The sequence below is a fragment of the Halomonas sp. R57-5 genome (assembly GCF_900070345.1).
GTDB lineage: Bacteria > Pseudomonadota > Gammaproteobacteria > Pseudomonadales > Halomonadaceae > Vreelandella > Vreelandella ventosae_B.
Map to the genome: position 1 here is coordinate 2,075,095 of NZ_LN813019.1, position 57,671 is coordinate 2,132,765.

Annotated in this window: 51 protein-coding genes and 3 rRNA genes (1 of these 54 running past the window's edge); 30 read left to right on the forward strand and 24 right to left on the reverse strand. The window is 54.6% G+C overall.

The window, feature by feature from the left end; translation table 11 throughout:
* Positions 1-19: 19 nt before the first annotated feature.
* The 6 genes from HALO_RS09475 to rlmM all read left to right on the forward strand — a co-directional run bounded on the left by HALO_RS09475 (position 20) and on the right by rlmM (position 9,759).
* A complete protein-coding gene (locus HALO_RS09475; RefSeq protein ID WP_035583813.1) occupies positions 20-787 on the forward strand; it encodes an SDR family NAD(P)-dependent oxidoreductase in 768 nt (255 codons plus the stop codon).
* A gap of 243 nt (positions 788-1,030) precedes the next feature.
* Positions 1,031-2,836 (forward strand): acyl-CoA dehydrogenase C-terminal domain-containing protein, encoded by a 1,806-nt coding sequence (locus HALO_RS09480; protein ID WP_035583812.1) that lies wholly within the window; start codon positions 1,031-1,033, stop codon positions 2,834-2,836.
* 600 nt (positions 2,837-3,436) lie between these two features.
* Positions 3,437-4,969, forward strand: a 16S ribosomal RNA gene (locus HALO_RS09485).
* Positions 4,970-5,215: 246 nt separating this feature from the next.
* A 23S ribosomal RNA gene (locus HALO_RS09490) occupies positions 5,216-8,106 on the forward strand.
* Positions 8,107-8,240: 134 nt separating this feature from the next.
* Positions 8,241-8,356 (forward strand): 5S ribosomal RNA (gene rrf, locus HALO_RS09495).
* Together the 16S, 23S and 5S rRNA genes form the textbook arrangement of a ribosomal RNA operon.
* 335 nt (positions 8,357-8,691) lie before the next feature.
* Positions 8,692-9,759: a 23S rRNA (cytidine(2498)-2'-O)-methyltransferase RlmM gene (gene rlmM / locus HALO_RS09500; protein WP_050713364.1), complete on the forward strand. Its 1,068-nt coding sequence runs from the start codon at positions 8,692-8,694 to the stop codon at positions 9,757-9,759.
* A 19-nt stretch (positions 9,760-9,778) separates the two neighbouring features.
* Here the strand turns inward: rlmM and HALO_RS09505 are convergent, their stop codons facing one another.
* Entirely contained in the window at positions 9,779-10,066 is a 288-nt protein-coding gene (locus tag HALO_RS09505; protein ID WP_007113141.1) for an antibiotic biosynthesis monooxygenase family protein, read from the reverse strand.
* Between the two features lie 29 nt (positions 10,067-10,095).
* Between HALO_RS09505 and tusA the strand changes: the two genes are divergently transcribed.
* Positions 10,096-10,350 (forward strand): sulfurtransferase TusA, encoded by a 255-nt coding sequence (gene tusA / locus HALO_RS09510; RefSeq protein ID WP_035580361.1) that lies wholly within the window; start codon positions 10,096-10,098, stop codon positions 10,348-10,350.
* A gap of 155 nt (positions 10,351-10,505) precedes the next feature.
* Here the strand turns inward: tusA and HALO_RS09515 are convergent, their stop codons facing one another.
* From HALO_RS09515 to HALO_RS09525, 3 genes are all read right to left on the reverse strand, one after another.
* Positions 10,506-11,201 carry a hypothetical protein gene (locus HALO_RS09515; RefSeq protein ID WP_050713365.1) on the reverse strand — a complete coding sequence of 232 codons (696 nt, stop codon included), beginning with the start codon at positions 11,199-11,201 and terminating at the stop codon, positions 10,506-10,508.
* A gap of 128 nt (positions 11,202-11,329) precedes the next feature.
* A complete protein-coding gene (locus HALO_RS09520) occupies positions 11,330-12,319 on the reverse strand; it encodes a DUF3080 family protein (RefSeq protein ID WP_050713366.1) in 990 nt (329 codons plus the stop codon).
* Between the two features lie 2 nt (positions 12,320-12,321).
* The gene (locus HALO_RS09525) at positions 12,322-13,737 is read right to left on the reverse strand and encodes an MATE family efflux transporter (RefSeq protein WP_035580352.1); all 1,416 of its coding nucleotides are present in this window, start codon (positions 13,735-13,737) and stop codon (positions 12,322-12,324) included.
* A 138-nt stretch (positions 13,738-13,875) separates the two neighbouring features.
* Here HALO_RS09525 and HALO_RS09530 point away from each other — a divergent pair, with 138 nt between their 5' ends.
* Positions 13,876-14,469, forward strand: a complete 594-nt coding sequence (locus HALO_RS09530; protein WP_442905673.1) for an elongation factor P hydroxylase — start codon at positions 13,876-13,878, stop codon at positions 14,467-14,469.
* A gap of 20 nt (positions 14,470-14,489) precedes the next feature.
* Here the strand turns inward: HALO_RS09530 and HALO_RS09535 are convergent, their stop codons facing one another.
* Both HALO_RS09535 and HALO_RS09540 read right to left on the reverse strand, forming a co-directional pair.
* On the reverse strand, positions 14,490-14,969 hold the full coding sequence (locus HALO_RS09535) for a hypothetical protein (RefSeq protein ID WP_022522953.1): 480 nt from the start codon (positions 14,967-14,969) through the stop codon (positions 14,490-14,492).
* Between the two features lie 13 nt (positions 14,970-14,982).
* On the reverse strand, positions 14,983-15,834 hold the full coding sequence (locus HALO_RS09540) for a TatD family hydrolase (protein ID WP_035580345.1): 852 nt from the start codon (positions 15,832-15,834) through the stop codon (positions 14,983-14,985).
* Between the two features lie 237 nt (positions 15,835-16,071).
* Between HALO_RS09540 and HALO_RS09545 the strand changes: the two genes are divergently transcribed.
* The 5 genes from HALO_RS09545 to HALO_RS09565 are packed head-to-tail and all read left to right on the forward strand — an operon-like array spanning position 16,072 to position 23,005.
* Positions 16,072-17,325 carry an ABC transporter substrate-binding protein gene (locus HALO_RS09545; protein ID WP_050713367.1) on the forward strand — a complete coding sequence of 418 codons (1,254 nt, stop codon included), beginning with the start codon at positions 16,072-16,074 and terminating at the stop codon, positions 17,323-17,325.
* Positions 17,326-17,364: 39 nt separating this feature from the next.
* Entirely contained in the window at positions 17,365-18,918 is a 1,554-nt protein-coding gene (locus HALO_RS09550) for a fatty acyl-CoA synthetase (protein ID WP_035580337.1), read from the forward strand.
* Between the two features lie 2 nt (positions 18,919-18,920).
* Positions 18,921-20,063: an acyl-CoA dehydrogenase family protein gene (locus HALO_RS09555; RefSeq protein WP_035580334.1), complete on the forward strand. Its 1,143-nt coding sequence runs from the start codon at positions 18,921-18,923 to the stop codon at positions 20,061-20,063.
* A 46-nt stretch (positions 20,064-20,109) separates the two neighbouring features.
* Complete coding sequence (bktB, locus tag HALO_RS09560) at positions 20,110-21,297, forward strand: beta-ketothiolase BktB (RefSeq protein WP_035580332.1); 1,188 nt, start codon at positions 20,110-20,112, stop codon at positions 21,295-21,297.
* A gap of 55 nt (positions 21,298-21,352) precedes the next feature.
* On the forward strand, positions 21,353-23,005 hold the full coding sequence (locus tag HALO_RS09565) for a fatty acid--CoA ligase (protein WP_050713368.1): 1,653 nt from the start codon (positions 21,353-21,355) through the stop codon (positions 23,003-23,005).
* A 183-nt stretch (positions 23,006-23,188) separates the two neighbouring features.
* Here the strand turns inward: HALO_RS09565 and HALO_RS09570 are convergent, their stop codons facing one another.
* A complete protein-coding gene (locus tag HALO_RS09570; protein ID WP_050714153.1) occupies positions 23,189-24,184 on the reverse strand; it encodes an AraC family transcriptional regulator in 996 nt (331 codons plus the stop codon).
* Positions 24,185-24,369: 185 nt separating this feature from the next.
* Here HALO_RS09570 and HALO_RS09575 point away from each other — a divergent pair, with 185 nt between their 5' ends.
* Entirely contained in the window at positions 24,370-26,286 is a 1,917-nt protein-coding gene (locus HALO_RS09575) for an ATP-binding cassette domain-containing protein (RefSeq protein ID WP_050713369.1), read from the forward strand.
* A 62-nt stretch (positions 26,287-26,348) separates the two neighbouring features.
* On the opposite strand, the gene HALO_RS09580 is transcribed toward HALO_RS09575, so the two are convergent.
* Positions 26,349-26,801, reverse strand: a complete 453-nt coding sequence (locus HALO_RS09580) for a universal stress protein (RefSeq protein WP_035580319.1) — start codon at positions 26,799-26,801, stop codon at positions 26,349-26,351.
* A 196-nt stretch (positions 26,802-26,997) separates the two neighbouring features.
* Here HALO_RS09580 and HALO_RS09585 point away from each other — a divergent pair, with 196 nt between their 5' ends.
* Entirely contained in the window at positions 26,998-27,564 is a 567-nt protein-coding gene (locus HALO_RS09585; RefSeq protein ID WP_035580316.1) for a hypothetical protein, read from the forward strand.
* Here the strand turns inward: HALO_RS09585 and slyA are convergent.
* Positions 27,543-27,995, reverse strand: a complete 453-nt coding sequence (slyA, locus tag HALO_RS09590; protein WP_035580313.1) for a transcriptional regulator SlyA — start codon at positions 27,993-27,995, stop codon at positions 27,543-27,545. The genes HALO_RS09585 and slyA overlap by 22 nt on opposite strands.
* 76 nt (positions 27,996-28,071) lie before the next feature.
* The gene (locus HALO_RS09595; protein ID WP_035580308.1) at positions 28,072-29,226 is read right to left on the reverse strand and encodes a DUF5924 family protein; all 1,155 of its coding nucleotides are present in this window, start codon (positions 29,224-29,226) and stop codon (positions 28,072-28,074) included.
* A 234-nt stretch (positions 29,227-29,460) separates the two neighbouring features.
* On the opposite strand from HALO_RS09595, the gene fadB reads away from it, so the two are divergent.
* Positions 29,461-31,659 (forward strand): fatty acid oxidation complex subunit alpha FadB, encoded by a 2,199-nt coding sequence (gene fadB, locus HALO_RS09600; RefSeq protein WP_050714154.1) that lies wholly within the window; start codon positions 29,461-29,463, stop codon positions 31,657-31,659.
* A gap of 24 nt (positions 31,660-31,683) precedes the next feature.
* A complete protein-coding gene (gene fadA / locus HALO_RS09605; protein WP_035580305.1) occupies positions 31,684-32,862 on the forward strand; it encodes an acetyl-CoA C-acyltransferase FadA in 1,179 nt (392 codons plus the stop codon).
* A gap of 97 nt (positions 32,863-32,959) precedes the next feature.
* On the opposite strand, the gene HALO_RS09610 is transcribed toward fadA, so the two are convergent.
* Positions 32,960-34,048 carry a histone deacetylase family protein gene (locus HALO_RS09610; protein WP_035580302.1) on the reverse strand — a complete coding sequence of 363 codons (1,089 nt, stop codon included), beginning with the start codon at positions 34,046-34,048 and terminating at the stop codon, positions 32,960-32,962.
* 136 nt (positions 34,049-34,184) lie between these two features.
* Entirely contained in the window at positions 34,185-34,661 is a 477-nt protein-coding gene (locus HALO_RS09615) for a flavodoxin family protein (protein ID WP_035580299.1), read from the reverse strand.
* Between the two features lie 91 nt (positions 34,662-34,752).
* Here HALO_RS09615 and HALO_RS09620 point away from each other — a divergent pair, with 91 nt between their 5' ends.
* From HALO_RS09620 to HALO_RS09630, 3 genes are all read left to right on the forward strand, one after another.
* Positions 34,753-35,127 (forward strand): thiol-disulfide oxidoreductase DCC family protein, encoded by a 375-nt coding sequence (locus tag HALO_RS09620; RefSeq protein WP_035580296.1) that lies wholly within the window; start codon positions 34,753-34,755, stop codon positions 35,125-35,127.
* Positions 35,128-35,170: 43 nt separating this feature from the next.
* Positions 35,171-35,647, forward strand: coding sequence for a YbhB/YbcL family Raf kinase inhibitor-like protein (locus HALO_RS09625; protein ID WP_035580293.1), 477 nt, complete (start codon positions 35,171-35,173; stop codon positions 35,645-35,647).
* A gap of 101 nt (positions 35,648-35,748) precedes the next feature.
* Positions 35,749-36,090 carry a zinc ribbon domain-containing protein YjdM gene (locus HALO_RS09630; protein ID WP_035580290.1) on the forward strand — a complete coding sequence of 114 codons (342 nt, stop codon included), beginning with the start codon at positions 35,749-35,751 and terminating at the stop codon, positions 36,088-36,090.
* A 73-nt stretch (positions 36,091-36,163) separates the two neighbouring features.
* Here the strand turns inward: HALO_RS09630 and HALO_RS09635 are convergent, their stop codons facing one another.
* On the reverse strand, positions 36,164-36,364 hold the full coding sequence (locus HALO_RS09635) for a putative motility protein (protein ID WP_035583474.1): 201 nt from the start codon (positions 36,362-36,364) through the stop codon (positions 36,164-36,166).
* Positions 36,365-36,659: 295 nt separating this feature from the next.
* Here HALO_RS09635 and HALO_RS09640 point away from each other — a divergent pair, with 295 nt between their 5' ends.
* From HALO_RS09640 to HALO_RS09670, 7 genes are all read left to right on the forward strand, one after another.
* Positions 36,660-37,124 (forward strand): SUF system Fe-S cluster assembly regulator, encoded by a 465-nt coding sequence (locus HALO_RS09640; protein WP_035580287.1) that lies wholly within the window; start codon positions 36,660-36,662, stop codon positions 37,122-37,124.
* A 78-nt stretch (positions 37,125-37,202) separates the two neighbouring features.
* On the forward strand, positions 37,203-38,645 hold the full coding sequence (gene sufB, locus HALO_RS09645) for a Fe-S cluster assembly protein SufB (protein ID WP_050714155.1): 1,443 nt from the start codon (positions 37,203-37,205) through the stop codon (positions 38,643-38,645).
* A 73-nt stretch (positions 38,646-38,718) separates the two neighbouring features.
* Entirely contained in the window at positions 38,719-39,468 is a 750-nt protein-coding gene (sufC, locus tag HALO_RS09650; RefSeq protein WP_035580283.1) for a Fe-S cluster assembly ATPase SufC, read from the forward strand.
* Entirely contained in the window at positions 39,465-40,805 is a 1,341-nt protein-coding gene (gene sufD / locus HALO_RS09655) for a Fe-S cluster assembly protein SufD (protein ID WP_050713370.1), read from the forward strand. Before sufC ends, sufD begins: the two co-directional genes overlap by 4 nt.
* Positions 40,806-40,831: 26 nt before the next feature.
* On the forward strand, positions 40,832-42,127 hold the full coding sequence (locus HALO_RS09660) for a cysteine desulfurase (RefSeq protein WP_035580279.1): 1,296 nt from the start codon (positions 40,832-40,834) through the stop codon (positions 42,125-42,127).
* Positions 42,128-42,163: 36 nt separating this feature from the next.
* Positions 42,164-42,733 carry a putative Fe-S cluster assembly protein SufT gene (gene sufT, locus HALO_RS09665; RefSeq protein ID WP_035580276.1) on the forward strand — a complete coding sequence of 190 codons (570 nt, stop codon included), beginning with the start codon at positions 42,164-42,166 and terminating at the stop codon, positions 42,731-42,733.
* Between the two features lie 18 nt (positions 42,734-42,751).
* Positions 42,752-43,474, forward strand: coding sequence for a SanA/YdcF family protein (locus tag HALO_RS09670; protein WP_035580273.1), 723 nt, complete (start codon positions 42,752-42,754; stop codon positions 43,472-43,474).
* Here HALO_RS09670 and HALO_RS09675 read toward each other — a convergent pair.
* From HALO_RS09675 to HALO_RS09690, 4 genes are all read right to left on the reverse strand, one after another.
* Entirely contained in the window at positions 43,471-43,917 is a 447-nt protein-coding gene (locus tag HALO_RS09675; RefSeq protein ID WP_050713371.1) for a hypothetical protein, read from the reverse strand. The two genes, HALO_RS09670 and HALO_RS09675, sit on opposite strands and share 4 nt — an antisense overlap.
* An 88-nt stretch (positions 43,918-44,005) precedes the next feature.
* Positions 44,006-44,914: a 30S ribosomal protein S6--L-glutamate ligase gene (gene rimK, locus HALO_RS09680; RefSeq protein WP_035580267.1), complete on the reverse strand. Its 909-nt coding sequence runs from the start codon at positions 44,912-44,914 to the stop codon at positions 44,006-44,008.
* A 42-nt stretch (positions 44,915-44,956) separates the two neighbouring features.
* Entirely contained in the window at positions 44,957-45,397 is a 441-nt protein-coding gene (locus HALO_RS09685) for an ATP-dependent zinc protease family protein (RefSeq protein ID WP_035580264.1), read from the reverse strand.
* A gap of 36 nt (positions 45,398-45,433) precedes the next feature.
* Positions 45,434-46,471 carry a DUF3549 family protein gene (locus HALO_RS09690; protein WP_035580261.1) on the reverse strand — a complete coding sequence of 346 codons (1,038 nt, stop codon included), beginning with the start codon at positions 46,469-46,471 and terminating at the stop codon, positions 45,434-45,436.
* A 328-nt stretch (positions 46,472-46,799) separates the two neighbouring features.
* On the opposite strand from HALO_RS09690, the gene HALO_RS09695 reads away from it, so the two are divergent.
* The gene (locus HALO_RS09695; protein WP_022522982.1) at positions 46,800-47,135 is read left to right on the forward strand and encodes a YqcC family protein; all 336 of its coding nucleotides are present in this window, start codon (positions 46,800-46,802) and stop codon (positions 47,133-47,135) included.
* A gap of 80 nt (positions 47,136-47,215) precedes the next feature.
* On the opposite strand, the gene HALO_RS09700 is transcribed toward HALO_RS09695, so the two are convergent.
* Positions 47,216-47,842: an OmpW/AlkL family protein gene (locus HALO_RS09700; protein ID WP_035580258.1), complete on the reverse strand. Its 627-nt coding sequence runs from the start codon at positions 47,840-47,842 to the stop codon at positions 47,216-47,218.
* Positions 47,843-48,399: 557 nt separating this feature from the next.
* Between HALO_RS09700 and HALO_RS09705 the strand changes: the two genes are divergently transcribed.
* Positions 48,400-49,098 (forward strand): HNH endonuclease, encoded by a 699-nt coding sequence (locus HALO_RS09705; protein WP_081899087.1) that lies wholly within the window; start codon positions 48,400-48,402, stop codon positions 49,096-49,098.
* A 128-nt stretch (positions 49,099-49,226) separates the two neighbouring features.
* Here the strand turns inward: HALO_RS09705 and HALO_RS09710 are convergent.
* Positions 49,227-50,392 (reverse strand): IS3 family transposase gene (locus tag HALO_RS09710; protein WP_092490829.1). Its coding sequence is split into 2 segments (ribosomal slippage): positions 49,227-50,131 and positions 50,131-50,392, totalling 1,167 coding nucleotides; the frame shifts between segments, so codons are not numbered across the junction.
* A 135-nt stretch (positions 50,393-50,527) separates the two neighbouring features.
* On the opposite strand from HALO_RS09710, the gene HALO_RS09715 reads away from it, so the two are divergent.
* Positions 50,528-50,944 carry a hypothetical protein gene (locus HALO_RS09715; protein WP_231896834.1) on the forward strand — a complete coding sequence of 139 codons (417 nt, stop codon included), beginning with the start codon at positions 50,528-50,530 and terminating at the stop codon, positions 50,942-50,944.
* A gap of 50 nt (positions 50,945-50,994) precedes the next feature.
* Here HALO_RS09715 and HALO_RS09720 read toward each other — a convergent pair whose 3' ends face one another.
* The 5 genes from HALO_RS09720 to HALO_RS09740 form a co-directional block, all read right to left on the reverse strand.
* Positions 50,995-51,294 (reverse strand): type II toxin-antitoxin system RelE/ParE family toxin, encoded by a 300-nt coding sequence (locus HALO_RS09720; RefSeq protein WP_035580252.1) that lies wholly within the window; start codon positions 51,292-51,294, stop codon positions 50,995-50,997.
* A complete protein-coding gene (locus HALO_RS09725; RefSeq protein ID WP_035580249.1) occupies positions 51,294-51,536 on the reverse strand; it encodes a type II toxin-antitoxin system ParD family antitoxin in 243 nt (80 codons plus the stop codon). The genes HALO_RS09720 and HALO_RS09725 overlap by 1 nt, the downstream gene beginning before the upstream one ends.
* A gap of 321 nt (positions 51,537-51,857) precedes the next feature.
* Complete coding sequence (gene putA, locus HALO_RS09730) at positions 51,858-55,514, reverse strand: bifunctional proline dehydrogenase/L-glutamate gamma-semialdehyde dehydrogenase PutA (protein ID WP_050713373.1); 3,657 nt, start codon at positions 55,512-55,514, stop codon at positions 51,858-51,860.
* A gap of 144 nt (positions 55,515-55,658) precedes the next feature.
* A complete protein-coding gene (gene putP / locus HALO_RS09735; RefSeq protein ID WP_035580246.1) occupies positions 55,659-57,152 on the reverse strand; it encodes a sodium/proline symporter PutP in 1,494 nt (497 codons plus the stop codon).
* 471 nt (positions 57,153-57,623) lie between these two features.
* Positions 57,624-57,671: the final stretch of an AraC family transcriptional regulator gene (locus HALO_RS09740; protein ID WP_035580243.1), read on the reverse strand. Its footprint extends 786 nt past the window's final position; the window shows 48 of its 834 coding nt (coding positions 787-834); its start codon lies beyond the right edge, outside the window; its stop codon occupies positions 57,624-57,626.

Consider the following 57,671-nt stretch of genomic DNA (forward strand, 5'->3'; position numbering starts at 1 on the left):
GACCATAGGGAATACGGTTATGCAGGTTAAGGAGAGTACTTTTTTAATTACCGGTGCCGCTTCGGGGCTAGGGGCAGCAACCGCTGAGCGGTTAGTCGCTGCAGGTGCCCGCGTCGTTTTATGCGACCTAAACGATAGCGTCAAAATCCATGCTGAGCAGTTGGGGGAGCAGGCCCAAGCGTGCCTGGCAGATATCACCTCAGCCGAACAAATGCAGCAGGCAGTTGATGCAGCGGTAGCGCTGGGGGGGGAGCGTGGGCTTTCGGGGGTGGTTCACTGTGCCGGCGTCGTTAGCGTAGCCAAGCTGGTGGATCGTGAGGGGAATCCAGCGGATTTAGACAGCTACACCAAAACGATAAATATCAACCTGGTCGGCACTTTTAACGTCATGCGCCTCGCGGCTGCCGCAATGGCTAAAAATGCGCCTAATGAGAGTGGCGAGCGGGGGGTGATTATTAATACCGCTTCTATCGCCGCTTTTGATGGGCAGGTAGGGCAGTGTGCTTACAGCGCCTCTAAAGCGGGCGTTGTGGGTATGAGCTTGCCTGCGGCGCGGGAGTTGTCGCGGCATGCTATTCGTGTCATGGCCATCGCCCCAGGTGTATTTGAAACGCCGATGATGAGCGAGATTCCCGACGAGGCCGCCCAGGCGCTAGCGGCCGCTGTGCCTTTTCCTAAGCGCTTGGGTAAGCCGGATGAATTTGCGCAATTAGCCGAGCAGATTATTACCAATCCCATGCTGAACGGTGAGTTGATCCGTTTAGATGGCGGCATTCGCATGCAGTAAGTAAGTGGTAAGTAGGTGGAAGGGAAATAGGGAAACTCGTCAGCTTTTAGCTGGCGAGTTTTTTATTATTGATGTCAATGGGTTACTCCGTAGGCGACCAAAGTTCTAGTGTGTTTCAAGGCTAAATTCAAACGCTCGCTTGACTCTGTGGGGCGCTCGCGATAGTTTTCAAACATGTGTTTGAAAGCCTTCTGTCAAAAGAATCTGATTGGCTTCCAAGCCCCCTATTTCAGGAGAAGTGTGATGCCCAGCTATCAGGCCCCCATTCGTGATATGCGTTTCGTTATGGACGAAATGCTCGACTACCCCGCTCACTACGCGCGTCTACCTAGTGGTGACGATGCATCGCCAGACGTGGTCAGTGCCATTCTAGAAGAGGGCGCACGCTTCGCCCGTGACGTACTGCTCCCGATCAATCAGAGTGGCGATGAAGAGGGTTGCCTGTTAGAGGGAGGCGAAGTCAAAGCGCCTAGCGGCTTTAAAGAAGCCTACCAACAGTACGTAGAAGGCGGCTGGCCGAGCCTTGCCGCTGATCCTGCCCATGGCGGCCAGGGCTTGCCGCCTTCATTGGCAATGCTGCTGTCGGAAATGATCTGCGCGACTAACCTGGCGTGGGGTATGTACCCTGGGCTCTCTCATGGTGCGGCGGATGCGCTGCGCCATCATGGCACCGATGAGCAGAAGGCGACGTATCTCACCAAGCTGGTTGAAGGTGTATGGACGGGCACTATGTGCCTAACCGAGCCGCACTGCGGTACTGACCTAGGATTGATCAAGACCCGAGCAGTGCCCGCTGATGGCGATGCCTATGCGATTACCGGCACTAAAATTTTTATCTCGGCCGGTGAGCATAATCTGGCTGAAAATATCGTCCATTTGGTTTTGGCAAAACTGCCCGACGCACCGGAAGGATCTAAAGGTATTTCGCTATTTGTAGTGCCTAAGTTCTTGCCTGATGCCCACGGCAGTGTGGGTGAGCGTAATGGCGTCACCTGCGGTTCGCTCGAGCACAAGATGGGCATTCATGGTAATGCCACCTGCGTGATGAACTTCGATGGCGCAACCGGCTATCTGGTGGGTGCCCCGAATAAAGGCTTGGCGTGTATGTTCACCATGATGAACGCTGCGCGTCTTGGGGTGGGGATTCAAGGGCTGGGGTTGATTGAAGCCAGTTTTCAGAATTCATTGAGCTATGCCCGTGATCGGTTACAGATGCGCGGCTTATCGGGCAAACAGGCTCCTGAAAAGCCTGCTGATCCGATTATTGTCCACCCTGATGTGCGCCGCATGCTGCTGACCCAGAAAGCCTTCGCCGAAGGCGGGCGTATGTTGGTGCTTTATACTGCGCAAATGCTCGATGTAGTGGAGCATGGTGAGCCGGGTGCAGAGCGAGATCACGCTGAAACCCTGCTTGGCTTGCTAACGCCTATTGTTAAAGCCTTCCTGACCGAAGTTGGTTTTGAAAGCACTAACGAAGGTGTGCAGATCTACGGCGGCCATGGCTTTATTAAAGAGTGGGGCATGGAGCAGTTGGTGCGTGATGCGCGTATTACTCGACTCTATGAAGGCACCACAGGCATTCAGGCGCTTGATCTGCTGGGCCGTAAAGTGCTCATGAGCCAAGGTGAGTCGCTAAAGGTTTTCACCAAAGAGATCCATAAATTTTGCAAAACCGAAGCTGACAATCCAGCCCTTAAGGAATTTGTCGAACCACTGGCGAAGCTCAATGCAGAGTGGGGCGAGCTAACCATGGGCGTGGGTATGAAGGCGATGCAAGACCGTGAAGAAGTCGGCGCGGCGAGTGTTGATTACCTTATGTATTCAGGCTACGTCACGCTGGCCTATCTATTTGCCCGCGCGGCCAAGCAGGCATCTACATCGCTAGAGGGCGACGATAAAGCTTTCTATGCCGCTAAGTTGAATACTGCCCGTTTCTATTACCAGCGGCTATTGCCGCGCACCAAGGCTCATGCGCAGATGATCCAGTCAGGCGCTTCCAGCCTAATGGCTATCTCCAGCGAAGATTTTGGTTTGGGTTTTGAAATTTGAAACGTCGATTGCTGAAGGCGTGAGCTAAAGCACGCCAACAGGCACTCTCTGGTCAGGCGTTCTGATCGGTGGTTTGCGGCAAAAGGGCMACCTTTTGYCGCTTTTTTATACGCAATACGTCTTTTACTTGCTATCTTGATAGTGAGGCCTTAAAGTACGCATCCGCTGCCGGGGACGCCAAGCGTTACCAGCGGTGCATAAGGTGTAAAAGCCTTGGTTTGTCAAATGGTTACCGCTTTTGCGATAGCTCGCGGTTTTGGGTGTAATGAGTACCACATCGAAAACAACGCCCTTGACAACCACCAGGAAATGCGTAGAATGCGTCTTCCTCGCTGCGGCAAGCCAGTTCAACGGCAGCCCGGTTACTTTCACAGTAACCCGACAGCGAAACAGCTCTTTAACAATTTGATCAGGTAATTCATGTGGGCGCTTGCTGATGTTGGTGACAAATCACCAAATATCAAGGCAAGCGACTCAAGCAATAAGGTTTTAAAGGATTCGTCCTTTGGGATCTGTTTTGAATGAATTCGTTTGAACCTTGAGCCAAGTTTGGTTCGCTTCTGTCACTTTCGAGTGGCGGGTAAGAACCGCATAGATCTTAAACTGAAGAGTTTGATCATGGCTCAGATTGAACGCTGGCGGCAGGCCTAACACATGCAAGTCGAGCGGTAACAGGGGTAGCTTGCTACCCGCTGACGAGCGGCGGACGGGTGAGTAATGCATAGGAATCTGCCCGATAGTGGGGGATAACCTGGGGAAACCCAGGCTAATACCGCATACGTCCTACGGGAGAAAGGGGGCTCCGGCTCCCGCTATTGGATGAGCCTATGTCGGATTAGCTAGTTGGTAAGGTAATGGCTTACCAAGGCAACGRTCCGTAGCTGGTCTGAGAGGATGATMAKCCACATCGGGACTGAGAMAMGGMCCGAACTMCTACGGGAGGCAGCAGTGGGGAATATTGGACAATGGGGGCAMCCCTGATCCAGCCATGCCGCGTGTGTGAAGAAGGCCCTCGGGTTGTAAAGCACTTTCAGCGAGGAAGAACGCCTATCGGTTAATACCCGGTAGGAAAGACATCACTCGCAGAAGAAGCACCGGCTAACTCCGTGCCAGCAGCCGCGGTAATACGGAGGGTGCAAGCGTTAATCGGAATTACTGGGCGTAAAGCGCGCGTAGGTGGCTTGATAAGCCGGTTGTGAAAGCCCCGGGCTCAACCTGGGAACGGCATCCGGAACTGTCAGGCTAGAGTGCAGGAGAGGAAGGTAGAATTCCCGGTGTAGCGGTGAAATGCGTAGAGATCGGGAGGAAYACCAGTGGCGAAGGCGGCCTTCTGGACTGACACTGACACTGAGGTGCGAAAGCGTGGGTAGCAAACAGGATTAGATACCCTGGTAGTCCACGCCGTAAACGATGTCGACCAGCCGTTGGGTGCCTAGAGCACTTTGTGGCGAAGTTAACGCGATAAGTCGMCCGCCTGGGGAGTACGGCCGCAAGGTTAAAACTCAAATGAATTGACGGGGGCCCGCACAAGCGGTGGAGCATGTGGTTTAATTCGATGCAACGCGAAGAACCTTACCTACCCTTGACATCTACAGAAGCCGGAAGAGATTCTGGTGTGCCTTCGGGAACTGTAAGACAGGTGCTGCATGGCTGTCGTCAGCTCGTGTTGTGAAATGTTGGGTTAAGTCCCGTAACGAGCGCAACCCTTGTCCTTATTTGCCAGCACGTAATGGTGGGAACTCTAAGGAGACTGCCGGTGACAAACCGGAGGAAGGTGGGGACGACGTCAAGTCATCATGGCCCTTACGGGTAGGGCTACACACGTGCTACAATGGCCGGTACAAAGGGCTGCGAGCTCGCGAGAGTCAGCGAATCCCTTAAAGCCGGTCTCAGTCCGGATCGGAGTCTGCAACTCGACTCCGTGAAGTCGGAATCGCTAGTAATCGTGAATCAGAATGTCACGGTGAATACGTTCCCGGGCCTTGTACACACCGCCCGTCACACCATGGGAGTGGACTGCACCAGAAGTGGTTAGCCTAACGCAAGAGGGCGATCACCACGGTGTGGTTCATGACTGGGGTGAAGTCGTAACAAGGTAGCCGTAGGGGAACCTGCGGCTGGATCMCCTCCTTAAACGATGCGTCACAGTCGGTAAGCGTCCACAATGAATTACCTGATCAGATAGCTGTTGATGCGCAGTGATAAGCCAGCCGCCTACGGCGTTGCCTTATCACTGCGTATAGCAGTCGCTCTTTAACAATGTATATCATGCTGACAAGAACATACCGCAAGGTATGGTCTTAAATTGTGATACGTCTCAAGCGTATCCGGCAAAATGAAACGTGATCATTGCGACATCCAGACTCCTTCGGGTTATAGGGTCAAGCAATGAAGCGCACACGGTGGATGCCTAGGCAGCCAGAGGCGATGAAAGACGTGGTAGCCTGCGATAAGGCTCGGTGAGGTGGCAACAACCTGTGACCCGGGCATTTCTGAATGGGGAAACCCACTCATCATAAGATGAGTATCGTGCACTGAATACATAGGTGTACGAGGCGAACCAGGGGAACTGAAACATCTAAGTACCCTGAGGAAAAGAAATCAACCGAGATTCCCCTAGTAGCGGCGAGCGAACGGGGACCAGCCCTTAAGCATGTGACTGATTAGGCGAACACGTTGGGAAGCGTGGCCGTAGCGGGTGATAGCCCCGTAGTCGAAAATCTGATCATGTGAAATCGAGTAGGTCGGGGCACGAGAAACCTTGACTGAAGACGGGGGGACCATCCTCCAAGGCTAAATACTCCTGGCTGACCGATAGTGAACCAGTACCGTGAGGGAAAGGCGAAAAGAACCCCGGAGAGGGGAGTGAAATAGATCCTGAAACCGTGTGCGTACAAGCAGTAGGAGCAGACTTGTTCTGTGACTGCGTACCTTTTGTATAATGGGTCAGCGACTTATATTCAGTGGCGAGGTTAACCGTATAGGGGAGCCGTAGGGAAACCGAGTCTTAACTGGGCGACACAGTCGCTGGATATAGACCCGAAACCGAGCGATCTATCCATGAGCAGGGTGAAGATTGAGTAACATCAATTGGAGGCCCGAACCAGGATCTGTTGAAAAAGATTTGGATGACTTGTGGATCGGAGTGAAAGGCTAATCAAGCTCGGAGATAGCTGGTTCTCCTCGAAAGCTATTTAGGKAGCGCCTCACGTAGTACCGCCGGGGGTAGAGCACTGTTTCGGCTAGGGGGTCATCCCGACTTACCAACCCGAGGCAAACTCCGAATACCGGTGAGTAACGCGTGGGAGACACACGGCGGGTGCTAACGTCCGTCGTGAAAAGGGAAACAACCCAGACCGTCAGCTAAGGTCCCGAAATCCTGGTTAAGTGGGAAACGATGTGGGAAGGCTCAGACAGCTAGGAGGTTGGCTTAGAAGCAGCCATCCTTTAAAGAAAGCGTAATAGCTCACTAGTCGAGTCGGCCTGCGCGGAAGATGTAACGGGGCTAAACCAGGTACCGAAGCTACGGGTTCATCCTTAGGATGAGCGGTAGAGGAGCGTCGTGTACGCCAATGAAGGTGGATTGAGAAGTCTGCTGGAGGTATCACGAGTGCGAATGCTGACATGAGTAACGATAAAGGGAGTGAAAAACTCCCTCGCCGGAAGACCAAGGGTTTCTGTTCGACGCTAATCGGAGCAGAGTGAGTCGGCCCCTAAGGCGAGGCCGAAAGGCGTAGTCGATGGGAAACGGGTCAATATTCCCGTACCGGACATGGTTGCGATGGGGGGACGAAGAAGGCTAGGTGAGCCAGGCGTTGGTTGTCCTGGTGAAAGTGAGTAGGCTGAGGGTTTAGGTAAATCCGGACCCTTTCAAGGCCGAGACACGAGATGAACTGACCACGGTCAGGAAGTCACTGATGCCACGCTTCCAGGAAAAGCCTCTAAGCTTCAGATCATGTGCGACCGTACCCCAAACCGACACAGGTGGTCAGGGTGAGAATCCCAAGGCGCTTGAGAGAACTCGGGTGAAGGAACTAGGCAAAATGGTGCCGTAACTTCGGGAGAAGGCACGCCGGCGTAGGGTGAAGAGACTTGCTCTCCTAGCCCGAACCGGTCGAAGATACCAGGTGGCTGCAACTGTTTATTAAAAACACAGCACTCTGCTAACGCGCAAGCGGACGTATAGGGTGTGACGCCTGCCCGGTGCCGGAAGGTTAAATGATGGTGTTAGCCGCAAGGCGAAGCTCTTGATTGAAGCCCCGGTAAACGGCGGCCGTAACTATAACGGTCCTAAGGTAGCGAAATTCCTTGTCGGGTAAGTTCCGACCTGCACGAATGGCGTAATGATGGCCACGCTGTCTCCACCCGAGACTCAGTGAAATTGAAATCGCCGTGAAGATGCGGTGTACCCGCGGCTAGACGGAAAGACCCCGTGAACCTTTACTATAGCTTCACACTGGACGCTGATGTTGCCTGTGTAGGATAGCTGGGAGGCTTTGAAACTCGGACGCCAGTTCGGGTGGAGCCAACCTTGAAATACCAGCCTGGCATCATTGGCGTTCTCACTCAGGTCCGTTATCCGGATCGAGGACAGTGTGTGGTGGGTAGTTTGACTGGGGCGGTCTCCTCCTAAAGAGTAACGGAGGAGCACGAAGGTACCCTCAGCACGGTCGGACATCGTGCATTGAGKGCAAGAGCATAAGGGYGCTTGACTGCGAGACAGACACGTMGAKCAGGTGCGAAAGCAGGTYCTAGYGATCCGGTGGTKCTGTATGGAAGGGCCATCGCTCAACGGATAAAAGGTACTCCGGGGATAACAGGCTGATACCGCCCAAGAGTTCACATCGACGGCGGTGTTTGGCACCTCGATGTCGGCTCATCACATCCTGGGGCTGAAGTCGGTCCCAAGGGTATGGCTGTTCGCCATTTAAAGTGGTACGCGAGCTGGGTTTAGAACGTCGTGAGACAGTTCGGTCCCTATCTGCCGTGGGCGTTGGATGTTTGAGAAGGGCTGCTCCTAGTACGAGAGGACCGGAGTGGACGACCCTCTGGTGTTCCGGTTGTCACGCCAGTGGCATTGCCGGGTAGCTATGGTCGGACGGGATAACCGCTGAAAGCATCTAAGCGGGAAGCCCCCTTCAAGATGAGACATCCCTGAGGCCTAGAGCCTCCTGAAGGGCCCAGCGAGACCAGCTGGTTGATAGGCACGGTGTGGAAGCGCTGCAAGGCGTTGAGCTAACGTGTACTAATGGCCCGTGAGGCTTGACCCTATAACACCCAAGGGGTCTGGTCGTAATGATGACGCAACATTAAAACACCGGATACGCAGCGTGTGGCCTGACTCAAACGAGCAGGCGGCACAATGAGACGATCACAAACAGCATGATGTACATTAACAGTTACGCCTGACGACCATAGCACGCGTGAACCACCTGATCCCTTGCCGAACTCAGAAGTGAAACCGCTTAGCGCCGATGGTAGTGTGGGGTCTCCCCATGCGAGAGTAGGTCATCGTCAGGCACTTATTACGAAAAATCCCCCAGGGCTGATGCCTTGGGGGATTTTTTTTGTGTTGGGTGAAGGGTAAGTCGTGAATCGTGAGTAGAAAACGTTGGKGAATGGGGGTCTCCCCAATATCCTGTTCCGCCTCACACCTCACACCTCACACCTCACACCTCACACCTCACACCTCACACCTCACACCTCACACCTCACACCTCACACCTCACACCTCACACCTCACACCTCACACCTCACACCTCACGCCTCACGCCTTAGCTAGATAAATGCTATGATGCGCCCCAATTAATTAGGCAGCCCTCACCGTTTGTGATGGGCGGAATCGAGGTGAAGAGGTGAGTGAAACGGTACCTACGTCATGGTTAGTTTACTGCCGTCCTGGGTTTGAGAGTGATGCGCTGGCAGAGCTACAGCATCACGCAGCATTACAGGGCATTCCCTGTGAATCATCTCATGGGGAAGGGTGGGTAAGCTTAACGCGTGTCGATGGCGAAGCGGTGAATGATTTACACCGTCAGGCAGCGTTTAAAAAGCTGATTTTCGCGCGCCAGAGCTTAGCGGCCTTGCCTGCGCTCMCTCTTTCACGTGACGACCGTCTTACCGCGATCTTGGAACAGGTCAAAGCCAGCCGCTGGAGCTTTGAAGAGATTTGGCATGAAACGCCGGATACCAACGATGGCAAAGCGCTGGCCGGGCTGATTAAGGCGCTTAMCAAGCCACTGGAAAGTATGTTGAAAAAGCGTGGTGCGTTAAGGCGCAGCGCGGGCGCACGACGCTTACATATTTTCTGGACTGATGGTGATCAAGTGCAGCTGGCGATGAGCTTCCCAGGCAATCGCAGCGATTTAATCAATGGTATTCGTCGATTGCGCTTTCCCTCTCGTGCCCCCAGCCGCTCAACGCTTAAATTGGAAGAGGCGTGGCACGAGTTTATCCCTAGGGAAGAGTGGGAGACGCGCCTTGCACCGCATATGCAGGCAGCTGACTTGGGGGCTGCCCCGGGCGGCTGGACATGGCAACTGGTTCAGCGGGGCATGTATGTGTACGCCATCGATAATGGCCCCATGGACACGCAGTTGATGAAGACTGGGCAGATAGATCATCTTAAAGAGGATGGCTTTACCTGGGAGCCACCACAGCGTTTGGACTGGCTGGTGTGCGATATTGTTGATAAACCAGTGAGAGTGCTAGCCATGGTGGAGCGCTGGCTAATTCGTAAATGGTGCAAAGAGGCGATCTTTAACCTTAAACTGCCCATGAAAAAGCGTTGGGATGAGGTCACACGCTGCCTAACGGCACTGGAAGAGTCGCTGGAAAAAGCAGGGGTGCATGCCAGTATCTCGTGCCGTCACCTCTATCATGACCGTGAAGAGGTGACGGTGCATGTGCGGTTAAGAGATTGATAGATTAAGCAAAAGCTATTTAATAGCCAGGCTCGTAAATCCGGATAGTTTCATCTTCAGTTAATAGCGGTAAAATACGCTGCATGGCCATTGCCCGCGCTTCGCTTGAGTGCCACTCCTTCCAAGCGCGGATGTCACGCCATTTGGTAATCATCAGTCGACGATCGGTATGACCAAGTTCTACCAGTGTTTCACCACCGATGAAGCCCCTTACGCCTAGAGAAACGCGCATTGCCTCCCGCGCTGCTTGTTCAAATTCTTCTTCAAGACCGGGCATAATTCGCCGTTCGATGATAACTTTAATCATACTTTCTGTTTCCTACATCGAGGATATTGATGGCTGATAATACGGGTACGTTACCCAGCTTTGACGCGGTATTAGACACCACGGGGCTCTACTGCCCAGAGCCGATTATGCTGATGCATAACAAAGTGCGCGATATGACATCAGGCCAAGTGCTCAAAGTGATTGCCACCGACCCGGCTACCACGCGAGATGTGCCCAAGTTTTGTCAGTTTTTAGGGCATGAACTGCTTGAGCAGAACACCTCCTCTGTGAATAACTACCTCTACTTTATTCGTTTGGCATAGCCCTTTGAGTTAGTCCTTTGGGATAGCCTTTCTAAACAGCTCTTAGAAATAGCTCTTCAAAATAGCGCGAAAACCCAAGCGAGGCCCACATCAACTAATTGATATTGGCCTCGCCGATGGTCGCAGAGCTAAGTCATAGCACTAATTTTGCCCAGTTAATCACTAGCCACTACCATCATGGCTAGCGCATCAAGCGTTGCTGGATCTTCTTCCAGTATACGATTGGCGATATGGCGCTGGAAAAAGTAAACCGTTTGATGGCGGGCGTGGGCACTGTACAGGCACTTATCCCCTAAMAAAATCGGCGTCATCGCCGCTTTATTCTCATCTGCAAGTAGCGCGTCTAGGCTGCCGTCGCTGTAGAGGCGCCAGCCGTAAACGGGCTTCATATGCCAGGGTGAGTTGGGGTGATTCATGCACAGTGCGTGGGTGCCCAAGGTATCAGGGATTTGCTGGATGAGGGTCACTTCGCCAGAAGACTCATAATCAAAGTATTCAGCTGCAGCGACTAGCTCGTGGTATTTGTGATCTGGTGGTGTATCAAAAATTTCCTCTGTTTCAGGATCACGATAACCCACAAAATAGCCGTTCTCCTGGCTATTCAGATCATGGCAGGCTGCCAGGGTTTCCATCCACGGCACCAAGCCGATGACGCTACCATCCTCCCTTAACCCCCAGGCCAAAATAGGCAAGCCATAGTAGGTATCGGGACTCGCAGCGAGTTGGTACACCATCTCTAGGCCATCTAGCTCAGGGGCTAAACGGACTAGGCACTTTTGCGCCTGCTGACGCTGGCGCACAGTTTCCAGGTCGATGACCTGGGCAGAGCGGGGTGACAGGGATGCGCCCATTGTGTCCCTCCTTGTGCTGCGTGGTCATCACATTGGTGAAGCAGATGCTTAGTTTGCGTCTTTATTCACCTAGCTTCATTACTCACCAATAGCACATGTTGCTCATAAGGTTAAGGGTTCTGCGATTTTTAATTGTTTGAGCAAGGTGCAAAGCGCGCTCGTAGCGTTTGATGTTCGGTGAGTGCTCGCTGAAACTGGCCCCAGGGCGCTTGGGCATTATTCAGCGAGAGCCAGCGTGTTTGATAGCGTTGGATCGCCAGTGGTTTGTCTACCTGTTGCGCGTCAATTAAACGATTGATCKCTGTTAACCACTGCTTGGCTGTACTTGCTAAGGGCTCAACCGACGGTGTCTCCCAGCCCCTTAAACAGTGTGTGGCATCGCTGTGCTGAGTTAGCAATGCATTTGCTTCTGTTAAGCGTTGAGAGGCGAGTAGCAGGGTGCGCAGCACTTCGGCGGTTAGGGGCCGCTCTTGGAGGGTTTTTAAATGGTTCTCAAGCGTTGCAGAGTCTTGCTGCCAGTCAAGATCAAACTGGTGGTCAGTCATTTTTTGCAAGTATTCGATGGCGTCAAGCTGGCTGGTAAGAGCGACTTCATCAACATTGCTTAAAGGCTGGCTTGCCCGTGCAAAGCTTTTAACCCACTCGCTGGAGTCAAAAATAGCGTTCCAACTTACCGCGGGCAGCTGGGCTGTTTTAGTCGCTGTTAATTGTTCTAGGCGGGTTCGGTCTTCATCGCTTAACTGATCGGGGACTTGGCTATTTAAGCAGGCGCTTAGTCGCTGCCATAGCGTGCGCTCATATAACCACTGTTGGCTGGGCGGCGCGACACGCCCCAGTTGGTTGTTACGTGCGGCGACTAGCGAAGTGATTTGACATTCGCGCAGTGCGTAAACATTCAGCAGGCTATCTCGCGTTTCGGGAATGTCAATAAGCCGCTCTGAGCGCTCAGGGAAGTCACCAATATTAACTGGGTCAGCTCGTTCAATGCCTGGCTGTGCGAGGTCATCGGCGAGTTGTTGGTGGTAGGCCTGCCACTGCTGCTCAGCGGGGTTGTCGCCACAGCCAACCAGCAGGGCGCTTAGCGCTATTGCTAGAGAAAAAATTCTCCATCGAGCCATGCCTACCCCCGAATACTAATGCGCTGTAAACGCCAGCCAAGTAGCAGTGCCGCAGTGCTTAAGCCAGCAATCAAGCCAATCCAGTAGCCATGAACGCCGAGTGGGGCTAGGTCACCCACTCCAAGAGAGCCCAGCCAGTGTCCACCACCCAAGCCTACAATCCAGTAAGAGAGCACCGTAATTACCATGACAATGCGGGTATCTTTATAGCCACGCAATGCGCCCGCTAAATTGACCTGCAGCGAGTCAGAAAGTTGAAAAATAACCGCTAGGGCAATGATCGACAGCGCTAGCGCTTGAATCTCGGCATTCGAAGTGTAAAGCGAAATGACCGGCACAGCGGTTACCCATAGCAGGATGCTGTTAAATACGGCGACACAAACACTGACCACAATACCGTTCCAGGAAACTTGGCGGGCTAGCGTCAGACGCTGCTGTCCAAGTGTATTACCCACCCTGACGGTCAGCGCCATGCTCAACGACATAGGCAGCATAAACAAAATGGTGGTGAAGCTAAGCGCTATTTGGTGAGCGCCCACGGTGACTTCGCCAAAACTGGCAATAAACAGCGCAATAAAGGTAAACAGGGTAACTTCGACAAAAATAGCCACGCCAATGGGAACACCCACCACTATGAGCTCGCGAATGCCGACCCATTGGGGAGGCGTTAGCTGCTGCCATATAGCGACGCTTTTATAGGTACGTCCTCGGCGCGTGTAGTAGGCCATCGCGAGTGCCATCGTCCACATTGAGAGGGCCGTCGCAATACCACAGCCAAATGCCCCCAAGGCAGGCAGTTGTTGCAGGCTACTAGGGATCCAGGTGCCGAAGAGATTCACTAACCCCTCGCCGCCGTAGATCAATAGGTAGTTAGCAGGAATATTGACCGCTAAGCCGACCAAGCTAATCCAAAGGGCTGGCCGGGTATGGTTCATACCATCGGAAAAAGCCCTAAGCGCTTGAAAGAGGGCAATGCCCGGCATACCAAAGGCGACGGCAGAAAGGTAGGCAGCAGACTGATCCGCGACCGCAGGAGGCACGTCCATTGCCTTGAATATGGGCATAACGGCAGACCAGAGCAGCACTGCTGCTACGGCACCTAACAGTAGCGCAATCCAAAGCGCCTGATGAACTGCCGGGCGAATAGCAGCGTGGCGCTGGCCGCCCAGTAAATGCGCAACGATGGGCGTAAGGCCCATCAGCGTGCCGGTTATAAACAGCATCAACGGCATCCATAGGCTAGAGCCTACCGATACGGCGGCGAGTGACGTTGCATCATGTCGGCCTGTCATCATTACATCGACGACACTCATTCCGGCCTGAGCCAGCTGAGCGCCGCAAATAGGCAGCGCTAAGAACATCAAAGAGCGTGTTTCTGGCCAGTAGATCGATTTCAGTTGTTGAGTAAAGCCGCCCACTTGTTGGCTCCTGATGGGGAAAATTATTCACGAAAAGTCGTTATATTAGCAGGTGCGTCACGCTTATGGTGGCTAGACGTTAGCTTGCGTCAACAGGGCAGGTATAATGCGCCAAAATCGATGACAAATGAGGTCAATGTGAGTGACACGCAGGATCGATGGACGCTTGCCGATATTACCGCGCTTTTTGATGGGGTTTTTGCTGAGCGTTATCAAACTCGATTGATTCGCGGCGGCGATGAGCCACTCTATCGTCCCGCCAACGGCGAAACTCCCTATCACCAGGTAATTTTCGCTCGTGGCTACTATGCCAGTGCGCTGCACGAAATCAGCCATTGGTGCATTGCAGGGGCAGAGCGGCGTCAGCTCGAAGATTACGGCTACTGGTATTGCCCTGATGGGCGGGATGCTGAACAGCAAAAAGCGTTTGAGCAGGCTGAGATTGCGCCACAGGCGTTAGAGTCTATCTTCACCCGTGCCTGCGGTCGCGATTTTCATGTCAGCGTAGATAATTTAGGCGGCGATATAGAGGTAGATGTTGAGGCCTTTGCGGCGCGAGTAGAGGCCCGCGCCCAGCGCTACTGGGAAGATGGCTTGCCAGCCCGGGCCAACGCCTTCCTGATGGCGCTTGAGCGCTTCTACTGTCACCAGGAGACGCTTGCAGAGGCGGTGGCCCAGGCGCATGCCACGATGGATAAAATGGATAACACGGACTCTGCGGTCACTGCATAGTCGTTTGCTTAGCGCTGTGCCTAGTCCTCTTCTGTTAAGCGTTGATGCATCGATAGCATCACTTCCAACTCATGTTCAGGGCGCATCGGCTCTAATCCTAGCTCGCTGAACGTTTCACGCCGCTGGCGGTGCCATTCGCCTGGGGTGAGGGAAGGGTAAAGCACCGAGGCTGGGGCTAACTCCACGAAAGGGTCTAACCCATAGGTGTCAAACAGCCGCGCCAGCGCCGCTTCGTCGTCGCCGTTGTCGCTGGTATACAGGGTAGCGGAGAAGTGATCGTTCTCCAGCTCGCGGATGACCTCTAGCGGGCTAACCCCCAGGCTCTCCAGCTCTTCCATGCTGTAGGCGCCCATGGCATTGGTATCTTCTTTGATCCAGCTATCGTCTGGCTGAATCAATGTTTGCTTTACTCGGCCATCGGGCAGTGACCAGGCAATGGCTAGCGGGAGGCCATCGTCTTCGCCCGTTTCAATGGCTATAAATCCTGGATAATCGGCCACGCTAATACTCCTGTTAAGATTCCGTGGGTAGACGGAAAAAACGCTGGGCGGTCTGTGTGGTTGCCGCCCCTAACTCAGCTTCGCTAATACCGTGCCACTGGGCAATCTCGCGGACAATCCACGGCAGCAACGCCGGTTCGTGTCGACGACCCTTTAGCTTCGCCGGGAGGTTGCGGGGCAGCAAGTACGGGCAGTCGGTTTCTACCATCAAACGCGTTAATGGAATATCACCTACTAATGAGCGTAGATGATGTCCGCGTCGCTCGTCGCAAATCCAACCGGTTAGGCCTATATGCAAGTCTAGGTCGAGATAGCCAAACAGCGTATCGCGATCGGCGGTAAAACAGTGCACCACTGCGTGACTGATATCATCTCGCCACGCATGCAGTATTTCACGCATCCGCTGGCCCGCATCTCGCTCGTGTAAAAACAGCGGCAAACCGCTTTCCACCGCAAGCGCCAACTGTGCTTCAAAGGCACGCTCCTGTTGCTGGGGCGTTGAGAAATTGCGATTGAAATCCAGCCCGCACTCACCCACCGCGACGACTTCTGGCATGGCATGCAGAGCCCCCATGGCGCGCTCAAGGGGTTTGTCCCACTGGCTAGCGTCATGGGGGTGAACGCCTGCTGTGGCGTAGAGGCCAGGATACTGCTTGGCCAGCGCAACCGCTTGCTCGGCGTGGGCAAGGTCGGTGCCGGTGACGATCATGGTCGTTACCTGCGCCGCCTGGGCGCGCTGGATAACCGCCTCAAGATCGCGACCAAAGCTTTCATGAGTCAGGTTTGCGCCAATATCCACCAAGGGTGTGTCAGGACGAAACTGGAGTGCTTCGGGTAAAAAGTCATCGGCATAAGCGGTGGCCAAAGGTGTCTCCCGTTCAATAGGCAAAAGTACCATTGTAACGGTATGCGCAAGCATCGACTAATGGTGTGTTGAAACTGGCAAGGGTGTAGATATGGCACGAATTGCAAAAAATCTGGCTTGATAGGTAAACAGCCATGGCTTATTACCGCCTAAGATGAACCCAAGCTATTGCGTGTTACGTCACTGCGATTGATTCAATGACAACCCTTAATAACAACAAAAGAGAGCCACATAACAATGCAACTATCTTATCGTTCATCTCATCGTTCATCTTACCGCTTTGCTACTTCAACTCTCGCTGCTGCCGTTCTGATGGCCAGCTATGCACCTATTGCCGTTGCCGCTGAGAATATTTCTGATAACGAAATACGCATTGGCTATTTAGCCGATATGTCCGGCGTTTATCGCGACCCCATTGGTCCCTTGGGTGAAGATGCCATCAACATGGCGATTGAAGATGTGGGCGGCAGCGTCAATGGGGCCAATATTGTGGTGTTTAGCGCAGATGATCGTAATAGCCCGGATGTAGGCTCAAGCGTCGTTCGTGAGTGGATCGATGAGCGGAACGTCGATATGGTCACCGGGCTGGTGGCATCTTCTGTCACCTTGGCCGCAGTGAGCCTATTGGAAGAGGCGGATAAACTCGGGCTGGTTAATGGTGCTGTTTCGTCAGGCATTACCAATGAGCACTGCTCACCCAACCATATTCACTGGGTTTACGATACCTGGGCAATGTCCAACGGTACTGCAAAGGCGATTACCGATGAGGGGCATAAAAACTGGTACCTGCTGAGTGCCGACTACTCCTTTGGCCACGCACTGGAAGCGGATGTCACTCGCGTCGTGACTGAAAATGGCGGCMCCATCGTGGGTAGCGCCCGCCMCCCTTTCCCCAGCAGTGATTTCTCCTCGTTTATGCTTCAGGCCCAGGCGTCCGGTGCTGATGTTATTGCGCTGAATAACGCTGGCGGCGATACGATTAACGCGGTGCAAACAGCAGGTGAGTTCGGTATTACCCAAGCGGGTCAGATTTTGGCGGGGATGGTGCTGTTTAGTACCGATGTGCGCAGCATCGGGCTGGAAAACGCCCAAGGCCTACAGTTCACCAAAGCGTGGTACTACGACTTGAACGACGAAACCCGCGCCTGGGCGGAGCGCTTCCGTGAGCGTACCGGCAGCATGCCCACCATGGTACATGCGGGTCTTTACTCCAGCACGCGCCACTACCTTGAGGCGATTGAAGCCACTGGAACTGATGATACGCAAACCGTTCGTCAGCAAATGGCCGATACCCCCATTAACGATATCTTCGCTACCGGTGGCTACATTCGTGAGGATGGTCGAATGGTTCACGATATGTATTTAGTGGAAGTTAAAACCCCCGAACAGTCCCAAGACGAAGATGACCTCTTTCACATCATCCGTACCATTCCGGCAGAAGAGGCCTTCCGTCCGCTATCAGAAAGTGTCTGTCCGTTGGTTAACAGTTAAGTCGCTGCCAATTTACTACAAAAACTCAGAGGATTTGGCATGTCTGAAACGTCTGTTATTCAGCAAAATACCATCGGGGCTGCTCTAAACCGCAGCGCTCGAAAATATTCACATCAGCTGGCGCTGGTATTTGGCGAACGTCAATGGCGCTACTCAGCACTCAACCAAGCATCTAACCGCGTTGCCAACGGCCTGCTGGCAGCAGGGCTTACCCCAGGAGATCGACTAGCGGTGTATGGCAAAAACTCCGACGCCTACGTCATCGCCTGGTTGGCCGCTACGAAAGCGGGTTTGGTGCATGTGCCAATCAATTTCGCATTAAGTAGCGATGAGTTGCGCTACATTCTTGACCAGTCGGGGGCAGGGGGCTTGCTAAGTGACCTCAGCCTCGCCGACAAAGTGAGTGCCGCGACCGAAGGCTTGGATCTAGCCCTGATGGGCACCCTGCATGCGGCTCAGGAGCGGGGTGCAGAAGGCTTTGATGTCCTCGCTCATGCGCTTTCTGAGTTCAATAGCGAAGAGCCAAATGTGACGGTCGACGGTGCTAGCCTTGCTCAATTGCTCTATACCTCGGGCACCACCGCCGCGCCGAAGGCCGCGATGATGACCCATCAGGCACTGATGGCCGAATATATGGCCTGCATGGTCGAGCTGGATATCAAAGGTAGCGATGCCATGCTCGCCGCGCTGCCGCTATACCACTCGGCGCAAATGCACGTCTTTCTCATGCCTGCACTGTTACTCGGTGCGCCCGTCTATTTGCTAGAGGCGCCGCTTCCCGAGCTGTGCTTAAGCGCCATCACTGAGCATCAGATCGCATCATTTTTTGCCCCGCCCACGGTTTGGATCAGCTTACTGCGTCATGCTGAATTTGATCGCTTTGACCTAAGCACCCTCAACAAAGCCTATTACGGTGCCTCGATTATGCCGGTGCCGGTACTGGAAGAGATGCAGCAGCGGATACCGGGCGTAGGGCTCTATAACTGCTATGGGCAGAGCGAAATCGCCCCCTTGGCGACCGTTCTGCGCCCTGAAGAGCACGCCGAACGGCCCGCTTCAGCCGGGCGGCCCATTTTGACGGTGGAAACCCGCATTGTTGACCTTGAGATGAACGATGTCCCTCCTGGCGAACATGGAGAAATCGTCCACCGCTCACCCCAGCTTATGAAGGGCTACTGGGATAAAGCGGCGATGACCGAAGAGGCGTTTCAAGGCGGCTGGTTCCATTCGGGGGACGTGGGCTACTTCGATGAAGCGGGTTACTTGTATGTCGTCGATCGCATTAAAGACGTGATTAATACCGGGGGCATACTGGTGGCTAGCCGTGAGGTAGAGGAGGGGCTGTTTAAGCACCCGGCGGTATCCGAAGTGGCGGTGATCGGTCAGCCCGACGAGAAGTGGATCGAAGCCATCACGGCGGTAGTAGTATTGAAAGAGGGCCAAGAGGCAAGCGAGGAGGAGCTGATCCATCACGCAAAAACGCTGATGGCGCCTTATAAAGTGCCTAAATACATCCTCTTTGCCGATGCGCTGCCCAAAAGTACCGCAGGCAAAATCCTTAAACGCCATCTACGTCAAGACCTTAAGGGGTAAGCATGGACGCGCAAACGACCGAACTGTTTCACGCCATGATCAAACGCTGCCTCCGTCAGGAGGTCGCCCCTTACTATGATGAGTGGGAGGCCTTAGGCGAAATACCCCGCTCACTGTGGCATGCGCTGGGCGCTGCGGGCCTGCTCGGTATTGACCTGGACGAACAGCATGGCGGATCGGGCGCTGATATTGCCATCACCCAGCTGGCGCTGGAAGAGTTGTCCCGCCAAGGGTTTGGTGGCCTGGCCAGCGCTTATAATATTCACGCCAATATCGTGATGCCCTACCTACAAAATTTGGGAACAGCTGCTCAGCGGGAGCAGTGGCTGCCTGCCATGGCTCGTGGTGAATATCTTGGCGCCATCGCGATGACCGAACCCCATGCGGGGAGTGATCTTGCGTCAATGAGGACCCGCGCAAAGCGCACTGCCGAGGGCTGGGAGTTAAACGGCAGCAAAATCTTTATCACCAACGGCCAGTTTGCCGACTTAGTCATTGTGTGTGCCAAAACGGATCCCGCCGCCGATGCCAAAGGGGTCTCGCTGTTTTTGGTCGATACCCACTTATCTGGCTTCTCGCGGGGTAAGCCGATTAAAAAGATCGGTCAGCACGCCAGCGACACCGCCGAGCTTGCCTTTGATCAGATGCAGCTACCCCATGATGCGCTGCTGGGTGAAGAGGGTGCTGGGTTTCGCTACTTAATGCAGGAGCTACCCCGTGAACGCCTGGGCGTAGGAGCGCAGGCGTTAGGTGCCGTAGAGGGCGCGCTGGCGTTGACCTTGGAGTACGTGCAGCAGCGCCAAGCATTTGGTCAGCGGGTCGCGGATTTTCAAAATACCCGCTTTACCTTAGCCGAGATCAAAGCCCAGTTGGACGTCGCTCGGGCCTACTTTGAGCACTGCGTCGAAAAGTACCGCCAAGGCACCATGAGCAGCACGGATGCGGCGATTTTAAAACTGCAGCTAAGCGAGATGCAGTGCCAAGCGGTGGATCGTTGCCTGCAGTTGTTTGGCGGTTATGGCTACACCCACGACTACCCCATTTCACGCTTCTATCTAGATGCTCGGGTGCAGACCATCTACGCCGGTAGCTCGGAGATCATGAAAGAAGTCGTCGCGCGTTCGCTGTTGGGCAAAGTGGCCTAGCGAAGCGCCCTGGATATAGCGAAGCGCTTGAATACAGGAGAGCACCATGCGGTTGGATGATGTAGTAATTTTAGGCGGTGCGCGTACCGCGATCGGTGGTTTTGGCGGTTCGCTGTCAACAATGGCGCCGTTTGAGCTGGGGGCGATCACCGCCAAAGAGGCGTTGCGGCGGGCAGGCGTTGAGGGTGGCGATATCGACCACTCGGTATACGGCCACATTATTACCACCGGGCCCCAGGATGCCTATCTGGCGCGCCATATTGCGCTCGAAGCAGGTGTGCCGAAAGAGGCGGGGGCCTTCAACGTCAATCGGCTGTGTGGTTCAGGTGTACAGGCGGTGGTCTCAGCCGCCCAGCAGATTGCTATGGGCGACAGCCGCTTAGCGCTGGCAGGTGGCGCTGAGTCAATGTCGCGCGGGGCTTATCTGCTGCCTCCTCAAGTGCGCAACGGCGTGCGTATGGGGGATGTGAATGTTGAGGATTTAACCCTAGGCATTTTGAGCGACCCCTTTGGCAGCGGCCATATGGGCTGCACCGCCGAGAACATCGCTAAACAGTATGGCCTAAGCCGTGAGCAGTTGGATCAGTTTGCCCTTGAGAGCCATCAAAAAGCGGCGCGTGCCATCGCGGAAGGCCGCTTTGACGATCAAATCGTAGCAGTGGAGGTCAGTCGCGGTAAGCAAACGGTACTTTTCTCCCGCGATGAACACGTGCGCGATGGCGTCCAACTTAGCGATTTGGCGCGGCTCAAGCCAGCCTTCCAAAAAAATGGCATGGTGACCGCAGGCAATGCCTCGGGTATCAACGATGGGGCCGCCACGTTAGTGCTGGCCCATGCCGATGAAGCCGCACAGCGTGGCTTAACGCCCAGGGCGCATCTTCGTGTTGCCACCAGCGCAGGCGTTGAGCCAACGCTAATGGGCCTTGGGCCGATTCCTGCAGTGAAACGTTGCCTGCAGCAGGCGGGGCTTAGTATCAACGATATCGATGTGATTGAATCCAATGAGGCCTTTGCTGCCCAAGCGATGGCGGTGGCGGAAACGCTCGGGTTCCCGTTAGCGAAGCTAAATCCCAACGGCGGCGCGGTTGCCTTGGGGCATCCGGTGGGGGCCACCGGGGCTATTCTGATTCTCAAAGCGCTACACGAGTTGGAGCGCATTAATGGCCGCTACGGATTGATAACGCTATGTATTGGTGGAGGGCAGGGCATCGCCCTTCTTATCGAGCGCGGCTGATCCGAATCGATTGCTACAAGAACAGTGTTATAAGAAAAAAGTTATAGGAGTTTTTATGCCTTCAGTTACCCCGAAAATTTTACCCGCCGCGGCCTCTGCGACAAACCCTGCCTTGATGATTGGCGACCTGCTGGAGGCGGGCGTGCGCATGGCGGGCGACAATCAGATTGTCTACCGGGATCAGAGCCGCCACAGCTATGAGCGTTTTCGTGAGCGGGTGCACCAACTGGCCCATACGCTGACGTCTCAGGGCGTACAAGCAGGCGATGTGGTGGCGGTGTTGGATTGGGATAGCCACCGCTACCTGGAGTGCTTTTTTGCCATTCCGATGATCGGCGCGGTACTCCATACGGTGAACGTGCGCCTAGCCCCGGAACAAATTCTCTACACCATGGAGCACGCCGAAGACGCATTTGTGTTCGTGCACGAAGAGTTTGTGCCGCTGCTTGAGCCGCTGGCCGATAAGCTCCCCCAGGTGCGTGGCTATCTGCTGTGCCAGGAGGCTCCGCAAGCAGTCGATACCACTCTGCCACTGGTAGGCGAGTTTGAGGCACTGTTAAGCCAGCAGCCCACCCATTACGATTTCCCAACCTTTGATGAAAACGCCGTTGCCACGCTGTTCTATACCACCGGCACTACGGGTAACCCCAAAGGGGTTTTCTTCACCCATCGCCAGTTGGTGCTGCATACCTTGAACGAGGCCAGTGCTTTTCAGGCCCCCGGTTTTGAGCTGCTCAACCGCGACAAAGTGTATATGCCGATTACCCCCATGTTTCACGTTCATGCCTGGGGGGTGCCGTATACCGCCACGCTGATGGGGGCTACCCAGGTTTACCCAGGCCGCTACGAGCCGGAAATGCTGGTCAAGCTATTGGTCAGCGAGAAAGTTGATTTCTCCCATTGTGTGCCAACGTTGCTCAACATGGTGGTTAGCGCCGAAGCGATTGCGTCAAAACAGGTCGATCTCTCAGGCTGGAAAGTGTTGGTGGGCGGTAGTGCGTTAACCCAAGCGCTGGCAAGCAAAGCATGGGCACTGGGGATTGATACCCGCAGTGCTTACGGTATGTCGGAAACCTGCCCGCTGCTCACCGCCGATATTCTACCGCGGGATATTGGTGACGCTGATTTTGAGACCCAGCTACCCTGGCGCTGTAAAGCGGGCCTGCCAATTCCGCTGGTCAAGTTGCAGGTGGTTGACGCGGACGGCGAGCCGCTCCCCAACGATGGTAAAAGCGTTGGGGAAGTGCGAGTTCAAGCGCCCTGGCTGACCCAGGCTTACTACAAAGAGGAGAAACGCAGTGCGGAGCTGTGGCGTAACGGCTGGCTGCATACCGGGGATGTCGGCTCACTCGATGAGCGGGGCTTTTTGACCATTAGCGACCGCATTAAAGATGTGATTAAAACCGGCGGCGAGTGGCTCTCATCGTTGGAGCTGGAGAGTTATATCAGCCAGTGCCCAGGCATTGCCGAAGTGGCAGTGATTGGGGTGGCGGACGATAAGTGGGGGGRGCGACCGGCCGCGCTAGCCGTTCCTGTTGATCTAAACAACCCACCGACGACGGAAACCGTGCAGGCGTTTCTAGAGCAGTTTGTCGCCCAAGGCAAACTCAACCGCTGGGCGATTCCCAGTATGATTCGCTTCGTCGATGAGATACCCAAAACCAGCGTGGGCAAGCTGGATAAAAAACGTATTCGTACCGAAATTTAGATATTCTTAGTGAGTTACTACTCTTACAAGTGCTCATTCACAGGGTACGAGGGCAGGTTTCCGCGAGGGCGCTGTGAATCCATCCGTGGACGCTACTTTTTCCATCCATGGAAAAAGACCCTCGCTCCAACCTGCCCTCGACACTGATGTATGCAGGTAGGTAACTGCTATATCTCTATGCGATTAGCGAACATTCCCTACCGTGCGTGCTTTGCGATACGCGGCGGGGGAGTTGCCTGTCCAGGTTTTAAAAGCACGGCTAAAACAGGCTAGATCCTCGAAACTCAATGCTTCTGCAATATTGACAAGGGGCTTCTCACTGCAGGTGAGTGCCTGAATAGCGACATCGCGGCGGTACTCATCCTTGACCGCTTGAAAGTGGGTACCCTCCATTTTTAAATGCCGCGCCAGCGTGCGTGCAGACATATGTAGCGCATCGGCAGCGCTGTGCACCGAACCTGCCGTCAACAAATGACGTGAAAGGTGCTCCCGCACCCGGTGAGTGAGCAGGCGATCGGCAAACGACACATAGAACCAGTCCGCCGGGGCGCGCTTTAGAAAAGCGCCCAGGTGTTTCTTTGTCTGCCGAATAGGGTGATCAAGCAAAGTGCGATCAATATAGATAGCGGTTTGCGGCTGCTCAAAGCGCACCGTGCCAGGATAAAAGTAAAGATAATCAGCACTGTGGGGCGGCTGGGCGTAAGCGCATTCCATCAAAATGGGCGGTATTTTACGCGCAATCATCCACGACGCGATGCCATGAAACAGCTTGAGCATTAGCTCATGAATTAAGATGCGGCTGCCCACCAAGGGCGCATGCTCCACCAACGCCATGCGGGCCAAGTCATCTTCAAGGGTAAACGCATAGCCAAAGTCATCAAGCAGTATACGAAAAAACTGCGTATAGCGATGCAGCGCCACCTGCAGGTTTGGTGCATCCAGCATGCTTAAACAGAGCAGTTTTAGGGTGCCACCACGCAGCGGGCGGGAGAAAAATCCAGGCGTTTCGTCATCCAGTTCGTTGACTAGTCCGCGGTAGAGTTCGGCAAACTGCTCAACGGTGACGCGACCATGGGGAGCCGAAAGTAAAAAGGGCGAGATCCCCGCTCGTTCCAGGTAGCGGGTGGGCGTTGTATCGCTGTTGGGTAAACCTTTAAACAGCTCATTTACAAAATGCATCGAGACGGTCACCGTCACTGTCAGCCCGCCTTTAAAAAAATGTCTTTTAATAGGGTTACTTTATTTGCTGGGAAAACGTTACCACGCTGGTGGTCTCTGCTCCATACGGTTCAGTGCTATAACGTTCCCCCTCCCGGCGCGCTCATGCGTTACACTGTGCGCCTCACGATTAAGGAGGACACCGCGTGACCCTGTTACGACTCGAACAGCTGCAACTCGCCTACGGCACCCATGTACTACTCAATCGCGCCGACCTGACGGTTGAAAAAGGCGAGCGGCTGGCGCTGGTCGGGCGCAACGGCACCGGCAAGTCCACCCTGCTGAAGCTGGTCGCGGGGGATATCCTGCCCGATGACGGCTCTATCTGGCGCGCACCTGGCCTGAAAATAGGCGTACTGTCTCAAGAGTTACCTGAGTCATCCGGTCTAACCATTTTTGATATGGTGGCCCAAGGCCTGCCGGAAGCGGGGGAGCTGTTGTCGGAGTACGATCATCTTATTAACGATCCCGACCCCGATATGAATCGCATGGCGACCCTGCAAACGCGCCTGGAAGCCATTGATGGCTGGTCGTTCCACCAGCGTATCGACACCGTGCTGACCCGCTTAGGCCTGCCCCCCGCGGCTGAGATGAGCTCGCTCTCCGGTGGTTGGCGCCGCCGTGTAGCGCTGGCGCGCGCGCTGGTGGCCGAACCTGATCTGCTGCTGCTCGACGAGCCTACCAACCATTTGGACCTAGACACCATTGCCTGGTTGGAAGAGCAACTGCTGGCCTTTAATGGCGCGGTACTACTGATTACACACGATAGGGCGTTTCTTTCCAAACTAGCGACCAATATTCTTGAACTGGACCGCGGCCAACTAGGGCGTTACCCCGGCAAGTACGAAGAGTATCAGGCCCGCAAGCAGCATGAACTGGAAGTGGAAGCGCGGGAGAACGCCGAGTTTGATAAAAAACTCGCCCAGGAAGAAGCCTGGATTCGTCAAGGTGTTAAAGCCAGGCGTACCCGCAACGAAGGCCGGGTGCGGGCGCTGGAAGCGATGCGCAACGAGCGCAGCCAGCGTCGTGAGCGCCAGGGTAATGCCAACCTGACGGTAGATCGTGGTGAGCGCACAGGCAAGCGCGTTGTTGAACTGCAGGGCGTTACCCAGCGGTTTGGCGATGAGGTGATCTTGCGCGATATTAACCTTGAAGTGCTGCGCGGTGACCGTATTGGTTTCCTGGGGCGCAACGGTGCGGGCAAGACAACCCTGCTGAAAATCCTGCTGGGCGAGTTGGAACCCAGTGAAGGCAAGGTTCAGATGGGGACTAACCTAAAAGTGGCCTATTTTGACCAGCTGCGCGCCGGGCTTGAGCTGGAAAAAACGGTTTATGACAACGTTGCCCAGGGCAGCGATCGCGTTAGCGTAGGCGGCAAAGATCGCCATGTAATGAGCTACTTGCAGGACTTTCTATTCACGCCCGAGCGAGTGCGTCAGCCGGTAAAAGCGCTCTCTGGCGGCGAGTCAAACCGCCTGCTGTTAGCCAAGCTGTTCACCCAGCCAGCTAACGTGCTGGTGCTCGATGAGCCGACCAACGATCTCGATATGGAAACCTTGGAGCTGCTTGAAGAGCTGCTGCTCGATTTCGATGGCACGCTGCTGCTGGTCTCCCATGACCGAACCTTTATGGATAACGTGGTCACCAGCATGCTCGCCTTTGAGGGCGACGGCGTGGTGCGTGAATACGKGGGCGGCTACACCGACTGGATTCGCCAAGGTGGCAAGCTGCCACCGGCGCCTTGGGAAGGCGCGGCACGTCAGCGTACCGAGCCTACTTCAGAGGCGCCCAAAAAGGTCGCTGAAGCACCCGCTATGCCAGCGAAAAAGAGCGTCAAACTTTCTTACAATGTGCAGCGTGAGCTAGATGCACTGCCCGCTGAAATCGAACGTCTTGAGGGGGAAATAGAGGCGTTAGAGAGTGAAATCGGTGACCCTGCGTTTTATCAGCAGGATGCCGACGCAGTGACGGCTAAGCTGCAAACGCTTGAAAAAGTGCAAAAGGCGTTAGAAGTTGCCATGGAGCGCTGGATGGAGCTGGAAGCGATGGCTGCAGGGGAATAGGCTAAGTAACGTTAAAAGGCGCCGTGTGGGCGCCTTTTTTGTCAGCGGTATAACGCCGTGGATTACTCGTCGCTTTGTTCGCCTTTTTTACCTACGCGCACCGCGAGTACGTCGCACTGGGCGCCGTGCAGTACACCGGTAGAGGTTGAGCCCAACAACAGGGCGAAGCCGTGGCGGCCATGGGAGCCCACTACGATCAAGTCCACATCGTGCTCTTCGGCAAAACGGTGGATTTCGGTATCGGGCATACCAACGACAACGTGCTGATCAGGCTCGGCAATATGTGGGGCGGCAATTTCGGCCAAGCGTTTTTTAGCGTGTTCATCCAACTGGTCTTGGATGCTGGTCAAGTCCATGGGGATATCGCCACCGTAAGCAAACCCAAGCGGTTCCAGGGTATGCATAATGGAGATTTTGGCTTGTTCGTTACGTTCAGCGATCGCAACGGCACGTTCCAGAATCTTGTGGGAGTCTTTGGTTAGGTCAACGGCAACTAAAATGTGGTGATAGCTCATGGCGTATCTCCTTGGCATGGATAGCACTAGTTAACAAAGAAAAAAGCTCTTTGTTCAATGACCTTTACTTTAGATGGCGTGTCCTTTTTTAACAATAGCAAGCGTTTTAACAATGACTTGAGTCAAAACAACGGCCTGAGCCATGGTTTTTAGAGTAGTGTAATACAGTGTGGCTTATGTAGGAGGAAATGTAGAGATGGATTGGTTCATTATAGTGTTTATTTTGATGCTGGTAATCGCGCCAGTGATGTGGCTAAAGCCCAGCCCGCGGCAAAAACGCCAACAGGCGCTGCGTTCGCAAACCTCAAAGCAGGGGGTTAGCATCAAACTGGAAAAGCCGCCGCTACACTATTTTAGAGGCACTATGCCTGCGTACCGTTGGCACTTTCCCCAGGAAGGGCCCGGCCCGGATTTTCTGCTGGTAAGAGACAGCAATGCCAGCGAGGCTTTAGCACCCTATTACGCAGGCTGGCGTTGGCGAATAGCCCCCTTGCGTCCGCTACCCGATAATGCCGCGATACCTTTAAAAGCGTTGCTGGAACGTTTACCGCAAGACGCACTGGTGGTGCAATCAACGCCTTATGCGCTGACGCTTTGGTGGTGGGAGTCGCAAACCGCGGAGCGATTCGCGACCTATCTACCCGAATTTCAGCAGCTGCGAGATGCACTGCGTGGCCATGCCGACCAGCCTTTCAGCCAGCCACTGAAGGGCACTGAGCCGGTGTCGCTCAAAGCCAGTGATCAAGAAGCCGGGCTGTCTTGATCCCGTGCTTGTATTGCCAGTCCATTCGCTTCAATCACCGCCAACCAGTCGTTGAGTTGCTCAAGGTTCTCCTCACTTAAGCCGGCGAACATCTCTTTGCGCGCCTGTTGGGCAACGTTGTCGATCTGCTCCAACAGCGGCATAGCGGCTGGGGTAAGATAAATACGCTTGCTGCGGCGGTCATTGTCGCAGGCGCGTCGCTCAACCAGGCCTTGCTCCTCAAGCTGTCCAAGGGTGCGCACCAGCGAAGGTGCCTCAACCCCAATAACGCGGGCGAGATCGCACTGCGGGTGGCCTTCGCCCAGCCGCCACAGGTGGTACAGCGTCACCCAGCGTGTTTGGGTTAAACCCAACGGCGCTAAGCGTCGATCCAAGATGGAGCGCCATAAATGGGGCAAGCGTGCGATGCGAAATCCAATCGTTGAAGCCATAGGTAACTAGCTGCCAATAAGTGTGAGTATAGGAATTGTCATAAGCTGCGCCGCTGAATGCAAGGTGCTTAACCCCTCAATCTTCCGGACGCGCTTCTTCATCATTAGAGCGACCCGGTATAAATCGCCGTAAGTTTAATCCACTTAGGCCACTGGCGCTTATTTCGCCATCTGCCAGTGAAGCGTGCTGAGGATCTGCTGACACCTCAAAACGTATCAACCCTAAGCGCTGGCCAGTCCCCGTCATGATGTCGATGCGCCAATCCCCAGTAGGGTCTTCAGGAAAGTTTTGTTTATGACTCCACGCGCGATAGCCCTGCTCGCGGCCACCATCGATATTAAGCTCCACAACGTCCATTTCCTCACCATTATGATGCCAAGCATGGGTAATGGTTTCACTTAAGCCGCGTGGTGCCCGAATAGCGGTATAAACATAAAGGCCATTCTCGCTAATCGCTTGCGGTGTTAATGCCATAGAGCCCTGAGGTAGACGCTGTTCCACATCAAAACCGGGAGACAGCGCGCTGCTGGTCATCCATAGGCTGGCGGGTGGGACCCAGATACGTCCAAGCCAAGCGCCATAGGCAAGTAGCAGCGTCAATACAAAAAAAGCGCACCAGCGTTTGAGCGAGCGCTGCTTAAGCAAGTGCCAAAAGCTTGGCAGGGCTACCAAAATGGTGATTCCCAGGGCCAGTAGCAGACTTTGGCCAGTGGTGAGATGCACCATGATGGGTAGCGTGACCAGCAGTACCAGGAAAACGCACTGGGCATGAAAGACGAAATATAGACTGCGCCAACGCTCCGCGACCTTGAAATAGAGCGGATCGATAATCGACAGGATCGCCATGCCGCCGACCAGCAACGCAAACAGCGTCTGTCCGCTATTCCACACGGTGGTGACTAAAATAAACGGCAGCGTGAAGAAAAGTGTTTCCTGGTGAATCATTTGAGCAATAAAGGTGGTCACGCCACGCGGGGGTGTGGGATGTCCACGTCGCGACAACCAGCGGCTGATCAAACTTTCGGAAAGCAGTAGTGTCCAGGCGAACAGTAATCCCAGCGCTAACGCAGCGCCTAACCACTGCTGGCGATCGACCAGAAAGAAGCTACCTAAACCGGCAGTGAACGCCATGGGCGGCCACATCCAGCTCCACGGCTTTAGCCGTTCGACAATGCTTTCAATACGCCGCTGAACGGCCTCAATGCGCGATGGCGTGAGCAGTGTGCCCATAACAAGGTAACCTACAAAATTAAAAGAAGCGTGATCCTAGCAGTATGAACGCACACAGGGGAGTGCTGGTCTCACTAGATGGGTAAATTAGCCAAAAGTCTGGGCTTGACGTTGCCTGGCAACTCAACCAAGCTAAGGCAATCAAACGACCGTATGAAAGTCTATAGAAGCCGTATGAAAAAACGTGGCGGGTTCTCTTTTCAGAGCCAGCCCGAAAATGTGGAGAGAGCGCGGATGATTTATCAAGGCAACGCCATCACGGTGACACGTCGTGACACCCCGAGTGGCAATGATATCGCAATGCTCACTTTCGATCTGAAAGATGAGTCCGTTAATAAGCTCTCCAGCGCTGTGATAGCAGAGCTGGATGAGGCGGTGAAGGCCATTCAAGCTGAAAACGGCTTAAAAGGCTTGCTGATTGCTAGCGGGAAAGATGTGTTTATCGTGGGCGCCGATATCACCGAATTTCACAGCCTGTTTGATAAAGGCGAAGCCTACCTGGAGGAGATGAACCTCAAGGTACACGCTATCTTTAACGCTATCGAAGATCTGCCGTTCCCCACTGTTACGGCGATTAATGGATTGGCGCTGGGTGGTGGCTGTGAAGTATTGCTGACCACCGATTTTCGTGTGATGGGCGAGAAAACCAAGATCGGCCTGCCAGAAACCAAACTCGGCATTCTGCCCGGTTGGGGTGGCTGTGTTCGCCTGCCGCGTATTATCGGCGCCGACAATGCCATCGAGTGGATTGCCGGTGGCACCGAAAACCGCGCCGATGCCGCGCTAAAAGTAGGTGCCGTGGATGCGGTGGTGACGGCCGAACAGCTGGAAGAGGCCGCGCTGGATATTCTGGATCGTGCCAACGCTGGTGAGCTGGATTATCAAGCTCGTCGCGCTGAAAAGACCAGCCCGCTGAAGCTCAACCCCATTGAGCAGATGATGGCTTTTGAAACCGCTAAAGGTTATGTCGCCGGTAAAGCGGGGCCCCATTATCCGGCGCCGGTTGAAGCGATCAAAGTGATCCAAAAAGGCGCAGGTGAAGAGCGTGGCCGTGCCCAGGCGATTGAAGCCAAAGCTTTCGCCAAACTGGCGCTAAGCAGCGTAGCGTTTAACTTGGTGGGCCTGTTCCTCAACGACCAAGTGGTCAAGAAGAAAGCCAGCAAGTATGAGAAGCAGGCGCAGCCAGTTAAGCAAACGGCTGTGCTGGGCGCAGGCATTATGGGCGGCGGTATCGCTTATCAGAGTGCCTCTAAAGGCACGCCGATTCTGATGAAAGATATCAAGGACGACGCCATCGAACTGGGGCTTAAAGAAGCCCGTAAGCTATTTGCCAAGCAGGTAGAGCGCAACAAGCTGACCACTGAGCAAATGGCTGAAAAACTCAGCAATATTCGCCCAACGCTCTCTTACGGCGATTTTGGCAATGTTGATCTCGTCGTCGAAGCGGTGGTTGAAAATCCCAAGGTTAAAGGCGCTGTGTTAGCGGAAGTGGAAGAGAAGGTGAGCGACAACACTATTCTGACCTCTAACACCTCGACGATTTCCATTAACCGCTTGGCGCAGAACCTCAAGCGGCCGGAAAACTTCTGTGGCATGCACTTCTTTAACCCCGTGCACCGTATGCCGCTGGTGGAAGTGATTCGTGGCGAGAAAMCCTCGGATGCCGCCGTTGCCGCTACCGTGGCCTACGCGCGGGCAATGGGTAAAACCCCGATCGTGGTTAACGACTGCCCCGGCTTCTTGGTCAATCGGGTACTGTTCCCTTACTTTGGTGGCTTTAGTTTCTTAGTTGAGCAAGGCGCGGACTTTCAGCGCGTCGATAAAGTGATGGAGAAGTTCGGCTGGCCCATGGGCCCGGCCTACTTGCTGGATGTGGTCGGTTTAGACACCGCTGTTCATGCCAACGAAGTAATGGCTGAAGGCTTCCCTGATCGTATGGCTCGCGACGGTAAAACCGCCATTCAGGTCATGTACGACAATGATCGTTTAGGCCAGAAGAACGACAAGGGCTTCTACGCCTACGAAGAGGACAAAAAGGGTAAGCCGAAGAAAGTCACCGACGAAGCGGCTTACGCCTTGGTTAAAGAGGTGGTGAAAGAGCATAAAGAGTTTTCCGACGAGGATATTATCGCTCGCATGATGGTACCACTCTGCTTGGAAACCGTGCGCTGTTTGGAAGATGGCATCGTGGCCACGCCAGCTGAGGCGGATATGGCGTTGATTTACGGCATTGGCTTCCCACCGTTCCGCGGTGGTGCGCTGCGCTACATCGACGCCATGGGCGTGGCGGAGTTCGTCAAGCTGGCTGAAGGCTTGGCCGACGAGTTGGGGCCGCTTTACGCGCCCACCGATAAGCTGCGTCAGATGGCTCAGAACAACGAGCAATTCTATCCAGGCAATCAGTCTGACGCTAAGTCTGCCAATCAAGCCTAAACCACCACGCACAGGAGAAATATGATGAGTTTGAATCCGAGAGATATTGTGGTGGTAGACGGTGTACGTACCGCCATGGCGAAAGCCAAAAACGGCGCTTTCCGCAACGTTCGTGCTGAGAACCTTTCTGCTGCGGCTATGCAGGCGCTGTTTGCTCGTAATCCTAATCTAGATCCTTCTGAAGTCGATGATGTGATCTGGGGCTGTGTGAACCAGACGCTTGAGCAGTCGATGAATATTGCCCGCAACGCGGCCATTATGACCGGCATTCCCCGCTCGGTACCCGCACAAACCGTTAACCGTTTGTGTGGCTCTTCGATGACGGCGCTGCATATCGCCGCTGCCAATATCAAAGCGGGCATGGGCGACTTCTTTATCATCGGCGGTGTGGAGCACATGGAGCACGTACCCATGGCCCACGGCGTTGATGTAAACCCGGCGGCTAGCAAGTATGCGGCCAAAGCGGCGATGATGATGGGCCTGACCGCCGAGCTTCTGGGTAAGATGCACGGCGTTTCCCGGGAAGAGCAGGACAAATTCGGCGTGCGCTCTCACCAGCGCGCCCAGGCGGCGATGGAGAAGGGCTACTTCGATAACGAAATTATCGGTGTCGAAGGCCACGACCAGCGCGGCTTTAGAGTCATGGTTCAACGCGACGAGGTTATTCGTGGCGACTCCACCCTTGAATCCATGGCGAATCTGAAGCCGGTGTTTGATCCGCGCAACGGTACTGTCACGGCGGGCACCTCCTCGGCGCTCTCTGTGGGCGCCTCGGCGATGGCGGTGATGAGCTACGAGCGCGCTCAAGCACTCGGCCTAGAGCCCATTGCGAAAGTGCTCTCTACCGGCGTGGCAGGCTGCGATGCGTCCATCATGGGCTATGGCCCGGTGCCCGCGTCTAAAAAAGCGCTGAAAATCGCCGGCCTCTCCGCGGCGGATATTCAAACCGTTGAGCTCAACGAAGCTTTTGCCGCTCAGGGTATCCCGGTGCTGAAAGATCTCGGCTTCCTGGATGCAATGGATGACAAAGTGAACCTGAACGGCGGCGCGATTGCCCTAGGTCACCCGCTGGGCTGCTCGGGCTCACGTATCTGCACCACGCTGCTTAACGTGATGCAGCAGCGCGATACCACCCTGGGCTTGGCGACCATGTGCATTGGTATGGGGCAGGGCGTTGCGACGGTGTTTGAACGTTTGAAATAACCACCGCGCTCTTCATTGCTTCAATTCGACACTACAAAACGGCACCTCACACCGCGAGGTGCCGTTTTTATTAGCAAACCTTTTATTCAGAAAAACGCTATTCAGATTGAAACGCCGTGCGGTGGAAATCTGCCGCGGCTTGGACTTCCGCAATGCCGCAGGTATCAGGGACTGGAACAGTGTTGCCTGCTAGCACGGAGAGTACTGCTCTGGTGCCGTTGGCCAGGGACTCCAGGTTGTAGCCGCCCTCTAATACAAACACCAAACGACCATCGCAATGCTGTTCAGCTAGCTGCTGTAAAAAACCGGTTAGCGCGCCAAATCCTTCATAGGAAACATTCAGCGCTAAATCGTGCCAGTGCGGGTCAAAGCCGGCGGAAACTAAAATAATATCGGGCTTAAACCACGCCGCGGCCGGGGCGAGAATATCGCGAAATGCCTTTAGAAATGCCTCATCGCCAGCGCCCGCCGGTAACGGTACGTTGATGGTGGTGCCTTCAGCTAAACCAGCGCCCACCTCTTCCAAGTGCCCTGAGCCAGGGTAGAAGGGCGCGGCGCGGTGTATATCAAAGAACATCACGTCGGGCTCTGCCCAAAAGATATCCTGGGTGCCGTTGCCGTGGTGGGCGTCCCAATCGACGATCAGTACTCGTTCACAGCCCAGCGCGCTGCGTGCATGGGCCGCTGCCACCGCAACGTTATTGAATAAGCAGAAGCCACGAGCACGCACGGGTTCCGCGTGGTGGCCCGGTGGGCGTACCAGGGCAAAGGCGCTTTTAGCGCGCTTCTCCATCACCGCTTCTACCGCGGCAATGGCCGTTCCTGCGGCGACTTCTGCAGCATCTACGCTGCCCGGTGAGACCGCCGTGGTGTCGACATCCAGCCAGGCATTTTTGCCGCGCAAACTGAAAATATCGCTTAGATAAGAGGTGGTATGCACCCGGGCGAGTTGTTCATGGGTGGCCGCTTTGCCCCCTTCAGTTTGAAGCCCCGCAATGGGTGCTCGCTCGAGCAGTTGTTGAATGGCTTTCAAACGACCGGGATGTTCGGGATATTTCCACGGCACCGGGAGCCCTGCCAGCAGGTGTCGAATGCGCTTATCGATCCGTTGGGGTAAAAAGTCGGCATCAATGTTGGGCTCGTGAGCGAGAACGCGATCATCATAGAAGGCAATGACGTTATGCATAATGGCTACCTAGTGTATGTGCGTTGAGTCACCGCAGTAATGTAAGCAAGGCGCTGCCGTCTTTTAATCGCACAATGGGCACGAAAATGCTTAGCTACAGTAAGGCAGGCTAGGCAGCGTTATACAATGTCACATTTCAAACAATGCCACTCTCAACACTAAACGCCAGGGTCATACTGAGTTCTTCTACTTGATCTGCAAACGAAGGCTGCCACTCGCCGAGCAAAATGAGCGGTGGCTGTACCCACCGCCAGCGCAGGCCCGTAATGATGCTTTCCACTGCGCGCTGGGTGCCAGTGCCATCATGGCCGGCGCGGATATAAAGCGCGCAGGGCAGTCCCTGCTTCTCTTCAAGCACAGAGTAGTAGCTGCGATCAAAAAAATCCTTGAGCGCGCCGCTCATATAGCCCAGGTTTTCCGTAGTGCCGAGCAGAATGGCATCGCAGGCCAGCACATCGTCTGGGCGTGCTTCCAAGGGAGCCTTGACCACGCAATGCATCTGTTCGAGATCAGGATGGCAAGCGCCTCTGTTCGCAGCCTCGCGTAGAGATTGCGTATTTGCTGAAGGGGCGTGGGCCACAACCAATAGCTGTTTTTTGAACTCAGATGTCATAACAGTTGCCTATAAGCGGTCAATATCAGAAAGGTTGCACCCAACGTTGAAAATGCCACACTGCTTCAGTGACGCTAAGTAGAGAGCCTATATGCCCAATGAGCCATCGATCAATGTCTTTTACGATGCCCAGTGCCCGCTGTGCCGGCAAGAGCGGCGACGCTATGAGCGCTGGTCGGGCCGCCACGCAGATGACATTGGCTGGCTAGATGTGAGCGAACATCATCAGGCGTTGAGGGAAAAGGGCGTTGACTCTGATACAGCGCTGCGATCTCTACATGTCGAAACCGCGCAAGGCCAACTGATTGAGGGTATCGATGCTTACCGCCTGTTAATGGCGCGTATCCCTTTACTGGTGCCGGTCGCCTGGATCATTGGCCTGCCGGGAATTAAATCAGGACTGCGAGCGCTTTATGACGTCTGGGTTAAGCGCCGCTTGAAGAAACAAGGCCGGTGGAGTTGCTAGACTGGGTGCGAAAGACGCATCAAATAAACCAAGGAGATAAAGCATGGCATTTGCACTTTCATCAATGCAGGTTACCAGCTCGGCGTTTGCCGACCATCAAGCGATCCCCTCCAAGCATACCGGGGAAGGTGAAGATGTTTCGCCAGTGCTTGCTTGGCAGGGCGCGCCTGAAGGAACCAAGGGATTTGCGGTGATCTGTCACGATCCTGACGCACCGCTGGTCAAGGAAGGCAGCTACGGCTTTGTCCACTGGGTGCTTTATAACCTGCCTGGCGATCTTCATGAATTAACCGAAAAGAGCGCTGCGGGCACCGTTGGCGCTAATGATAAAGGCGGTACAGGTTATTGTGGCCCGATGCCGCCAGAAGGGCACGGTAAGCACCTTTATTATTTTTGGGTGCTGGCGCTGGATCACCAAACCTCGCTGCCTGAAGGACTTACGCTGGCTGAACTGCTCAAAGAGGTAGAGCCTCACCTGCTGGGCATGAACCGTTTGGTTGGCACTTATCAGCGCGATTGATCTAGCCTCTGGCTGGACATTTTGCGTAACCCGTGTAGGCTCCATCGCTTTCTTAGACCTTGTATTAGTCTTATTTAATAGCCATGTGATGGAGCCGTCTGATGAGTGATCTGCCTAACTGTCCTGCCTGTGCCTCTGAGTTTAGCTACGACGATGGATTGCAGTATGTCTGCCCAGAGTGCGGCCACGAGTGGTCAAAGGTGGCAGAAGAGGAGGGCGCTGATGACGCATCAGGCGTACGCGACGCCAATGGCAATATGTTAGCTGACGGCGATAGCGTCACGGTGATTAAGGATTTGAAGGTTAAAGGCAGTTCACTGGTGGTCAAAGTGGGCACCAAAGTGAAAAGTATCCGCTTGGTGGACGGCGATCACGATATCGACTGCAAGATTGATGGTATCGGCCCAATGAAGCTTAAATCCGAGTTTGTTAAAAAAGCTTAAAACGACTACCGATAGCCAAAAAAAAGCCCTCTGGCGTTAGTCAGGGGCTATTTGCTTATCTACCGTCAATTAGTTACGCAGTGGTATTAATCTGCGTGCCAACGCTGCCACTGGTGGCCAACTGTGCCTCCATGGCGCCGTCCATTAGTGCCGTTATCTGCGCTGCTTGTCCGTCTAACGCCTCTTTAAAAACGCCGAACTGAGCCTCTTGGATGGCTTGTGCCTGCCTCATATCCAGCGTTGCGTTTACCATGTTGTTGACTGCTGCATCCATAGTCTGCTTCTCCAAATATCTCGATGCCTCACACAGTAGGGGCATCTAATACGCCTTGAAACTAGCAGAGACGGCTAATCAATGCAAAGCAGCAGATGCAGAGGTAATAGCTTTTCTAAATGATAATGATTGCTGTTTTTGATGTGATCAGCGGCGAACGTGCTGTTATTTTGCGTAAATTGTTATCCATTTTGCTCAAGGGCTTCACATCAAATTTATACAGGACTAAAATGGTACTCAATTGACGTGGCGACCATATGGTTAGCGGCGTACTGATGACATAAAGGGAGTCGACATGCTTAAGCTTTCTCGGCTGACAGACTATGCCGCGGTGGTCATGGCGCAAATTGCCCGCCACCCCCAGGCGTCGCATGCAGCGACAGAGTTAGCTGAGGCCGTGCAGTTGCCCCATCCGACGGTGAGTAAAACGCTCAAAATGCTGGTGCGGGCAGGGCTGCTGGTTTCCCAGCGTGGCGCCCAAGGCGGTTACCGCCTTGCCCGGCCCGCATCACAGATTACCGCCGCCGATATTATTGCGGCAATTGAAGGCCCTGTCGCCATGACCGAGTGCAGCCAAGCAGAAGGCGATTGTGAGCTTGTGGCTACCTGCGGTGTGGCCGACAACTGGCAGCGGGTCTCATTGGCCATGCGCACGCTGCTTGAAAGTGTGACGTTAGCGCATTTAGCCGATACAGCGCCGATTAAGCTGCCGGTGCAACTGCCTATTCAAACGATCAGCCTGTCGGCAGCGTCTGCCTAACAGCAGCGTAAGCACAGCAGGCCTAATTTATTATTAAAGGCGATGACCTCGCCACCCAACTGCCCGGAGGGTATCACCATGGCAAGCGAAGAAATGGAACAGTTGGTTCGTCGCGAATACAAAGATGGCTTTGTAACCGATATTGAGAGCGACACCCTGCCACCTGGCCTGGATGAAAACACCATCGCCTTTATCTCCAAAAAGAAGGGTGAGCCGGAGTGGATGCTGGAGTGGCGTCTGGATGCCTACCGCCAGTGGCTGAAGATGAAAGCCCCTTCCTGGGCGCATCTTGACTATCCGCCGATCGATTACCAATCGATCTCCTATTTTAGTGCGCCGAAACGCCCGGAAGATCGTCCTCAGAGCCTGGATGAAGTGGACCCCAAGCTGCTGGAAACCTATGAGAAGCTGGGTATCCCGCTGCACGAGCGCGCCGCGCTGGCGGGTGTCGCGGTCGATGCGGTATTTGACTCGGTGTCGGTAGCGACCACCTTCAAAAAACAGCTGGGCGAAGCGGGTGTTATTTTCTGCTCGATTTCTGAAGCTATCCGCGACTACCCAGAGCTGATCAAACAGTATTTGGGCACCGTGGTTCCCGTGGCAGATAATTACTTTGCCGCGCTGAACTCTGCGGTGTTCACCGATGGCTCCTTTGTGTTTGTGCCGGAAGGCGTGACTTGCCCGATGGAGCTGTCTACGTACTTCCGGATTAACGCGGCCAACACCGGCCAGTTTGAGCGCACGCTGATTATTTGTGAAAGCCGTGCCCAGGTCTCTTACCTGGAAGGCTGTACCGCGCCGATGCGCGATGAGAACCAGCTCCACGCCGCCGTGGTAGAGCTTGTGGCGCTGGATGATGCTTATATCAAATACTCCACCGTGCAGAACTGGTACCCCGGTGACGAAAATGGCGTCGGCGGTATCTATAACTTCGTCACCAAACGTGGCGACTGCCGCGGCGACCGTTCACGGATTAGCTGGACCCAGGTAGAAACCGGCTCGGCGATTACCTGGAAGTACCCCTCCTGCGTACTCCGCGGCAAAGACAGTATCGGCGAGTTCTACYCCGTCGCCGTTACCAATGGTCGCCAGCAGGCCGATACCGGCACCAAGATGATTCACATTGGCGAAGGTACGCGTTCGTATATCGTCGCCAAAGGTATCTCAGCGGGTAGGAGTGACCAGTCCTACCGTGGCCTGGTGAAAATTGGCCCGCGGGCCAAAGGGGCGCGTAACTTTACCCAGTGCGACTCATTGCTAATCGGTGATAAGTGCGGTGCGCACACCTTTCCTTATCAGGAAATTGGTAACAGCACGGCGACCATTGAGCACGAGGCGACCACCTCGAAAATCGGTGAAGACCAGTTGTTCTACTGCCAGAGCCGCGGTATCTCGGAAGAGGACGCTGTCAGCATGATCGTCAACGGTTTCTGTAAAGACGTCTTCCAAGAGCTGCCCATGGAGTTCGCCGTTGAAGCCGAAGCGCTGCTCAACGTGACCCTGGAAGGCGCAGTCGGCTAACCGCTGGTCATTTATTCCACTTAATTACAGTAGTGTCGCCGTAGCGACTCGCCAGAATCAGAAGGTAATCAATATGTTGCAAGTGAATGATTTACACGTCTCCGTCGAAGGTAATGAAATCCTCAAAGGCCTGACCCTGACCATCAAGGCGGGTGAAGTGCACGCCATTATGGGGCCGAACGGCGCGGGTAAATCGACTCTATCCGCGGTGATTGCCGGTAAAGACGGCTACGAAGTCACACAGGGCACGATTACCTTTGAAGGCAAAGACGTGCTGGAGATGGAGATTGAAGAGCGCGCCCAGGCCGGCTTACTGCTGGGTTTCCAGTACCCGGTGGAGATTCCAGGGGTTAAAAACATCTACCTGCTGAAATCTGCGCTTAATGCCCAGCGGGTAGCCCGCGGCGAAGGCGAAATGCCCGCACCGGAGTTTATGAAGCTGGTCAAAGAGAAGCTGGGCTATATGAAAATGGACGCCAGCTTCCTCCAGCGCGCCGTTAACGAAGGCTTCTCCGGCGGCGAGAAAAAGCGCAATGAGATCCTGCAAATGCTGGTGCTTCAGCCGAAGCTTGCCATGCTGGATGAGATCGATTCCGGCCTGGATATCGACGCCATGAAAATCGTCGCCGACGGCGTTAACAGCCTGCGCGCTGAAGACCGCGCCATTCTGTTGGTCACTCACTACCAGCGCCTGCTGGATTACATCGTGCCGGATAAAGTTCACGTCCTGGTCGATGGCCGTATTGTCAAAACTGGCGACGCCGAGCTGGCTAAACAGCTGGAAGCCAACGGGTACGAAGGTATCGAGGAGTCTGTGGCATGAGCGATACGCAAACCTTTTTAGATACGCTGAAGGCGCGCAGCTCGAACTACACGGCGGAACCCACCTGGATCGCCGCGCGTCGCCAAGCGGGTGCTGCGCGTTTTGAAGCGCTGGGTTTTCCTACTCGTCGTGACGAAGAGTGGAAATACACCGATGTGCGCTCGATCGCCCAGGGAAACTTTGCCCTCGCCGACAACGCTGAGTTCTCCCAGGCCAGTGCCGCGGCGCTAACACTGCCGATTGATGCTTACCGCTTAACCTTTGTGGATGGCGTTTTCTCATCGGCGCTCTCGGATGTGGATTCACTGCCGTCAAGCGTTCAGGTGTTACCGCTCTCCAAGGCGCTAGCAGAGAACCACGAAGCCGTGGGTGGGCCGCTGGGGCGTTTAACCGGGGTTGATTTCTCACCCTTCGCGGCGCTAAACACTGCCTTTATGGAAGAGGGCGCCGTGGTTCGCATTGCCCCGGGAACAGTGGTTGAGAAACCCATCCTGCTGCAGTTTCTGTCCCGTGCCGGTCAGCCGGTAATGTGTCACCCGCGGGTGCTGGTAGAAGCGGGAGGCCGCAGTGAGGCCACGCTGATCGAGCATTACACCGGCGAAAGCGAAGCGACTAACTTCACCAATGTGGTTGGCGAGCTGATGCTTGMCCGTGGCGCGATCCTGGCCCACTACAAGCTGCAAGAAGCGCCGCTGGGCGATATGCACGTGGCTAGCATTCACGTGGAGCAAGCCCGCGATACCCGCTACACCTCCTACAACCTGAGCCTGGGCGGCGCGCTGGTGCGCAACGACCTGATCAGCGATTTGAATGGCCAGGGTGCGGAAACCAACTTCCTGGGGCTGTTCTTTGGTCAGGGTCGCCAGCACGTCGACAACCACACCAAGGTAAACCACAATGCGCCGCTGACGTTCTCCAACGAGAACTACAAGGGCATTCTGGATGACCGCGCCCATGGGGTGTTTAACGGCAAGGTGTACGTCAAGCGTGATAGTCAGAAGATTGAAGGCTTTCAGAGTAACCAAAACCTGCTGCTATCGGATCGCGCCCACATCGATGCCAAGCCGGAGCTTGAGATCTATGCGGATGACGTCAAGTGCTCACACGGCACCACCACGGGTCAGTTAGACGAAGAGGCAATCTACGCGCTGCGTACGCGCGGTATCGATGAAGCCACTGCCCGCGGGCTGCTCACGCTCGCTTTTGCTGGCGAGGTGTTGGACAAAGTTACTCTGGATGAGATTGCCGAGCGCGTTGAATTAGCGGTTGCTGGCAAGCTGCCAGAGCGCTTCAACCTTGCCGGGCTTGTCGAAGCGGCGGTTTCACTTAACGACTAGCGCCACTACCCAATCAGGAGCGTCTGATGTCACATCCCGTTATTGAGCCAACGCACAGCCCTTTGCAGTCGAGTTCTTTGCAAGAGAGCCCTACGCAAGCGACCTTTGATGTTATGCGCCTGCGCCAGGACTTTCCGGTGTTGGCTCGTCAGGTGCACGGCAAGCCGCTGATCTATTTAGACAATGCGGCCACTAGCCAGACACCTCAGCAGGTGATTGACGTGTTTAGCGATTACTACTCGCGCTATAACGCCAATATTCACCGCGGGCTGCATACCCTCGCCGATGAGGCGACGGCGGCGTTTGAAGGCACGCGCCAACAGGTTAAGGCGTTTCTTAATGCGGAAGATGCGCGTCAGATCATCTTTACCCGCGGCACCACGGAAGCGATAAATCTGGTCGTTCATAGCTGGGGGCGCACAAACCTTGCTCCCGGTGATGAAGTGCTGATTTCGATGCTTGAACACCACTCCAACATTGTGCCCTGGCAACTTCTGGCCGCCGAGATTGGCTTTACCATTAAGGTGATTCCCGTTGAGGCCAACGGCGCATTGGATATGGCTGCCTATCGCTCGCTGCTGAGTGAGCGCACTAAGCTGGTGGCGGTGAATCATGTTTCTAATGCCCTGGGAACCATTAACCCGGTGCAAGAGATGGCAACCCTTGCCCATCAGCAGGGTGCGCTGATTCTGATTGATGGTGCTCAGGCAGCACCTCACCAAGTGGTCGATGTGCAGGCCATTGATGCCGACTTCTATGCCTTCTCTGGCCACAAAGTGTACGGGCCGACAGGCGTTGGCGTGCTCTACGGCAAGCAGGCACTGCTTGAAGCCATGCCACCCTGGCAGGGCGGTGGCGAGATGATCAGCACCGTCTCTTTTGATGCGGGCACCACCTTTGCTGCTATTCCGCATAAGTTTGAAGCGGGCACGCCCGCTATTGCGGAAGTGATCGCCTTAGGGCGAGCTATTGAGTGGATGGAGAGCATCGGTATCGCCGCCATTGGTGGCTGGGAAGGGCAGTTACTTGAGCACGCGACCCAGGCCGTTGGCCAAATCGATGGTCTGCGTATTTTAGGCACCGCGCCGCAAAAAACAGGGGTACTATCGTTTGTGGTGGAGGGAGCTCACGCGCAAGATATCGGCCTGCTGATCGATCAGCTCGGCGTCGCTATTCGTACCGGCCACCATTGCGCACAGCCCTTGTTGCATCATTTCGGGGTAGACGCGACGTGCCGTGCTTCATTTGCGGCGTATAATACCCTCGATGAAGTGGATCGCTTTGTAGAAGCACTCCAACGTGTCATTGGTATGGTGCGTTAAGGTCGATTCTTTAAGAATCGTCATTTAAGGACAGTTATGGATCTTGAGCAAGTTGCCAGCCTCGAACGTGGCCAACAGTTACCGCTCCAGCGCGATGTGGAAGCTATTGCCATTCCGTTTGGTAGCACGGAAACATTGGCCGAGGATAGCGTTGTAAGCGTTATGCAGGCGAAAGGTAGTACGGTAAGCGTCGGTTTTGAGGGGCGCCTCTACTTGATAGAGGGGCGCAACCTGGATGCTTTAGGGCTTGAGTCGCTACCACGTCCTACGCTGCCAGAAACGGCTACCGAGGAAGAAATAGAACAGTTCGTGTGGGAACAGCTACGTACCTGCTTTGACCCAGAGATCCCGGTCAATATCGTTGACCTGGGCTTGGTTTACGGCTGCCGCATTGAGCGCCTTATCAGCGGCGAGCGGCTTGTTACTATTCGCATGACGCTCACGGCCCCAGGATGCGGGATGGGCGATGTGATTGCGGCGGATGCGCGCAATAAGATTCTCGGTGCGCCGCAGATCAGCAAAGTGCACACCGAAATAGTCTTCAGCCCACCCTGGAGCCGTGACATGATGAGTGACGAGGCCAAGCTTGAACTCGGCATGTTCTAATCCCGGCTGGGGAGCTGGATGCATAACGTTTTGTTAATATGGCTAAAGCGTTTATTAATGTCGCTAGGAGCACTATTGCTGCTGGCGACATTGCTGTTTATAGGTGGTAATTTTTGGGTTCTCGCGACGACTGCGGCTTATATTGAGCGTCAGCCACAGCAGTGTCGCCCGGCAGAAGTGGGGATCGTCTTTGGCACGTCTCACTGGACGCGCAGAGGGGGGCGAAACCCGCACTTCCATGCGCGTATGCGAACCGCTGCTACCTTAATTGAACAGTCCCAGGTCGAGCATCTGTTGCTTTCAGGGGATAATCGTACCCAGGCGTATAACGAGCCACGGGCAATGTGGCGCGAGCTGTATCGACGTGGGGTCGCGTCTGAGCAGTTAACCATGGATTTTGCAGGCTTTAGTACCTATGACACGCTGGCGCGTGCCCGGGATGTCTTTCAGTTGGACAAGGCCCTGCTGATCACCCAGAGCTGGCATCTTCCCCGCGCGGTCTATATTGGTCGTGAGCTAGGTATCGACGTTACTGGCTGCGTGGCAGATGACCCTAATGTAACGGTGGGATGGCGTTTAAAGCTGCGCGAATGGGCAGCGCGTGTGGCCACCCTGGGAGATCTCTATGTATGGGGGAGGGAGCCCTATTTTCTCGGTACGCCCGAGCCCATCGAGTTACCTAGGCGGGCGCCCTTCGATCTTATTCTGCCTTCACTAAACGAGCGCTTTGCAGTCCCTTAACGGTGCGTTTTGCGCTTTTGCAGCGCATACAGCTCGCGGATAAGCTTACGGCACCCCTGCATACACTCTTCTACCACCGGTTCGATCGGATCGGGTAGTGGGTGGGTATACAGCGAGGAGAGGGCCTGCATTAACACCCGCTCTTGCTCCAATAGCTCATTGATCAATACTTGGCTATCGTTGCCGACGAAGCTTTTTAGGCGMCTCCACAGCCATAAAAAATCATCGCGCTCAACGTCCGCGTCCCGGGGCAGCATTTTTAGATGCGCACGGGCAAGATCCTGCAACTGGCGCATCTGCTTAAGCCGTGCTGTGTAATGCGGCTTTAAAGCGTCACGCAGCGAGGGGCGCAGGCGTTCAATATTGTCTTGGAAATAATCAATGCTATCGGCCAGCGCTTCCAATACGCTGTCCATCGCCACTTGGCGATTATCGAGAAACATGAGCGTCTACCTCCTTCGGTGACGCAGATTGTGGGGGTGACAGCGACGATTTGCCACCCCTGAATCGGATTATTTTTGCAATCTTGCCTTAGCCTTTAGGCTTGGGCGGCGCTTTACGGGCTGGCGTGGCGTTTCTTTCAATGTGTTCAATGATCATTCCCGCAATATCCTTGCCGGTGGCGTTCTCAATGCCGAACAAACCAGGCGAAGAATTGACCTCCATTATCACCGGGCCGTGATTCGAGCGTAGCAAGTCGACACCGGCGACGCGCAGGCCCATGGCCTTGGCGGCGCGAATAGCCGTTGAACGCTCTTCAGGGGTGATCCGGATCACGCTGGCGGAGCCACCGCGGTGAAGATTCGAGCGAAACTCGCCATCCGCCGCCTGACGCTTCATTGAGGCGACGACCTTATCGCCGATCACAAAGCAGCGAATATCGGCGCCACGCGCCTCTTTGATGTACTCCTGCACCATGATATTGGCTTTCATGCCCATGAACGCCTGAATCACCGATTCTGCGGCCTGGTTAGTCTCCGCCAATACCACGCCAATCCCCTGGGTGCCTTCAAGCAGCTTGATGACCAGCGGTGCTCCTTTGACCATGGTGATCAGATCAGGAATATCGTCGGGGGAGTGGGCAAAGCCGGTAATCGGCAACCCCAACCCTTTGCGCGACAGCAACTGCAGTGAGCGCAGCTTATCCCGTGAGCGGGTAATAGAGACGTTATCGTTGATAACGTAGGTGCCCATCATTTCAAACTGACGCAACAGCGCGCAGCCGTAAAAGGTGACGGAGGCACCAATGCGCGGAATCACCGCATCGAAAGGCTCAATCTCTTGGCCTTTATAGTGAATCGAAGGGTGGTGCGAGGTGATGCTCATATAGCAGCGCAGCGTGTCCACCACGCGAGCGGTGTGCCCACGCTGCTCTGCGGCTTCAACCAGGCGGCGGGTAGAGTACAAATTGCGATTACGTGACAGCAGAGCGATATGCATATAGAAGACTCCGAGCCTAGATTAAGGCGACTAAATAAGGGGTTAAGGCTCACCGTGCAAAAATGCAGCACCCGGAGCAACCAGCAGGCGGCGCATGGCGCGGCGTCCTAGTAGCATCGGGTGACGCATATTGCTGCGGTCAGTAAGCGACAGTTCAACAGGAAAATTCAAATCGCCCATCTGCATGGGAGTACGTATCACATAACGCCACTCGCTATGACCGTTGGAGCTGGTGACCCGGCGCCGATCATGCAAGTGCAAACTGTAGCGGTGGGCCGGCGTTGCCGGGCCGCCACTGTGGGTAATAAAACTTACCCACAGTTGACCATGTTCATCTTCATGTGTCTCTATCTCTTCTGCATGCAGCGCAGAAGTGCGTGCGCCGGTGTCTGCTTTGCAGCATAGGTGAAGCCCTAGCTCAGGTAGCGTCACCATCTCGCGGCGGCCAATGACCGCTTTGGCCTGATAGGGTAATTCCTTCACGGCTCACTCCTTGCAATTAAAAGTGACAACATCAAATCAAGCATTTCTGTGTGACATCATCAGGTTCAAACGGCGTTGAATAGGCGAGCCTTCAGGCGCATCCCGCAATGCCATCATGACCGGTAAGCGTAGCCGTGGTATTAACGCAATATCACGCACTACGGCGGCAAAATCGCTACGCTCATCTTCTGCTAAGCGTTGCAGAAAAAGAGGCAGGCGCTGCGCGTCTTCCAGATAACCCCAGCCGCGCCCGGCGATGGCCGCCAGAACATCCGGCCCACAGGCCGCTGTGTCATTGAGTAAGGCCGTGTACCAACTGCCCACCGCTGATGCCTCCGTATTACCCACTGCGCGCAGACAGGCACACAGGGTTTCAATGTCGCCCGCTTGGGCGGCGGCTTCGCCGCGACGCTGCAGTGCGGGGACTAACGCCTGTGGCAAGGGCTTGTGCTCTAAACAGTAGCACAGGGAGTGAATAACGGTGGTCGGCAGGTCAGGCAGCCGCAGCGCTAGCGATTCAGCGTCAGCCGTTTCCATACGCACAGCGTAATCGGCAATCCCCTGTAACCCCAAGGCCTGCCAATCAATCGTTTGCTGGCCGCTCAAGTAGGCCTCAACCGGCTCAAAATGCTGGCTGGCTGGCAGCCCCTTGTCATGGGTCGCGCGGGCATTGAGCATGGCTTGGAAGGTGACACTAGGGGTGAAGGCGAGAGGATTATCCTTCATTAAGTGATCCACGTCCGCTGTTTCTTCACGGCCTACCTGGGAAACTGCGCGTCCTAGCGTTTCCAACAGGCGATTTAAAAACGCATCGCGCTGGGCGGGAGCAATCATTCCCTGCTCATCCAGCGGCAAGGCCAAGAACCAAATGGCCGGTTCGGGCATATCGCCAAGGCGAAACACAATGGCTAAGCGCGCCTGGCCCTGCCATGGCTCTGGCCAGGCCATTTCGCCACTTTCAAAAGTCGACAGTGATTCCCGCTGGCAGGGAACGACGTGTCGCCCCATATGGTAAAGGGAAACCTCGCCGCCGCTGCGGGTAAAAAACTCATCAAGGGTTTGAATCGGTTGCATGACATCCTTCCGCGTTGCAAGCCTGCACTCTACCTTGCTGATGTGGCACTGTCAGCCGCAGTGACTGATAAACATGGTGTTAATGACAGTGCCTTAAGGCATTAGCATTAATGACAATACGGTTAAAAATTAATCAACTTTGCCAAAGCCCCATGAGAGCAGGCGCTGCGACACCTTTCCATAGTTTATCCACAGGCTCGTGCAGGTTTTCTGTGAGTCTATGGATAACTTCCCGCAAGCGTTGATAGGTGGCAAGGCGCCCGCTGAGTGGGGATAATGGGCAGACGATACACTTACTTCATTTTCCAAGGTAGTGACAAGCGACTTTATGAGTACTTATCAACCGCTGCAGACAGCGCTTCTAGAGCTTGAGGCGTCGATGAAAGCCGCCGATTTATGGCGCATGCCAACACCCGATGCAGAAGCATTCGCCAGCCAGCAGCCGTTTTGCATCGACACCATGTCGCTGCCGCAATGGATACGCTTTGTGTTTATTGCCCGCTTGAATGCCCTGATGGATGCGCGTGCAGCCATGCCCGCAAAGTGCGAGGTAGCTCCCGCCGTGGCAGCCTACTTGCAGCAGGAAAAAACACCCGCTCACCACCAGCTGCTGATTGTGCGTGCGGTAGAGAAGGTCGACCAGATCGTCACTGAAAGCACTTAAAGCGGCATGCGGCTAAACGCACAAAGCCCACCGTGAGGCAGGCTTTGTGTATAACATACGCTAACGGTTTTGCAGGCGGCTTAGAAACGGTAACTGAGGCCTGCCATCACCACGAGAGGATCGATCTCAACGATACCTACTCCCGCACCGTTAACGCTGGCATCGGTATCAATATCGATGTACCAAGCCGCGGCGTTCAGCGCCCAGTGATCATCAATAAGCAGATCAACACCTACCTGGCCCGCCGCCCCCCAGGAATCATCCAGGTCTAAATCACCAATCGTCAGCTCTTCATCGGAGAAGTGGGTGTAGTTAATGCCCGCACCGACATAGGGCTGTACGCGGGACTGAGTGCCACCCAGCGGGTAGTACTGCAGCGTTAAGGTCGGCGGCAGGTGCTTGGTTGAGGCGATATTATCGCCGTTCAAATGGATGTCGTGCTCAAACGGCAGCGCCGCCAGCAGCTCCACGCCGACTTTATCGTGGAAGCGATAGCCCAAGGTGAACGCGAAATCGGTTTTATCCTGTACATCCACGGACAACGCACCGTTGGCCAGTGAGCCGTTGTCGCTTTTAGGGGCGACTTTGGCAACACCCACGCGAGTAAAAAAATCACCAGCGCCGTAGGCAAATGCCTGGCTGCTGGTCATCATCGCCGCAGCGGCAACAGTGGATACAAGTAGGGTAGGCAGGGCGGCTTTACGCATGGGTTCACTCCTGGTGTTAAAGCAGATAGTTTCAAACGACTAGTTGCAAAGCTGGGTGGCTATTCGATAGCCGCTTAACGATGCAGCCAGTGTAGCGAGAGCCAGGGAGTGGATTATTGATCCAGGGCAAGGGTTATTAGACAAACGTTATTGGGGGAGTGGTGGTGCCCAGGGAGGTCGAATTCAGGAGCGGGCTGCTGGCCACTTGGCTTGCCCATTTGTATGGCTGCATGCACAGCGATATGAAGTATTTTTAGTCATTAATGCGCGTTTTTCTGGTACGCTCAGCAAGAGGTATGCTCAAATTTTCCGGAATATTTTTATAAAAATCAATTGAAACAGGAAGTTGTAAAAAATCTGCCCGTGTTTATAGGCAATGCGGAAAAGATGGTCAGAAGTGATTATGAGCATGCTCTTTTTTCTAGCAAACTTTGCAGTGGGGGTTGAAGATTTTCCATTACTATCAATATCTTGAAGATTTTTTTATGGTGTTAGGTTTTCTAGAAAAATACGCATGCGTAGAAATAAACTGTTAAGTGTACTCACATGGAATTGTAATGGATTCATATTTAGACGTTTTGCCTAAAGGCTCTACTGCTGTTGCAGTCAAAACACAGGGCCACAACTTTTTTATTGATTACAGCGGTATTTCATCTACTGGTTGCTGGGTAGTATCAAAATATAGAGTCGATGATTATGTAATCGTATTTCATCAAACAAGCACCGAGAATCATGTTTATATAGGTGAGCTTGTAGGAAAAAACGCAGAAGAGCATACTGAACGCAAAGGCAAGCAATATCCGCGTTATCGAATATTTATTAAAAATATAAAGCTTGCTCTGAAAACACATACAAACTGGACTTCTTTCGTCGGCAAAAGTAATGGCGGATTTGAGCGTATATATTTAGAAAATGAAGGCCAAGCAAAGCCAAAATACCTAGACCCTGACTCTGCAGAAGCCGAAGAAGGGTACCGTAAAGATTCAAGTCGTATGACTAGCGTCAGAGATAGAAAATTAGCTAATGCGCGAAAGAAAAGGGATAATTACACTTGCCAGTCTTGTAAAAAACAATATTTTGTGAACGATAAATATGTAATCGACTGCCATCATTTGAGCCCAATAACTTTAGGTAAAAGAAGAACAAAAATTGAAGACCTTGTGTCGTTGTGCCCTACGTGCCATCGAATAGCACATACACGAATTCCTCCATACTCTTTGGGGGAGTTGAGAGAAATAGTTAAACAGTACACTTAACAAGTCGCTGAATAGCGACGCAGAAAAACGCGCGCATTAGCGAGGCGTTACATAGAGAGAAGGCATTGAACCATAGTGAATACTCTTCTTTTCGAGAATGATCTTACCCAGCAACAGTGGACACTCGTTTAAGCGATCATTCGGACTTCAAACGCCTCTGGGCTGATCATCCCTATAGCACTGTGCCGTCGTTGCTTGTTGTAGTCCAGTTCGATGTATTCAAACACCTGGCGTCTCATCATATCTCGCGTTTTAAAGTTCTCGCCGTGGATCGCTTCCACCTTGAGGCTGTGAAAGAAGCTTTCGGCACAGGCGTTATCATAACAGTTGCCTTTCGCGCTCATACTGCACTTGAGTTCATGTCGCGTCAGTAGCGACTGATACAGCGTCGAACAGTACTGACCACCTCGATCTGAATGGACGATCACGCCTGTTGGCATTTTACGTTTCCATAGCGCCATTTGTAGTGCATCACAGACAAGATCTGCCGTCATACGCTCGCTCATTGCCCAACCAACGACTTTGCGAGAGTAAAGATCAATTAGCACAGCAAGATAAAGCCAACCTTCACCCGTCGCCAAGTAGGTGATATCACCCACCCACTTTTGATTAGGGGCTGAAGCCCTGAAGTCTTGCTCTAGCAGGTTTGGCGCAACAGGTAGCGAATGTCGAGAGTTTGTGGTGGCCTTGAACTTACGGGCAGCTTTAGCACGCAGGCCTTGTCGCTGTAAGCTGGCAGCCACGGTCTTGCGATTCACCGGTATTCCGTCATCTTGCAGGTCTAGAGCTAATCTCGGGGCGCCTGAGCGGCCTTTACGTTGGTGAAACGCCGCAGCCACACGCTTATCGAGAACGGCTTGCTGGCTGCGCTTTAGAGACAGACCTCCTTCGCGCTGTCGCCAAGCGTAGTAGCCGCTTCGAGCGACCCCAACAACATGGCACATGCGCTGAACACTGAAAGCCTGGCGATGACGATGGATAAAGGCGTACTTCACTTCAGGCTCTTCGCAAAGTACACCGCGGCCTTTTTTGTGATGGCCAGCTCCTCATTGGCTTCGGCTAACTGTCGCTTCAGGCGAGCGTTTTCTTCTGCTAGTGACCGCTCTCGCTCCGATGTATCTTGTTGTTGCTGAACCTTAGAACGCCACTGATAAAGCTGACTCGAATGTAGACCCAATTCACGAGCCGCTGCAGCAACGCCAATGCGATCAGCGAGTGCTAACGCTTCTTGCCGGTAAGCTTCTGAGTAACGGGTATAGGATTTTTTCTTCATTGATGTCGTCGATCTTGCCATGGTCCACCTCACTGCAGTGTATTACATTCTTGAGATGTCCATCGTTACTGGGCAAGATCAGAAAAGCTCGTTGAGCATCTTTTCATTGGCGAACTACTAAAGCTTTCCTGGAAGGAATTCGGCTGCACGCTAGAGATGGCGAGTCCAGAAGTTGATAACGCTGGCTACGATCTAATAGCGGAAGATAATGGGGTCGTGAGGCATATACAGCTTAAAGCTTCATACGTTGGCGGCAAAACAGCCAGCCAGAAAGTTCATACGAGGCTTTTTGGAAAGCCTTCTGGGTGTGTTATTTGGATTTATTTCAACGAAGATACCTTGGAGCTGGGGCCATTTCTCTTTTTTGGTTCTCTTCCCGGCGAGAAATTGCCTAGCCTTGACGGGCTAAAGGTTGCAAAACATACCAAGGGTGACCAGGGCGGATTCAAAGCCGAGCGCCCTAACATAAGGGTTTTGCCAAAAGGTTGGTTCAAAAATATCAGTTCCATTGATGAGGTCTATGAGGCCTTATTTGGGGCACCACTTAGCTGCCTGCATAATACACGCGTATGATGCGGCGCTAGGCGGAAGCTCAATATCCAATCCCGCGCGTACTTTAGGCGCTATGCACCAAAGGCGGCGTTCACATCCATGCTCTTGTGTAATATGCGAATTATTCTTATTTTATGGCTTCCGGTTTGTTGGTAAAAAATAACATGGCTGCCCTGCGGAAACTTGCGGTAATTCTGGCGAATTTCGTCACACGATTTTCCGATATCAGGGGTTTCTGCCAGTAACCAGAATGAGTCATCAAACTGGTTTAAGTAGACGTTCCGCTGCTTTTTACCCCAACGGCGCTGAGTAAACAAAGCAATGTCTCTTAAATCCATTTTGGCAGCTAGCGTAAGTGTGAATAGCGTCATTAGTTACTTTTTTCACTATCAAGCTCATTGATAAAGCTGCTGAGGTCATAGTCAGCGTCACCGCTTTGCTCACCCTCGATAAGCAGTTGCCTGAGTGTATGTAGTTTGGTTTCCTGGTTTTCGAGTAGACGTAGGGCTGAACGAATGACTTCGCTCGTAGAACCGTATCGACCACTTTGTACTTGAGTGGTAACAAAATTTTCAAAGTGGTCACCAAGTGTGATGCTTGTATTTTTAGCCATGTCCTAGGTCTCCAGTGATACCAGAATATACCTGATTATGGTATAGGGTTGGGCTGTCGGCAAGGTGCCTAACAAGGCGCTGCTAGCGTCTTTCTAAACCTATTCATGCGCGAGGGAACTTAGTTCAAGAGAGTGACGGGCGCGACGCGATTAGCAAAATAAAAAGCAGCCAGAGAACCCGGCTGCCTAATAAAAAAGCCGCTAACGAGTAGCGGCTAAATAATGATCGCTGAGACATTGATCAGCGTTTGCTTAGCCCAGGAGGAGGGCGAGAGGCATTAATCCGCCCGCTCACCTCCTAAGCCAACACTTAGCGCCGATCTACTCGGCGGTTGCCAGCAGGCTGGCGTTGCCGCCCGCTGCGGTGGTGTCGATGCACAGATGGCGTTCCACCACGTAACGATCCGGCGAGATGGTCTGGGTCTCGAGCGGTATTATCGCGCCGTCGCGCTTGGCCAGCGCAATGCGCAGTTCACGTGTCCAGTCGCTGTCACCCGCGGCGGCAACCGCTGCAATGCCTTTGACCTCGCTCAACGACTCGGCTGAAACGCTGCCATCAAGGCCGGCTATCGGCGCACCGGCATCGAGCAGCGGTTTCACAGCCTGCTCGGCACCTGGGGCGACTACGACGGCCCCGCAGCCTGCGCCGAGGGCTTGCGCAGCCTGGGCAATGGCGATGTCCAGGGTTGGCCCAAGGCACAGCACCACGCCCTTGGGATACATTGCCAGGCGGTTGCTTTCGCCCGTTGGCCCCGGCAGCGTCTGCGACGTCATATCCAAGGCTGCTGTTTCGGCGAGCGCCTTGCGGATCACGCCGTTTTTGCCGGAGAGTGCCTTGCGCAGTACCTCAATGCGATTGGGACGTACCGCCCAGTTACGGGCGTCCAACCCATCAAGGGCCGACTGGAGATCGCTAAGTGATACGGCTTTGCCTTCTGGCGCTTCAACGTGCTCAGCGTCAGCGGTGCGGCGGAAACGCGTTACGTAGAGCGGGCCACCGGCCTTGGGCCCGGTGCCCGAGAGGCCCTCGCCGCCGAATGGCTGAGAGCCAACGATAGCGCCGATCTGGTTACGGTTGACGTAGACGTTGCCAACATGGATGCGCTCAACGATCTGCTGCACGCGGTCGTCGATGCGGGTATGCAGGCCGAAGGTCAGCCCGTAGCCCTTGCCATTGATGTCATCGACGACCTTGTCGATGTCCCGTGCCTTGAAGGTGGCGACGTGTAGAACCGGGCCAAAGATTTCCCGTTCGAGATCCTCGATGCCGCTGACGTCGACTACCGCAGGGGTAACGAAAGTGCCTGTGTCCGGCGCCGCCAATTTCTTCAGTACCTTGCCGTTCTTCTCGTGTGCCGCCACGTAGTCGTTGATCTCGGTCTGGGCATCGGCATCAATCACCGGCGATACGTCGGTATCGGTGTTCCAGGGGTCGCCAATGGTGAGCGCGTCCATGGCGCCGTAGAGCATGTTGAGCAACCGATCCCGCGCCTCTTCCTGGACATACAGCATGCGCAGCGCGGAACAGCGCTGGCCAGCCGACTGGAAGGAGGAAATCAGAATATCGCGCACTGCCTGCTCGGTCAGTGCCGTGGAGTCCACGATCATGGAGTTGAGACCACCGGTCTCGGCGATCAGCACGGCATCAGGCCCGGCGTTCTCGGCCAGCGCTTTGTGGATAATCTGGGCCACCGGAGTTGAACCGGTGAAACAGACACCGGCGATGCGTGGGTCGCTGGTTAGTGGGCCGCCTACTGTTGGGCCGTCGCCAGGCAACAGCTGTAGGGCCGCTTCCGGCAAACCGGCTTCGCGCATGAGTTCGACGGCGCGGGCGGCGATCAGAGGTGTCTGCTCAGCGGGCTTGGCGAGTACCGCATTGCCAGCCACCAAGGCGGCAGCGATCTGGCCGGTGGTGATGGCCAGGGGGAAGTTCCACGGGCTGATGCAGACGAAGATGCCGCGGGCGCTGCCGGGCTCTTCTGCTTCCAACCGCTCGCCTTCGTTGGCGTAGTAGCGCAGGAAATCCACCGCTTCGCGAACTTCGGCAATACCATCGAACATCATCTTGCCCGCTTCGCGGGTGGCGATCACGGTCAGCTCGGCGATGTGTTCCTCGTAGAGGTCGGCGGTGCGGCGGAGTACCGCGGCGCGTTCGGCGGCCGGGCGCGCCGACCACTCTTTGAAGCCTTGCTCGGCGGCGTCGAGGGCAGTGGCGACCTCTTCCGGGGTGGCCTCATGCACCTTGCCGATCACCCGTGAGCCGTCGGCGGGGGAGACGGCATCGCGCGCTGGGCCCCGGGGAGCGGGGCTGCCCACCAGCATGGGGCCTGCGGTCCAGGTAGCGTCGGCAAATGCTTCGCGGGCATTGAGCAGCGGCAAAAGCGAAGCGGGTTCGTTGATGCGGTAGCCCTTGGAATTCTTACGCTCAGGCTCAAATAGCTCGCCGGGCTGGCGGATCAGCGGGCTTGAGACGTCGTTGCCGAGTTGCTTAAACGCTTCAATGGGGTCCTTTGAAACGTCGCTTGGCGGAATCGAGCTATCCACTACCTGGTTGACGAACGAGGAGTTGGCCCCGTTCTCCAGCAGGCGGCGTACCAGATAGGCCAGCAGGTCACGATGCGCGCCGACCGGGGCGTAAATGCGGCAGTGGGTGCCTTCCGACTCTTTAACGATGTGGTGCAGCGATTCGCCCATACCGTGCAGGCGCTGGAACTCGTAGCTGTCCTTATCGCTGCCCGCCATTTCTACAACGGCGGCGCAGGTGTGGGCGTTGTGGGTCGCGAACTGCGGGTAGATGCGGTCGCGCCGGTCGAGCAGCATCTGCGCGCAGGCCATGTAGCTGACATCGGTGTTGACCTTGCGAGTGAAGACCGGGAAGGTCTTGACCCCCATTTCCTGGGACAGCTTGATCTCAGTATCCCAGTAGGCGCCCTTAACCAGCCGCACCATAATCTTGCGGTTAAACCGCTCGGCCAGCTCGTAGAGTGTCTCTATCATCGGCGCGGCGCGGCGCCCGTAGGCTTGCACGACCACCCCGAAGCCGTCCCATCCATCAAGACTGGGGTCGGCCATTAGAGCCTCAATCACGTCGAGGGAGAGATCCAACCGATCCTGTTCTTCGGCGTCGATATTGAAACCGATATTGGCCTTGGCTGCCTGCTGCACTAGTTCCTTGGCGCGCGGTACCAGTTCTGCCATCACCGTGTCGCGGTGGGTGTATTCATAGCGCGGGTGCAGCGCCGAGAGCTTTACTGAGATGCCGGGGCTTCCGCGCMCGTCGCCCTTGGCCTGCTCGGCAATCGCGGTGATCGCCTCTGAATAAGCTTGGTGATAGCGGACGGCATCTTCGTCGGTGCGTGCCGCTTCACCCAGCATATCGTAGGAGTAGGTATAGCCCTGTTTCTCAAGTTCGCGGGCATTCTTCATGCCTTCTTCGATGGTCTGACCAAGCACGAACTGGCGGCCGAGAATCTTCATCGACTGGCCAACCGCCTTGCGCACCACCGGCTCGCCCATGCGGCGAACCAGGCCGCGCAGCGCCCGTGTGGGGCCCTTGGGGTCTTCTTCCAGCACCTTGCCGGTTAGCAGCAGCGCCCAGGTCGAGGCATTGACCATTGAAGACGAAGACTTGCCCAGGTGGGCGCCCCAGTCGGAGGGCTCAATCTTGTCGTGGATCAGGTCGTCGATGGTTTCCGCATCGGGCACGCGCAGCAGCGCTTCTGCCAGACACATCAAACCGACGCCTTCGGTGGTCGAGAGCCCGTACTCGGCTAGGAACGCCTCCATCATTGAAGGCGATCTTTCCTTACGCACACGCGCTACGTAGTTGGCGCCAACGGCGGCGACCTTCTTGCGGTCATCCTCCGACAGCTTGATACGCTCGACCAGCCCGTGCAGCACATCTGCCTCGTTGGCGTCGTAGTTGGTGCGAATGCGTGAGCGTAGATCACTCACGTCGCTATGCAGATGGTCGTTCATACAGGGTCTCTCCTTGCTAGCCGACACTTAGGCATTCCCGCGTCGGTTAGGGTGTAGTCATACTTTTTGCAGTTAACACAAAATAACTAACCTAAAGAGGGCTCCCGCGGGAGCCCTCTTGATACGCTCAATGTGGTTGAGCGCTTACTTGCGTTCGATATGCTGATATTCACCGGCATCGTCAGTCGCATTGCTGACTACGATGATGGCGATGAAGGACGCGATGAAGCCAGGAATAATCTCGTACACGCCAGGGCCACCCAGGAATTCACCGTTCCAGCCCAGTGAGATCCAGATCATGACGGTGAGAGCACCCACGACCATGCCTGCGATGGCGCCATTGCCATTGGTGCGTGACCACATCAACGACAAGATAATCAACGGGCCAAACGCGGCGCCGAAGCCTGCCCAAGCGTTACTGACCAGCCCCAGAACCTGGGAGTTTTCGTCAGAGGCAATAATCGCTGCCACAATGCCCACAAGTACTACACAGACGCGGCCTACGGCGACACACTGCGCTTCCGTTGCATTCTTGTGCAGGAAAAGGCGATAGAAGTCTTCGGTCAGTGACGAAGACGCCACCAGAAGCTGGCTTGAAACGGTGCTCATAACCGCTGCAAGCAGTGCCGCATAGAGGAAGCCGGTAATCAGCGGATGGAACAGTAGATCTGCCAGGATGATAAAGATCGTTTCCGGATCTTGGACATCAATACCGTTGCGGATCGCATAGGCCCGGCCGAAGATGCCCAAAGAAACGGCACCAATCAGCGAGATAAGCATCCAGCCCATGCCAATGTTGCGGGCAATGGGCACATCCTTGAGTGTACGGATCGCCATGAAGCGCACAATGATGTGCGGCTGGCCGAAATAACCCAGGCCCCAGGTCACAGCCGACAGCCACCCGATGAAGGTCAGCCCCGACGTCCAGGAAAGCAGGGTGGGATCGACTTCATTCAGGGTCTGCGTGGCCTGCGATAAACCGCCGCCACCTTCGCCAAACAGCACCACCGCTGGCATGATCACCAGTGCCAGCATCATGATGCAGCCTTGCACGAAGTCCGTCATGCTCACGGCCAGGAAGCCACCAACAACCGTATAAATAAGCACCACGCCCAGAGTGATCATGACGCCCATGGCGTAGTTGCTCATGTCGCCGAAGTTGTAAATGCCAGTAAACGCGCTTTCAAACAGCTTGCCGCCAGCCACCAGGCCTGAGGCGGTATAGACTGCGAAAAAGATCACGATAACGATGGCAGACACTGTGCGCAGCGACATGGAACGGGTGGGGAAGCGGTTTGCCAGAAAAGCAGGGATGGTAATCGCGTTGCCGTAGTGAACGGTCTGTTCACGTAGACGAGGGGCGACCAGAATCCAGTTGAATAACGCCCCCACGAGCAAACCAATACCGATCCAGGCGGAACCTAAGCCAGATACGAACATTGCCCCAGGCAAGCCCAACAGCAACCAGCCGCTCATATCCGACGCACCGGCCGACAGGGCAGCTACTTTTGGGCTGAGGGTACGACCACCCAGCATGTAATCTTCGGAGGAAGAGGTGGATTTGCGCATCGCATAAATACCGATGGCGACCATGAGCGCAAAATACGCTATGAGACTGATCCAAACACCAATAGCCATGTAATTTCTCCAGTTCGTCAGGACGGAATTAGCTCCGACCGGTTAGCGCCGTTACCGTGCAGAATCCGGTAGTGGCCCGCATTATTTTTTTAACTTCGTTTGCTATTACGTTACGAGGCCTAACGAGCGCCTACTAGAGATAGTGTCAGAAAAGTTGATGGCACGTTTATCAGCAATGATCCCACTATTATTTTCGACCATGAGGTAGTTCCCTGTTCAGGAGTTTTGGTTTGTCGTTGATGAGCTACTCACTCATCGCCTAGCGCCAACAGCGACGCGTTCCCGCCTAACGCAGCGGTGTTATTAGTAATCGTTTTTTTCAGTCATAAAGCGTTGCAGATAAAGAACAAATGAGTAACAAGGCGTTTCGCCCAAACCAATAACTGAATGTAGAGTGCCGCCACCTCGAGTGTATGTTGGTTCCGCGGCAAAACGTGTCAATTTCGCGGCAAGAGCAGCATTTATACGACTTTAGTAGAGTTTCTGCTGGCCTGCTAGCGGCCCTAAAACAGCATTTGA

Coding starts and splice junctions, on each gene's coding strand:
- HALO_RS09475 (WP_035583813.1), top strand. CDS start 20: ATGCAGGTTAAGGAGAGTACTTTTTTAATTACCGGTGCCGCTTCGGGG.
- HALO_RS09480 (WP_035583812.1), top strand. CDS start 1,031: ATGCCCAGCTATCAGGCCCCCATTCGTGATATGCGTTTCGTTATGGAC.
- HALO_RS09505 (WP_007113141.1), bottom strand. CDS start 10,066: ATGATTAAAGTTATCATCGAACGGCGAATTATGCCCGGTCTTGAAGAA.
- tusA (WP_035580361.1), top strand. CDS start 10,096: ATGGCTGATAATACGGGTACGTTACCCAGCTTTGACGCGGTATTAGAC.
- HALO_RS09550 (WP_035580337.1), top strand. CDS start 17,365: ATGTCTGAAACGTCTGTTATTCAGCAAAATACCATCGGGGCTGCTCTA.
- HALO_RS09555 (WP_035580334.1), top strand. CDS start 18,921: ATGGACGCGCAAACGACCGAACTGTTTCACGCCATGATCAAACGCTGC.
- bktB (WP_035580332.1), top strand. CDS start 20,110: ATGCGGTTGGATGATGTAGTAATTTTAGGCGGTGCGCGTACCGCGATC.
- HALO_RS09570 (WP_050714153.1), bottom strand. CDS start 24,184: ATGCATTTTGTAAATGAGCTGTTTAAAGGTTTACCCAACAGCGATACA.
- HALO_RS09580 (WP_035580319.1), bottom strand. CDS start 26,801: ATGAGCTATCACCACATTTTAGTTGCCGTTGACCTAACCAAAGACTCC.
- HALO_RS09585 (WP_035580316.1), top strand. CDS start 26,998: ATGGATTGGTTCATTATAGTGTTTATTTTGATGCTGGTAATCGCGCCA.
- slyA (WP_035580313.1), bottom strand. CDS start 27,995: ATGGCTTCAACGATTGGATTTCGCATCGCACGCTTGCCCCATTTATGG.
- HALO_RS09595 (WP_035580308.1), bottom strand. CDS start 29,226: ATGGGCACACTGCTCACGCCATCGCGCATTGAGGCCGTTCAGCGGCGT.
- fadA (WP_035580305.1), top strand. CDS start 31,684: ATGAGTTTGAATCCGAGAGATATTGTGGTGGTAGACGGTGTACGTACC.
- HALO_RS09610 (WP_035580302.1), bottom strand. CDS start 34,048: ATGCATAACGTCATTGCCTTCTATGATGATCGCGTTCTCGCTCACGAG.
- HALO_RS09615 (WP_035580299.1), bottom strand. CDS start 34,661: ATGACATCTGAGTTCAAAAAACAGCTATTGGTTGTGGCCCACGCCCCT.
- HALO_RS09620 (WP_035580296.1), top strand. CDS start 34,753: ATGCCCAATGAGCCATCGATCAATGTCTTTTACGATGCCCAGTGCCCG.
- HALO_RS09625 (WP_035580293.1), top strand. CDS start 35,171: ATGGCATTTGCACTTTCATCAATGCAGGTTACCAGCTCGGCGTTTGCC.
- HALO_RS09630 (WP_035580290.1), top strand. CDS start 35,749: ATGAGTGATCTGCCTAACTGTCCTGCCTGTGCCTCTGAGTTTAGCTAC.
- HALO_RS09635 (WP_035583474.1), bottom strand. CDS start 36,364: ATGGATGCAGCAGTCAACAACATGGTAAACGCAACGCTGGATATGAGG.
- HALO_RS09640 (WP_035580287.1), top strand. CDS start 36,660: ATGCTTAAGCTTTCTCGGCTGACAGACTATGCCGCGGTGGTCATGGCG.
- sufC (WP_035580283.1), top strand. CDS start 38,719: ATGTTGCAAGTGAATGATTTACACGTCTCCGTCGAAGGTAATGAAATC.
- HALO_RS09660 (WP_035580279.1), top strand. CDS start 40,832: ATGTCACATCCCGTTATTGAGCCAACGCACAGCCCTTTGCAGTCGAGT.
- sufT (WP_035580276.1), top strand. CDS start 42,164: ATGGATCTTGAGCAAGTTGCCAGCCTCGAACGTGGCCAACAGTTACCG.
- HALO_RS09670 (WP_035580273.1), top strand. CDS start 42,752: ATGCATAACGTTTTGTTAATATGGCTAAAGCGTTTATTAATGTCGCTA.
- rimK (WP_035580267.1), bottom strand. CDS start 44,914: ATGCATATCGCTCTGCTGTCACGTAATCGCAATTTGTACTCTACCCGC.
- HALO_RS09690 (WP_035580261.1), bottom strand. CDS start 46,471: ATGCAACCGATTCAAACCCTTGATGAGTTTTTTACCCGCAGCGGCGGC.
- HALO_RS09695 (WP_022522982.1), top strand. CDS start 46,800: ATGAGTACTTATCAACCGCTGCAGACAGCGCTTCTAGAGCTTGAGGCG.
- HALO_RS09700 (WP_035580258.1), bottom strand. CDS start 47,842: ATGCGTAAAGCCGCCCTGCCTACCCTACTTGTATCCACTGTTGCCGCT.
- HALO_RS09705 (WP_081899087.1), top strand. CDS start 48,400: ATGGATTCATATTTAGACGTTTTGCCTAAAGGCTCTACTGCTGTTGCA.
- HALO_RS09715 (WP_231896834.1), top strand. CDS start 50,528: ATGGCGAGTCCAGAAGTTGATAACGCTGGCTACGATCTAATAGCGGAA.
- HALO_RS09720 (WP_035580252.1), bottom strand. CDS start 51,294: ATGACGCTATTCACACTTACGCTAGCTGCCAAAATGGATTTAAGAGAC.
- HALO_RS09725 (WP_035580249.1), bottom strand. CDS start 51,536: ATGGCTAAAAATACAAGCATCACACTTGGTGACCACTTTGAAAATTTT.
- putP (WP_035580246.1), bottom strand. CDS start 57,152: ATGGCTATTGGTGTTTGGATCAGTCTCATAGCGTATTTTGCGCTCATG.